Source organism: Dyadobacter sp. BHUBP1 (genome assembly GCF_050587785.1).
In the GTDB taxonomy this organism is placed as follows: Bacteria; Bacteroidota; Bacteroidia; order Cytophagales; family Spirosomataceae; genus Dyadobacter.
The window spans coordinates 114760-162153 of record NZ_JBOBIH010000011.1 but is presented as its reverse complement, the minus strand read 5'-3'; the positions used below and the strand labels follow the sequence as shown (position 1 = coordinate 162153).

The window sequence follows — 47394 nt, the reverse complement described above, 5'->3', positions numbered from 1 at the left end:
CGTATAGTACCTCGATTAACAAAAACTCTCTTTTCGCGGCTAGCTATCTGGATGATGGCTGGAATCTGGTTGGTCAACCCCAATCGGTTGTAAAGATAAGTGCCTGTGATATATCCAATCCTTTCTCCGGCACGAAACAAATATGGCTTCAAAACTTGCTCTTCGTCGGGCCACTTTTCGCCGAAAACCGTCTTTTTAGGCTTGTAGAAAATCCCCTTCGAAAGTTTTCTGATCACCCCCCTCTTTTGCAACCGTTCTAGGACTTTTGCTGCTGATCGAAATTGTTGCTCAGGTATAGTCAGTTGCCCATACCCGAAGCTGGTGTCCTCAGGTATGCCTTGTATTTGCCACTGTATGCTCTCAGATAGATTGCTCATGTCACTAATGTATCAATTGCTGCTAGGGATGTCAAGTTTTTTGATCAAAAAACTTGACATCCCTAGCGTTCGAGTTGTGCCGGGGTTCTACCATAGTAAGTTTCCCACGATGTCCAATTTCTTATGTAAAAAACTGGACATATAAAAAGTTCTTCCAAGATCATGAAGCGGCAGCTAGTAACTCTCCGAGAAATGAGGCCGTCGCTTAAAGCCGCTTGGCGCATAAGGGCTTGGGGAAGTTAAAAGCCATCCCTTGAAGCCTCATTCGAGCCCCTCGCTCAACGAGAACCAACAGAAAATTCATTCTAGTTGCTTTCCAAGTCATCATTTTAACGCATCAAACTCGCTCCAACGGCTTCAACTGCACCGTAGAATAACACATCTATTTACCGTGAAAACCACATACATGTTCTGGGATTTTACACCTTTTAGGCAATTAATTTCTGTAGGATTTTTGGGAACAAATTCTCCAAAGAAAAATCGAACGGTTATGAAAACTTGGTTAATCTTACTGCTCTTATTAGCACACCTTTCCAAGGCAATAGCTGGCAATGACCCCGCCAGATTATATGCAGATATTGCGAGGTCCATTTCTTCGGCAAGCGGTAACGTCGATCTGAACTTTTCCGAAGGAAGTTGGACGAAAACATTGGGTACTAAAAAAGTAATCGTCCAGTTTTCTCAAAATCAACGGGCAAGTATCAAGTTCCGTTACGCTGGCGGGCAACTTCAAGATGGCAGCCTCATCAAATTCTCTCCCGGGATTCACATTTGGACAAAATCGGCAACGGGAGGGCTTTCCCTGCGGATCGACGAAATAAAGTACGACGAGTACGGAAAATTTAAAGATTGGAAAGTCGAGTACGACAATCGCGCCTCCATTGATCCCAACCAGATCGCCAGTGTCCAGGACGCGCTAAGATTAAGGGACAAATCTGAGGATCTGTTTTCCATTACGCTTTTTAAAAATATGACGGACGCAAAACAAAGCGACTGGAATGGCAACGTGTTGCCCGTGGCGAATAGGAAGCCCATGCTAACCTCCATTATGATCAGGAAGCCGAACGACGCCGAACCCGGGCTTGCAGTTTCATTCATTCCCAACAGCGTCCTGCATTTTTCATCCAAAACGTCATCCGGCTCATACGATAACACGATTTCTCTGAATACAGGCAACTTCGAGATCCGCTACCTTGAATATGACGTGCAAAAGAAATCTGTCGACTGCGAAGTAAGTCAGTTCGATCTCAATCTCCGGAGCGGGTTTTTGCAAACCGCCGATATGCTTATCAATATTGGTGCAGGTTCTAAGCTTAATTTCTCACGATTAAAAATACGATCAGATGAAAACGGCAAGGAAGTAAATGGAGAAAGCGGCGCCATGCAAGTTCAAGTCGGCTCGGGAACCAAGATCGGCCTCGGGAACACCGGTAAGTATAAAAACGAGATTGTTCTTAACAACGGCCAGATGAACCTTTTCGACTTCGTCTATCTGTCTTCGAACGAGAGTAAAACCAGTTTCAAAATCGGCGGGGGGGCTTCTATTAAGGTTTCTACCCGATCCGGCAGTCTTTCCCTGTTTGAAGATAAGGGCTACCTGTCTCTCTCCAGCGGAATGCTGGAAGCCAATCTCTTTGGCACATGGGACTCTCAGAACAAAACGCCGGATGCCCATTTGAATATTTCCCTTTTCCAGGTTTCACTGGATGGCGGTCTCCTGCCAATATCAAAAAACAACGTCATGGGAATTTCCTCAGGCACTATTAAGTCCGAATCATTGCGATTCGATGCCCTGACATTTTCCGGACTTAACGGGGAGTTTAAGGATTTGAATATAGTACTCAACGATGAAACGCGGTTTACCATTCCGCAAGGAATGGAAATAGACATTAAAGAAGGAAGTGTAGTTGACGGAGCCGAGCCCAACAGTCCTCTGAAACTGGATGTAAAAAATAACTATGTATCAGGTCTCTTCCGTTTTAACCTCAACTTCTCTGCCATCCGTACCGCACCCAGCAAAGTACTCAGCCTGCACGAGGGAGCCGCCAAATTCAAGGCGAGAATGCTAAGCCTCGGTACAATCAAAGTGAGCGACATGTATTTGAGAGGTACAGGGGACATTATGGCAGAAGATGCAAAATTCAATTGGCTGGTTGAGTTCAACGAAGGCACGATCCTAAGCGTCAGAGGCCGTGAACCCGAACTTAAAGCTAAAATGAGGATGAATCTTACATAGCTAGTCCGGCTCGATGTTGTAACACCTTACTTCCGCATAGACGATAGTGCTATTGCATTCCCTCTAAAACTGCGCGTGAGTCTATTGGATGCCGCGAAAAGCAACGTGGTCCCTGTCTCCTTTAACGGTCAAGAGATAACCATGGACGAACTGATACTCGCGCCCAAATTTCAGTTGGTCGTCAAAGAAGGTCTGGGCGAACACGAGAACCCGGACGACCCCGAATCTGCAAACGGAAGTGAAGGCCCTGACGAATTTCACAATTGGCAGGAAGCGATATTTTACGATTGCCCAAATCCGATTGGCGTAATGCATTTCTATCTGGCTCCTCAAACCTATACCATTAACTCCACGATGAACCTAAGCATAAAGGGCAAAACCATCGATTTTAATTTTGGGAACCTGAACATGGATGGTCCGATTTACTGGAAAAAGGACGGCTGCGATCTGGCCGATTGGCTCGGCTTCATCGGATCTCTAGCGGGCGCTGTAACGGGAGGGTCCGGAGGTGCACTGGTTGGAGTAATCGTTGGAATAAATGTTGGCGATTCACTCGAAGGCAAGCTGAAATCCTTCGTAAACGCCGGAATAGCGCGAAAAATCACTCACTTCAATCTCAATAAACAATGGATTTTTCAGTAATCAGGTAGACAGTCCCACCCCTCAAACTCCCAAAAACAATGAAATTCATTCTACTTATTGGCATGCTGATAATAGTACCGTGCGCCTGCGCACAGGTTATTCAGCAAGCAAATACCTACAAACATGCTGGCGGTACGCCTGCCAACCTTCCTTTCACAGAACGCATTGAGTCAGTGGCCGATACCACTGCAATCCGGACAAATCAGGGTTTGTTGATCGCCACTGAAATTCCGGTGAGGAAACCGGTCGATACTTTACGACTTGGAAACAAAGTAGCCGCTGAAGGAAATTTTGGGAGCGTCAACAACGAAATCAAGGCGCTCAATGAAAAAATCGATCGTTTCAGAACCGACCTCGGCTCTATTAGAGCCGTGGATGCAGAAAATGGTGAGAAGATCAGTGAACTTAGGTTACTTAACCAATCGATCAACAAAGACAGAGAGAAATTAAGGTCCAGTTTGAGTGCCTTACAAAAAGTCAACAGTGAAAATATTGCAATACGAAACGAGATAGGCGAAAAACTCGCTAAGGTTGAACAGGACAACAATGCCATGACGAAAGAAATTCTTGAATTGAAATTCTCCAATCTGAAATTAATCAAAAGCGATTACAGCCGATTTTACGAAAACGCCAGGCTACGCATTGCGGAAAACCAGCAGCTAGTAAAAAATCTGTCCGATTCCGTTGCCATTCGCGAACAAAGTCTGTTCAAAATGGATAGTCTGTTTGGTACACTGACTCCAAATAAAGAGACTCGGGAGCTATACAAACTAATACACTGGTTTCAGGGCAGAGCTAGCACCCTAAAACAAAGAATCAAGTCGGCGGCGGCCAATACAAAAACCACAGAAAGTCTGAGCCAAGAAATCAAAGCCTCTGAGGCGCTTATCTTCAAGATGATGGATATGAGTAATTATGTCAAAATTTATGGAGAAACCATCCTTCCACGACAGGATTCGATAAGCAAAAGCATTGCTATGTCGGGCAAGGAGATTAACGAGCTTACAACGGAGATGAACAGGCTCAATGGAGAGGTCAATATGTGGCGTGATAAAATTAATGAGGTGGCTGATAAAAACAAGCCCACAGAAGCTAGTGGATCGGCCGAAAATTACACCGTTATCGGCGGGTTTAACAAGATGCTAAACGAAAGAGGCGCGCTGACACCCACGGTTACGGTACTGGGGAACCGGGCTTTTGGCAACCCTGATAAGGTTGGAAATGCATTCGGCCAAATCAAGTTATTTATGGGTGGAACCGCGGATAATCTCGCTACCAATACGTCCTACAACTTTTTCTCAGAATATGCCAGTTCTTATGGGCTTATGATCAACATAGGCTACGGAATTTCGTCCCAAAGCCAACAACAAAAAAAACTCAAAAATAAAAATTCCGACGCAAAATCAGGCGGATTTGCACTTTCGTTCTCGTATCTTTCCAAAAGACTGAAACCCAACGACTCCACCTCGATAGATCCTGGGGTACTGCATTGGAAAACAGGTGGGGAATTGATTATTTTCCCTAACAACATTCTTTCAATCCGTTCGAATATCAATGGTATGTTTGTCGGGTCCCAATTCGAAAAAATTAAGGAAAACTATAAGATGGCCAAAGACGTCCATTGGTTTATCGACGCGGGGCTTTCAACCTATTTATCCCTTGCAGAAAACCAAAAACTGTTCCTACGTCTGAATCTAGACTTTATTATTACGACCAAAGATATGAAGGACTTTATCAACACGAAAGACAAATTCATTCCCCAGTTCAAAGTTGATATCGTAAAAAATTTCTAATGCCAGCCTAAATATATACCTAACTGTTCTACAAACATTTTTAACTTTTACCAACATCTCTCATGACCTTCGTCGAAATCCTCTCCCTCATCCTGGCCATCCTGAGTTTTGCGCTGATTTTCTACATCGGTATTACAAAAGATGTCCTTAGATCCAATGGCCCGAGCACGCCGTTCAGTTTTCATAAAGTTCAGGCTTGGTTGTGGACGCTAGTGATCTGTCCATGCTTCGCACTCAATTGGGGCTTTCTGCACGAACACATCCCAACCATCAATAAAACGGCTATGATTCTGCTGGGAATATCATTCGGCACTGGGCTTACGGGTGAAATCATCAATGCAGTTCACATAGGCGCACCGGTACCTGCAACAGGCCTTAAAATGCTCTCTCAATCCAAGTCGTTCTGGATTGACATTCTTACCGGTGACGACGGACAAATATCGATCGGGAGATTACAGCAATTCATTTTCACTATTTTGTATGTAGTGATCTATCTCACAATCTTCTTTCCCTGCATGCGTTACCCCGATTTTGACGACAATGCCTTTATCCTAATGGGTATCAGCACAGGCACCTTCCTTGTAAGCAAAGGATTACATAAGTAACCCTCCTCTCTGATAGTAAAGCTGCATTTCTAAAAGGCCAATAATTAACCACTTAAACTCTATTCTATATGCCGTTCATTGTTAAAAAGAAAGATGCACCTCAGGAGTCCGGCACCTGGACTCACATTCCCATGGAAGAAGTGATCAAGCTCAGGCAAAATTTCATTGACCGTCACAAAAAACTTCATGAAGCGAATGGACCTAATTATTCTTACGACTTCGAACCCATCATCATCGACTCGAGCTTTTTCAACGAGTTAGTTCAGACGGCTTCGACTGGCCACTACCTTGTTGCACATTACATCGGAAACCCTGATCACAAGACATTAAGTCTCGCCCTTTGCATCAAAGTAAAAAGCGTCCAAACAAACCAAGATGACACGCGAATCGGACTATTTTCTGATGTGAACGGCGCTTACATTCGTGTTGATGATTTTAACAAGTACCATATCAACTATCTTGTTCGCCGAGGTATCTGCGCTCACTTCGTTCGCGAATTTGAGTATGACCGCGAAGGGCGGGCGCATGAAGTCACTCGGGAAATGAAAGAGGCCGTAGACAAAATGTGCCATAATTCCCCACAGATCTATGCCTATTTTATCTTGGATGACAAGATAGACGGTAAGTATACATTGAGTATTGTGTTTTCCGACACAAAAATACTTTCACAAACCGACGATGCAACACAAAAAATTGATTTTAGAATTTACGACGCCTATGACCACGGTGCTGCCTGTTGCCCAATTGGATAATCACACTTTATGACTCTTTATGTATATTTGGTTTTTTTGTTGAATTGTTTTGTGGTAGGGATCTTTTTAAAAAAGGCCCTACCACAAAAACTACAACTCCTTTTTTGGCTGGTACTCGTCACTTTGATCGTGGAAGGAATTGGCACATATTATCTCAACGTTCTTCGCAGGCCTGCTGGGCTCGCCTACCGCCTCTACCAACCTGTTGAATATCTGTTAATGGCAGCCTATTTCTTCCACATCATCAGCTTCGCCAAAGTAAGAACCGTCATATTGGCTTCGATCCCGATCATTGTTATTACTAATATCATCAACATTTTGGTAGAAAGCGACAACCGGCTTTTCGGGACGTATTCTTTTCTAACATCAGCTATCTTATTATCCGTGTGGAGTATCATCTATTTTTATCAGCTCATTCAGGAGGCAGAAATCAGAAATCCCGCGCGTAACCCGGATTTTTGGATCTGCACCGGGATACTGTTCTTTTACGCCGGTACGTTTTTTCTGATGGGTTGTATCAATTATATTTATAAAAATAATACCAAACTTGCACAGGAACTTTACGTTATTAATCATCTTCTTAACTGCATTCTATATGGGATGATCACTTACGGATTCATATGTCAGGCCAAGTATCAGAAGTCGTAATCATTGTTGCTGCGGGAACCGTTGTGATATTCCTTCTTCTCACCTTTCTGTTGACCATGTTTCTCATTTTACAGCGAAAGCAATTGGTTAGTCAGCAAGAAAAAGCTGCGCTCCACACGCAATACGCCAAAGAAATAATTCAGGCTCAGGTTGAAATACAAAATTCTACGCTTCAACAGATAGCCGAAGAGCTTCACGACAATATCGGCCAGCTACTTTTTGTGGCAAAAATCAATATCAATTTGCTGGAAGAAACAGAACAGAACGATGAAAACAATCAACGTATTATACAAATTAATGAAGCGATAGAACTCTCAATTAATGAAGTACGTGCTCTCACAAAGAGCTTCGACGGCGATTTTGTACGAGATTTTGGATTACAAAATAGCTTAGATAACGAATTGGCAAGAATTCAAAAAACTGGTACCTATCAGATTGCCGTAACCGTACGCGGTGAACGTTATTCGCTAGGTTTCGAAAAAGAAATTGTGCTTTTTCGAATTTGCCAAGAAATCCTCAACAACATCATGAAACACTCAAAAGCTAAAAATATTGCAGTCGTCCTCGAATATGAGGTCGAAACATGGCTACTGTGCATTTCGGACGACGGCCGGGGATTTGACCACCAGTTCATGACGCAAGGAGATTTGCAGCATTCAGGATCGGGGCTTCGAAATATGCGCAGAAGGACTGAAATGCTCGGAGGCAACTTTACACTTGAATCCGGTTTGGGGAACGGCACCAAGATTCAGATCGTCCTACCCCGACCAGCAATAACTAATGGCTCACTATCATGAAAACACAAATTGTCATCGTTGACGATCACGAACTGATGGCAAAGGCCCTGTCCAGTCTTGTTCAGAAATTTGACCAGTATGAGGTAATTTATGAAGTTGCGAGCGGACTGGAACTCATCAGACGATTCGATCTCGGCATGGTGCCACAAATTGTCCTATTGGATGTCCACATGCCGGAAATGGATGGTTACGAGGTAGCCAAGTGGCTAAGAGACAACTATCCGACTGTACGTGTGCTAGCATTGTCGATGAACGACAAGGAAGAGGCAATTGTAAAAATGCTAAGAAATGGTGCAAGTGGTTATCTTTTGAAGGGATGTAAACCTCGTGAATTCAAGGCGGCGTTGGATTCAATCACTTCAAAAGGATTCTATTATAGTGAATACATTACCAGCCATCTTATCAAAAATCTTAACCCAACAAAAGGAGCAGATCCTGTTAAGGGATTTGGACTTAATGAAAGGGAGTTAACTTTTATTCGAATGGCATGCAGCGACCTCACTTATAATGAGATTGCAGACAAAATGTGCGTCAGCCCACGTACAGTCGATGGTTACCGAGAGTCTGTGTTTCAAAAAATGGATGTTAAAAGTAGGGTTGGTATGGTAATAAAAGCTATGAAGAATAACTTGCTAAGTCCTGAGTGAAGTAATTCCCGTAGAGACTTTCCAAAAGAAGAGCCAACAAAGCAATTGACTGACTATGAATTATTTCATTTACACACCTACTGGAGACTAATTATTCAGTGCCATTTCAGTCGCCTAAGCATCTGATAAAACGTCAGAAAGATCAAAACTCCTAAATCAATCGCCCGAACACCTAACAATCCCTTGTTAAGTTTACTTCCGCCTTCGTCGAATTTGAAGATACACCTAATAAAATGCGAGAATACCGGCCGTTTTCATATTTAAATGTATATAATCCTGTAATTTTCATTTTAAATAAAAAAAAATGTATCACATTTGGTAAGCATGAATCTCATACTGACGTGCAATTGTAGGCTTTCACGGATCCGGGGAAGCCTACATTAGGTAACAGGTACGGCCTGAATAAATTACGCAAAGACCTGGACTATTTGTTTAAATCAGTACCCCAAATTAAGCGTCGATTTCACCATAAAAATTGTGTTCTAAAACTGGAATCGGGTCATGCCACACACTATACCGAGGTATTAGCATACTTTGAGGCCATGAAGAAATACGATTCCTGAATACACCTACCAATACGTCGGCAGATTTCTATAGAAAAACATCAAAAATCTCCTGTGCCGCTTGAATATTCGAAGGGAAGAATCTTGACCAACGTTCATCGCTATCTCAAATATAGTTGTAAGATAGATTTCAATTCACCATTGATAAAAAAACTGTCTCCATGAACGAAAAAAATATGGCACCCCTTGCATATCTTTCGTTCCATAAACTATTTTCTCATTGCTATCATAAAGTAGAACATGACCTTGCCCATTTAGTTGATTTTCCTGATACACAGCCCAAAAACCATTGTTGCTTTGTATAACAGTCTCTGTCCTCGACGCCATTGAATTAAACCAATTTTTCATATCTAGGGCACGAACTGGTCGAGCATCTCCACTCTTGGCTACGGAGTCCCAATCACACCACTCCGTGATATTTCGATTTCTTGCACTTTTTTTAAGTTCACTGTAACCCGCTTTAATAAACGCATCGGATAAAAAATGGGCACAATTATTTTCTTCCACATCAGTCAAAGTGCAGCAATTACTGAAATGCGTCGCTACAGACGCAAGAGAACCTGCAACAGGTAGCGAATCTAGAACTACTTTGATGTCTTCGTCCGTTGCCGACCGGAGAGAGTGCCCCAATTCGCTCCGATGAATTGGAGAAACATCTTCAATTCGCCGCGATTTTTCTCTATCTCTGTTTTCAACTAGAAACGGCTTAGTGATATACGCTGAGCTTCCACATTTAATTTCTAGCTCCGTTCTTCCACCAGAAAGTCTCAATTCTTCTCTTATATCATCTTCATTAAATGAGTAAAACACACCCTCATCCGATATCAAAATCACACGACCCGGCATGTTGTTATCGGCAATCTTATATCCAGAAAAAAACATACCTCTCTGCGTTATATTTACCTTATTAAGTGCTTCTGAAAAATTGATAAAACCAGATTCTTCACACTCAACCTCAGCGAGCTTTTTTGCCTCATTATCATTCCCAGCAGTTACTTTAATCTTTATGCTGCTCCCGTTATCTTTTGTACAAAGATAGACATAGTCAAAATTTCCAGGAGTACCAACTGCCGTTTTCGATTCTTTTTTACATGTGCACATAACCGATTCGTTTCGTATAAAATAATTGCACTCAATACCAACCTGATAATTCAAATAGTTACGGAAGCACCCTCAATTTCCAAAGCGGATGCATCAAACCAAAAGTCGTGACACAAAATATCATCGTTAACCTACTTTGCGTGCAGATCATTGGTTGCACCAAAACAGTTCGAGTTCGATTTCATCTGACCTGCCAGTCAAACGTCAGCTATTTAACGCATTCCTCATTGATAGCGCCCCTTGGAAGAAAAAGTCTATTACCGAGCAACAAACATAGTTAGTCGTGCCGCCCAAGGATTTTTAGAAGACTAACTCTCCTAAATTAATCATTTTCTATGTTTTTTTACGATACCTTTCTTTGAGGAAGGTCTTAGTAATGGCATTTCTATTTAACAACTGCTGCAGTCACATCTCATCTACGCTTATCAAGCTTCACGACCAGCTTTGAAGAGCAAATTCGCACGAGGGGCGAGCATGAACGGAAGACTTGAAGCGGTTAGCCACTGTATCAATAATTTCAGAAACACAGCTATCTAATTATCCGATACGTCACCCCACCAAACTTTGAGAGGTAGTATTCAGACTCATGTAGTGTTTTTAGGTTTAATGTTTTGCTGAGCATTAAGGGGATTTAGTGCATCGACTTTATTCACTCTGGCTTTTTTAATTTTCGGACTAGTTTTAAAAATTGTAGCTGCTGTAAACAAGGGAAGGTCATTCTCATTAGACTCGTCATTGTAAACTGTCAGAGCTAACGCAGGAAAGCCATTTTTGTAAATACCGTCAAAAAGTTTATCCACCGGTGAAATAGAAGGCTTAGCTCCCTTTGCCAACTCCATTTGACGTATTAATACGACTGGTATTCCGGCCTCGCGGTATTTATCCAAGTCTGTCGTATTAATCAGGAATTTCACAGTCGACTTGTATGGCAGGTTGAGTGTCTCAATGGTATCGAATACTGTTTGCAACTTAAGCCCGTCATCCATTCTAATGGGTGCATCGATTTGGATGTGTAGGCAGGCCCACATAGATGGCGTTACAGTGTCGGTTACATAAATAAACGCGTCATTTTCAGCACGTCTATTGCGAACTGCTTTGATTTCAGGTTTTACAGCAGTGATACGATTTGTAATCTGGAAAACATCGAAACCGTCCCCATCAAGAATAATGTTGATGCTCCCTGGCTCTTGAACCAACTTAATATTGAAAGGAATCACCGAAACGGGTTTTGCTATCCATCCACTGGATGACTTAAGAAGTCTAAAACGATATGCTTTTTCAGCAATGGTTTTGACTCGGGAGCTGGGTTTGGAGAGCTTCATCTGGTGCGCGAAGTCGTCTATAAAATCGGTATCAAGATAGCCTTCGGCATCGAAACGAGAAGACCAATAGGCGATAAACCCTTTGAAGTTCCGAATGTTTGCAACAGTCCTTAAAACGCCGTTATCCCTGATCCTAAGATTTAGGTCTAACTCATCATTAGCTTCGTACGGATCAGCCAGTTTCAGAAAATAGTGCCATTTTCCGAGATCCGGGGTCGACGTCCAGGTCAATTTACCGGATCTTGGCAATTGTGCAGTTTTATGTTCGATAATAATCGGCTTTGGAGGAAACACACGGCGAATGGTTGGCCACTGCTCATCTGGATTGGCATGCTTTGTGCTAATGATAGAATTCAGCTTGACTGGTACTACCAGCTGTATCCAAGTCGACTTCTCGATATCCTCGATCATCGGCTGTATATCCGTCTCGATATGGGTGATTTCAGGAGCGAATTCAATGTCGATATTTTCAGATGGTTCAACTTGGTCGAAAAGGATAGCCCAGTTCGGCTGTGGAAGATCGAAATCAAGCTTGGAGGACACTATATTGTATTTCTTGTCTTTCTGAACACCCACCGTAAAGCGGTAGCCACTTAGCTTAGATTTGATATCGTCTGGTACAAAAGCCTGTAGGCTAATGATACCGTCGTAAGCATAGAAATTCTCGAGTCGTTCCAACAAAAGAAATCTAAACTCATCACGGATCTTGCCTTGTTGTACGGATGAGACCTTTTTATCGATATTGTCAGTCCTCTCGTTCAGCTCTGATTCTACAAGAGCTTTTTTAGCAGTTACCAGCTTCTGAACGTATGCGGGCTCGGTTATGCTCTGAAGTCCAAGTGTGCCGATCCGGGTAGGAGAAAGCAAATTATCAATTTTGGTTAATACTTTGCTCAACGCAACATCGAGATCAATATCGACAAAGCTATATTCATGAGCCCCTTGCATAGTTGGTGTATATTTGCCCGCATAAAGTTGGTTACTGTACGGGGTAATACCAAAGTAGTTTTTTCGCGGCAACGGAGAAGATGGCATTCCGATTGCATTCAAATAATCCTTCCTGACTAGAAAAAGTACCTTGGCACCGCCCACATCGTTGCCAAGTCCGAGGCAATAAGGGCTCATTCCAGAACTGATTGCGTCGTTGAGGGGTCTAATTGTTTCTTTTTGTAAAACAGGTGTGCTCGTTTGATTTCGGTCAACGCCTTCTTTGGGATTTGTTGCCACCACATTATAAGTGGTGTTTCGCAGTAGTGCCTTATCCCAAACAGTCGCTGGAAGTTCTACGAATAGCTTATCGTCAGTGGGGCGAGAAATAGTTATTTCCGGGGCAAGGATTTTGGTAAAATCGTCATCTCCAGCAATGTTAAAATATATGCCGGTGCTTTCTTTCTCTTTTGGTGTGTCGATATTTGCAACTGCATATGTAAGGAAGCTTAACAACAAACTCTTAAGGTCTGTTTGAATAGCATAATTTAGCTTAACAGTTACCCTGCCATCTGTCAATTGTGCGATAATGGTGTGGAGCGTGTTAAGAATCTCGGACTTATCTTCGTCAGCTATTTCCTGTCCCTTAGGAAACGCCGTCAACTTTAGCTCGAATACCAGCTCATTGTTTTTGAATTCGTGGAACCAGTAACTGCAAGCGACGACAGGCCATGAGGTCATTGGGATCAATTTGTCAAAATAGACATGGTTGTAATCGAGCAGCTGCTTAAGGTCTACCGCTCGGAAGCCAAAAGTGTCGCGAACGCTAAACTTGAGTTTAAAATTCTTACCAACGTTCCTATAGCGATCGATGTTAGCTACGTCACTGACCTTATGTAGCGGTGAAACATGCGAGTAGGTTAGTTTTCCCGCGGTTTGTATGTCGTTTGCATCGCTGTTTTGCTCCAACGGCATCAGTGGCAAAATCTTGTCCTTATTTATATCTGTGTTATTCACGATCTCAAATTCCACCGGAAGATATTTATCATGTCCGGCAACAACATCCGGTGTGGACCTTTCTATACTAAAACCGAAGCAGTGTGCTGGTAATTTTGGATGGTATTCGCGGAGTGGCTCTAATGCTTTTGTTCCGCCATCTTCACTGAGCAACTGCATCACTTTTACAGACAAGCTACACGTATATTTGTCGAGATCCTTGAATAGATCAGCACTGTTAGCCACTTTGAGATAATTATGTATGCCGGAAAAAGGTTTGTCTGCTTCGGATTCAAATGAGAATATTAGTGTGTACTCCAGTACAGTCCTTCCTCCAACCGCTCCGGCCATTTGAGCAAAAAGGACTGAGTCTGGGCTTTCTACAAGGTGGTATCCAGAATTATTCGTTGTAAGAGCCTGCCAGAGTAATTTAATGAACGTCTTTTGCTCAGCAAGGCTAGCGACGTAGGACTCATCTTCAACCAACCGCGCTGTAATTGGACGATCAAGTATAACAGGTGGATGTGTTTTTGGCGACAGGTTTGCACGTATTAGGAGGGTTTTTCCCTCTTCACCGGCTTTGATAAGCGGTAGCAATTGAACTATGTTGTCCTTTTCGCTTTTTAAGTAAATTGTAACTCGTTCGAAACGTAGACCCGACTCCATCACTTTGTGCATCAAGATAAGGTCATCAGCATATACATTGATAAGTTCAGCCACTCTTGTTTCTCCATTTACAATGTGTGGTTTCACCTTCGCAGCAATCTGAATGCAAGGCGTAAATGAAAGTGGTGCGGACGAATTGTCACCATTGTTAATCACAGAAAGATCAAGAGCCACCCTATCTTTCTTAAAGTATTGAGCAATCTTGATCGGCACATCAAAGAATCTAGTCAGTACGCCGCCCTCATGGGTATTAGTGATACTATTGGCGACTCCCAATTCGACCTTAGGCAGTTCAAAAGGGGAGGTTTTCTGTACGGATGTAAACTCTTCTATTAATTTATCGAAGTCAGTAGATAGGCTCTTTCGTCCAGCATCAGCGAATTCGTCGAGGCCGGCTTGATCTGTGAATAGGTCATTCTTTAAGCTTACCGATATTGTGGTGCCAGCCTTTGTCAACTTTATATCGGCAGTTGCAATATCCGGTCGAGGCAGTATCTTATCAATTCTATTTGTAAGGTTAAGTGCTTCGTAATACGCCTTAGTTTGGTTGCCGGTTATCACATCGGGCAGACGGAGACCATTGTTATAAAAATAATTCAACTGCCCGATCAGAGATTCGAGATGATCGTTGAATATCCATTCCCCCGTATCAGAAAACAGTTCCGCCAGCTTAATTTCGGGGTCGAAATCGGGCCTGTTCCGGTTTTCCGGCTTTGCACATAGGAAACTGTAAAATGCTTCTATAGAAAGAAGCCCGATTAATTTAAAATACTCTGGTAGAATGAAGTCTTCTCGGATGTCTTTTAGACTAGTGGCTGCAATTTTTTTTGTTTTACTCCTGTCAATAAACTGGGTAACATATCCATCGAAGTGTTGGTTGATCTCCTCTATCTGCGCGTCAGTGTACATCTCCTCCCTACGAACATGAGTTGATACGTCAGTACTTCCAGCTGCGTCCACAAAAAGACCACTGAGTGAGATTGTGAAACCGGTCCTGTCGGTTGTAAAAATCGTACCACCTGTCCCTACCACTTTGAGACTTGACGTCATTGGCACTGGCACCATCCTAAAAGGGCACTCCTTTCCGCCAGCTTCACAGTTTGCGGTTGTATTCAACGCAATATAGCTATCAATCTCTGTTTCGCTAAATAGAAAATTATCACGCAGAAAAGCCCGGTCCCCTAGATCGTTATAGCCAGTAAAGATCACAGGGGTAAAAGAATTGACTATGAAGGGGGTATTGTTTCCATTGGCGCCTTCGAGAAAGACCTCGCGTAGCTCAGAATATGTCTTTAGGCCAGTGTTGAGTACGGCTGTTATGATAGGCCTGATGATTTGATCTTTGAGTACGTTAGTGCGCGAAAATTGCAACTTGCCTCCGTTGAATGCACATCCAAAAAAGTTGATAGCGAGCTGGTGAACTAACATGTTGCCTTTTTCGCCAGTCTGAACTATAGCCGGAATATACACGACAGGCACATTACCAAAGGACACGTTTATCGGCCCGTGTACAAGTTTCGCGACATTTGCTTTTGATGCCAACAGCCCTTGATTACCGCCGCCAAGAGTATACGGAAATCGCACAGTAGCTTGAAAGGAAAGGTGGATCACAATGCAAATCCGTTTGCGAAAAATTCGGAAACAACAAATCGTAACGCTTACATTTACCTTCACACTGCCTTCGATATAGATAGGCACAGGCTGTAATTTGCTATTGATCAATGCTAGGAGTAACCCAAATTCTACGCGCAAAATGACGTGAATGGCGGCTTTTATGATCTTGAAGTCAACATACCCTACTAATTCCGCAATGGCGCCGACTCGCCCTCGCAGTGCAAAGTGATCTGGAAAAAGCTTTTTGATGCTGCGCTGTCCCTTGTTGAAGGCGAACGCACCCTCCATTAGACCATAAACGCTGATAGAGGCACCTACGTAAAAAATACCCTTATCTATATACGCACCTATACCTATGCGAAACGCAAATCCTGCTTGAATAATGTTGCATCCTTCGCCGGGCTTACTACTAGGATTGTTCGGGTCCTTGGGTAATAGATGCAGGTATTGTGCAAAAAGGGAAAACGAAGCATTGCGCAAGCTGGTTATGTAAAACCCTGCCCAGCCAACAAATGGTCGTATTTGAATTAGGCAAGATCTAGCCCAATCGTCCGTCGACCGTGGATAGCCGATATCACCGCGCCAGTCACCGTTAGTATAGAGATCGACATCAAGCACTGGAAGAGTCACCGCAGCCCCGCCCATATCGATATTGCGTATCGCGGGGTCTGGGGCAAGTTCCTGAGACCATACCCCAAGATCGTCGGAGACCTTTTTATACATTATCTCCACGTCCAGCAATCCGACAATGCGGAGAAACACGCCATAGAGGACGGGATCATTAAACACAAATTTGAGATCAAGAACATCCTTCCAGGAATCAGAGACAATGTTTTCTGATCCTACAAGCCAGTTCCGTTCAGGTGAATAAACAGTCTCCGGAAATCTTTTTGTTTTACAGGCATCTTGCTTCGGATCGAAAACTCTCTTCATCGACGTTATAGCCTGATCCACACTGGTAATCCCGAAAAGGTCCGGGATTCCGACTCTTTGCCCAATGCCGAGCGTGAGCTTATTTCGGGTCACATCATCGTCTGACCCAGTTGTATAAGACAATAGCCAAGCGACCTTACTGCCTTTGCCAGCAAAGATTAAAGCGCTGAAGACGTTATATTTCGACGGCATCTCCATCCCTAGGACGCTTAGTCTTGCATTAACAAGCCTTAACATAAATTGCTTATTTATTTGGCAAAAATCGGCCTTTTCAATATCGAGCTTTAATGCCCCGAAAAGGTCGATATGAAAGCCGGACGTACTAGGCCCCGAAATTTTTAAACCCATAGCAAACCCCCCGCCGGTACTCCACCCAAAAAGCAGCTGGCCTTTTAGCGCCTTCAGAGCTGCCAGATTACCTAGTGTTCCAAGGTCAAAATCGAAGATGAACGAAAAAAATGAAGTAATCCCTGCTGGAATATTTGGTCTGCGAAATCCAGGAAGGGTAAAAAAATCATAATCAATACTAAATTTTCCTGCATTGTCATGTGTCAGTTTGAAGCCTTTGAAATGACTAAAACGTATAGGAAAGCTGCTAAGTAGACCTTCGCAATCAAAATCGATCTGCGGCAAAACAAAAAGCTTTGACAAGTCGAAGCTGACCACAGGTAGCTTAACATCGTCAACTTTAAACCTAAGTCCAATATTAGAGAAGTCAATGCTCTTAATCGAGATCAACTCGGGAGTCTTCCAATCACTCAACTTTGCACTTGCGTCTATATCAAACCGAAAATCTTGTGCACCAGCGTCATAAGAAAATCCTATTCGGTTAACAGTAATCGCTTTTAAAATTGCGTCAGCACCGAAATTAATGCTGCTACTTAGTTCCGCATTGAACAAAAACTGTCCCGTATTATCTCCGTTCTTTTGGTAACTACCTTCAAGGCGGATCAAGTTTGGCTTTTTGTCATTTCTCCCATCATCGCCGTGCGATAGAACAAATGGATCGAACTTAACAGAATCTTCAAATAGTTGGTGCACTTGAAGAAAAGAAAATGCTTCAAAAAAACTGATTTTCGAATTAAAGAATCGTACCTTAAGCTTCGACAAAACGAATTTCCAAGCAGTGTTATCCAAATACTTCGAGACTTTCTTATAGTCCGCATCATGCTCGAATGGGTTATAGTCGATCATCCCATAAAAGGATGTAGATGATATGGACACTTTAGAACTCGAAATTTTGGTTTTGTTTACTGGAAAGGCTACATATTTAAAGTTCATCTCCGTAGTGAGAGCGATTTTTTGATTATTATCGCTCTTATTAAGTCGCTGAGAACTCGATAGTCCTCCGAATATTCCTGGAAGGTTTTTGGTGCTTCCTATAGGAACATTCAATATTAATACTCCATTCCAATTAGGGTCTGAGAATATTCGATCATTGAAATATGGATCGTCGATGTCGAGCAAATTTCCATCACTGATTTGCCGCAACACCTCTTTCAAAGACTTTTGGTTGCCTAGTATATCGCCGTTATTGGACCATTTCGTAGTGTCTTTCAATAACTCCATAAGTGGCCTCTTATGAAATTTGAAGATAATAATGGAATTATTGTGTTCATTGGGGGTTGCCCTATTATAAAATGGTGTGATATCTACCTGAAACACTTCGTCCAGCTTCGAAGATGTGTTTACTGCGAAATGAGCCTTGAGCTCAGCACCATTATACTCTTTATAAAGCCCTGGAGTCATCACAAAGAATACTTCATCTTTGCGAATCGACGCATCCAGATCTTCTCTATTGTCAGAGATCGTGAATTGAAACGTTCCGAGACTCCTTGTGGTCTTATCAAATCTGTTTTTTGCCTCGTTCTTTATAAGGTCATAGCTGCTCCCTTGCCTAAGAAAACCTTGCGGCGTTATATACGATCCGGTTGGAGATAAAAGCTTTTTTCCTTTTGCATTAGCAATTACTTTTTTCAATCGCACCTTTCGGAATACTTCCTCAAGTTCCCCAAAATCCGTATCGTCACGAAAAGTGAAAGTCGGAATAATTGGTAAACTGATGGGCGCAATCAAATTCGCTCTATTGACAAATGTATAGGCTGTCTCAGGTGCATTGTTAAGGAAAATAGGCGCCCTTTCAGAATCTAAGCAGTACTCCCTCTTACCGACCTCCAGCAAAGATGTCTTAGAGTCGCCCCTTTCATCAAGGTCACCTTCGGCCTTGTTGATGCTGACCTTGTTCGTTTCCCGGAAGGTCAATCGTATGCCAGACATACCCCTTTCCTGGGCAAAAGCCTCGGTACCGCTAAATCCGGCCAACAGTTGTTGGGTGTCTCCGCTCTCCGAGTACAATGAAAGAGTCTCACCGTCTTCAGGAATTAGAAAAAAACGTTTTGAAGCGCTATCGTAGGCATTGTATTCTAGCGACGCTACTCTACAAAGGGTTTTGCCATTTCTTCTAATGCAAAATTGTCGACCGTTTTCATCTGAGAAGTTAGTTAGTGTATCGCCTCTGAACGCAACCTCCGCATAACTTGAAAACAAGTCTACAAAATTGGAGACGATCTTAAACGGTTTAAGGCTTACGAATACATCCGCATTTTGATTATAACTATCCTTATCAAAATAATGAACTTTTACTGACCTTGGAGAGGGAGTATTGTCCTGGTCGATAAAATAGGGTGAAACAGGCTGCAACATTTCCTCACCTTTTTTGCGCAATAGTTGGAAATTAACGGCTCCCACAGAGTGACGTGCGGCCATGACATACTTCCCAATTTTAATCGTGGCATTCGTCAGTGAAATAATTATCAACCCAACCCTACTTTCCACGCCATGAGCAATGAACTCAAAGTTCCTTCCGACGGGCGGCTCAATGGTCAGGCATGTTTGGCTAGCATCCAACCTAATTTCCCCGCGCACGCCCCGGTGTAAAAGTTGGATATTGGGATCATTTCCACCGATGCCGAGATTACTAAACCCCAAAACCTCGCTTTGCCTTAAGTAGATGTATGATGCAGCGCTAACAGTTTCACTGTCAAAATCATCGAGCCAATATATTCGGCTAGAACCACTCATCTTCTCCAGCAATATTTGCCTCGTAAGGTCTGAATAGTCGATCGTATTCTTGTAAAAGACAAGCAAGTAATTCTCTGAATATTGACCTGCGAGAGCATCAAGCAACGAAAAGTCACTTATACGTTTGTTCGTAAAAACAAACAGTTTACAATTTTTTGCAGCATCAATAGGCAAAAAGTAGTTTAAGTTGGAGGCGTGCTGGCGGAATATCATGGCTTGTAAATAAGATGATCATTAGGCAGAAAAATCATTTTAGTCTTTGTACCTTGTACCTTCCTATATCCAATCTTAAATCTCCTGAATAGGGTAAAATTTCGAGGAAGCTGTGTGAGGTCACCTGGGCGAGTCTGAACACCAACTAGCGTTTGTTCACCATTTATATAAATACGTATCATTGGAGTTATTGACCCTCGCTCATTGAAAAATGATCGGGTAAAATCGCTACCACCTCCAAATAAATCATTGAAATTCAACTCAGATAACTGATCGCTTCTAAAGTGCAATAGAATTGGATTTCCAACTGCAATTTTTTTATCATCTTTAACGCTATACATACCTAGTGATGAAGTACGTGAAATGTCGTTGTTTCGCTTCAGTGGCGGATGAATTAAGCCCACATAATAAATACCTTTTAGCTCATCTGATGATTGAATATCCGCAAAAGATGATATCTTGTAAGTGTGTGGCTCAAAAATGTTTGTCGGAAGCCCGTCGGCGACCTTCGCGAACATGTTCTGGGTGATTGCTCCGAATTCATCGCGTTGAAAATAGAATAAGTTAGTTCCATTCCAGTTATATTGGAATTTCCTATCCGATCCGACTGATATTTCTGACTTTTCCACATTGTCAATCAACAAAGGATAATCATCATCAAGCAACATAAATGTATATTTACCCTCAGCAATTGTAAACCCTGTACCTGCTTGTACAAGGTCAATTGGTAACGGCAAATACTCACGTAGTCGTTTCGCCAATTGCTGAGAAAAACCCACTGGGAATACAATATCCGGTATACAAGCGCATGCACCCACACCTTCAACGTCAGCCAATGATTTTATCAATTCAATAAATAATAAGTCAAAATTCGCCTTCACGCTTTTCCTGACTAGACTATTAAAATCAAATTGCAACAACAGTTTAGAATTTCCCTTTTTCCAAATGAATCGCCACTTAAAGTTTGTTCCGATAAATTCACTGCATCTACAACCATTCACCGGCTTTTTCTCTAATAGATCAGATTTCCAGAACCATCCAATTCCATCATCTAATCGAGATATATCACTTGAGTATTTCCCGGTCAAACCATTGAACTCCAAATAGAAATTCCCGAACCTCTCTTTCAATGCGCCATTTTTTTTATTGAAGCACAGTTTGCTATTAGGGGGAATGATATATTCGACACCACTATTTTCCATTATTCGAAATCTCCTTTGTGATATCGTATAGTGAGGTATTGATATAAATATCAATAGTAGTATAACAACGGATTTTATCATTTGGCATCGTGTTTTTTTAACATGTTACTCCACTACATGTTGACTATCTTGAAAACTGAAGTGCTAAACCAAAAATATCACATCTGACAAAAAGAAAAAAATACCCTTCCACTACTAACCAACAAATTTCGCCTCCAAGAACTACTTTCATCAGTTAATACCCTTACTTATCATTCGTGCTAATTCATCGACTTAGCATCATATACAAGCAAATATGAGCCGCTTTACAGATAAAACGATCAAATTACATACTCCCATGCGTGGTAAATCTACCACCATTGCAGCAGCTCTGCAATACTGATTTTTCAGTATTTAACAAAATGTATATGTAAGTAAACCAGTTAGGATCAGAGTTTCCCCTAGGGATAAAATGGCCATCAAAGACTCAATGGATGTAGCTATTCTATCAAATTATGCAGGCGTATCGAAAATCTGACGCTGGTGTCTGCATCATTATTTTACTAAATTCACTTCCTGAAATCTCTCAATCATCTCCCAATTTGTAATTTTACTGCGAAAGACGTTAAGACCTAGGGTAGGCGATCCAAATAATTGAACGGACATGAATCAACTCAGAACATACAGCGATGAGATCTACAGCCTATGAAAATTAGATAATGTGATGTCTGAGAGCATAACTTATGACCGCACCTATATTATTTACGTTAGTCTTTTCTATCATCTTTTGTCTATGGGTGTTTACGGTATGACAGCTGATATAAAGTTGTTCAGAAATATCTCTACTTGTCTTTCCCTGGCATATCAGCTTCAAAATCTCAGTTTCCCTTGCCGTAAATTTCACTTTTCCCTTCCCTTCTGGTTGCGAAGTTGTTTTTCGAGACTTATGTTGATGTACCAAGTCGACGAGTCTCGTATTCAAATCTCCAAAATTAGATTCGGATTCAAAAAACAAACAGCTTATCACTTCTCTGGGATAGCCATTAGCATCTTGTCGAAAGATCCAGCTGTGCTCACGAACATGCACACATCCACCAGAATAACTAATAACTCGGTAATCGGATATTCGGAAACAACTCATCGATCGCCCTTCTAAAATTTTATCAATCTCGCTGTAGAAATGTTGAACACCGTCAGAAACACGATTGATGTCCTCTGCATGAATAGTTGCCTCATGCATAGAAAGACCATTATGCAAATAATCTTGCCAACAATAGCCAGAGTATGTGCTGATATTTTTGGTTAAAAAACTAAAGCGTTTACAATCTCTGTCGACAATCCAAGTTACACATGGAAGAAATTCAAAAACAGCAAGCAAATCGGACCATAAGGACGCGTCCTCATTCTGGAAAGCGTCGGCAAAAACAGGCAATGTTAGGACTTTTTCCATTTTGTCGTTCACAGGGTTTGTCTAATCATCAAGCTAGTTCACTAACCGACATTTAACAAAACTGCTCCTTTAAATTTATTATACGGTATTGCCGGAAGCTCGAATCGCAATGGTCACATGTAGCAACTTTAGGCTTTAACGGTTCGTACCCCTGAAAGGCCAACTTACCGATTTTCAAGTACCCTAGGGTACTTGAGCCTCCGATGCTACGGACATACGAATCTATCTAATAAATCCAAAGGGGGCAAAGGCTCTGCTGACCGACAAGTGAACTAGTATCATAGTGGTAAAAGTACCTGAGTAGGGTGTGATCTTTACGGAGATCGGATGTCGGATTAAAGGCAAATCTGCTAACAGACAGAGTAGAATTTTCTAGGTCCTATCAAAAAACCATGACCGCAAGATCTTCCATTTTAAGGAGTCATCCAAATTAGTGTGAACTTCCAGTCGGCAAGCTAGCGACTTTAAGTGACATCCAAATACAAACACACTTGGCTGATACGACGACTTGTGAAAGTATTTCCTTTATTGTTAGTCTGGTTAGAAAAGACTGCTCCTGTCATATGCTCCCCTATATCGTGAAGGGAAACTCAAATTAAAAACGCCTCCTGAATACAGGCGACCTTCACTAGCCGCCAATCTCTGTTATCTTTGGCATTAGATAATATCTTCACTCACACGTTTCGTACCCTAGGACGGTTTTGCGCAAAAATTCACATTTAGAATGTGAGCGATGATACACTTGCCGATTTCTAGTACTATTCATGCTAATCACTGACCCTTAAATTACTCGTTTATGGCTCGGAATTGCGGACGATTTTGATCTCTTTGTTGAAAATTTCCATGAATCACGCAAGGCCTTTTGAAGTCAAAAATCAAGGTATTAACTTTACAAAAACACAGAATTACTACTCATTGATAATCAACCAGTTAAAAGAATAGCATTTATCGGGTTTTTTGACGCCTCGCGCATCGTGGAAGGGAATTTTAAGAAATCTGCATTAAACTGATTTTCAGAACGTTAACAAAACCGTTCGAATCTCTCTCTCTGCGAAAAAAGCTTCAAAAACCCTCAATGCATACAGTATTGAGGGTTTTTCTTTGTGAAATGTATTCGAATTCGTAACATTTTGGCTCTCTCATCGTAGCACTAAACGTGCTTGGCATGGCTCCCTTCGACTGGTTCACTAAACTATGGCATTGGCTTAAAACCCTTGATCCAGGAATTGGAGTTCTTGTGTGCGTTGCCGGGGCCGCCGTCTTCTCCCTTTTGGGTGGAGTATATGCATACCGTGGAGGTTTAGAGCAAGGGCGAAAGGACGATATTTTGTCAGGGAAGGTCGATCGAGGCAATGCAATTGGAAAAAGAGCAACTCCATTTTAGAAGACCTTCGCAAAAGGGATAAGGAACTCGAATCCGAAGTCAAGCTACTGCGAGAGGACAATCAAACTTTGAGAAAAGCGAGCATTGTTATCAATGACAACATAACCGGCGGAAGCAGCACTTGCTATTGGGAGTTCGTCCCTAACGAGTCTGATGCGCATGCTTCCTGAGGTGGCTCCGAAAAGCGGGACACATTTTTGCTGAACATGATGCAAAATGAAAGACCCAATGTTCGTAAAAACTCGTCGGAGTTACGATCCTGAATTCAAACAAGAAGTGATCAGAATGCTCGTTTCGGGCCGAAGCGCCAGGGAAACTTCGGAGGCTTTTGGAATTGCCGAGAATGTTCTCTATCGTTGGAGAAGAATGGCAACGAAAAAGACAAAATCGAACAGCGGCGAAAGTGGCAACGATAAAGCAGCGAAGCTAGCTGCGGAAGTTGCTAAGCTCCGTGCGGAAAATGAGCGCCTGAAAACTGACCGCGAGATCTTAAAAAAGGCATTAGGTCTCTTGAGCCAGTCCAACTCAGGGACGTCTATGAGCTGATATACTCGCTTTCTCGGACGCACAAGATCAATTATTTGTGCTCGCTTTTTGAGGTGAGCAGGACAGCATACTATCGCTATCGTCAAGGGAAGAGCCACAACGCTGATAAAAAATATAACCGGCCAAAGCATGAAATTCGGAAGGAATTTATTCAAAACTTCAAGCGATACGGTAGTAGGCGTATTAGAGAATCCTCGAAGCAAAAGGGAATAAAAATCGGGCGTAGGAAGATTGCTGAAATCATGCGTAGAGAAGGATTGAGAGCTATTCAGCCTCCGAAATTTATTCCAAGGACGACAGATAGCAGTCATGGGAAGCGGGTGTCTTCGAATCTTTTACTGAATCAGCCCAAGCCAAAGGCCCCAAATTGTGTGTGGGTTTCCGACATCACGTATTTGCCTCTTAAAGGGGGCAAATGGGCGTATTTATGCGTATGGATGGAGTTGTTCTCTCGTCAGGTAGTTGGCTGGCAATTGGCTGATAATATGCAGGAAAGCCTCGTCCGGGACCCATTGGAAGGGGGCTCTTTTGAGGCGCAGGGTAAAGCCCGGGATGATCATACATCGCCGGGCGACCCCGTCTGATCGTGGCGGGCAATATCTGTCGCACAGAATGAAGAAATTAATAAAGACTTTTAAGCTGAAACAGAGTATGTCCCGCGCCGATGATCCGTACGATAACGCCTCGGCCGAATCGTTCTGGAGCAGATTGAAAGCAGAGTTGAATATGCCGAAAGGTGGTTATGAGAGCCTCGAACAGTTAAAAACAGTCCTATTTGAATACATTGACGGATATTACAATACAAGAAGATTACATTCCGCTTTAAACTATCTGAATCCGGTAGCTTTCGAAGCCCAATACTATAGACAAACGGGATAAGATTTGTCGTTTTAAATATTTACTAACCCGCAAAAGTGTAAACCGAAACGGAACCACGTCATACGTTTTTCTGAAACAGAAGGAGAATTCCCACTTAGGGAAGTAGAAATACATATCGTCAACAATATTATTATGGTCAATCCCGAATTTTATGTGGAGTTCCTCTTTCAGATCAAAATGTCGTGCGATGGCTTGGGACTATCGCATTAACTGTGTAAACTTTCAATCGGGGCTGGGCAGAGCTTAAAGCCTGACCCTGTCTTCAAAAATAGTTAAAACCTGATCGCCGAAGCGACTGATTCAGGATCATGCCCCAATTCCGAATGGGCATGGTCCATTTTTTAGAAGCCTCTCTGAGCGCCAGATAGACGGACTTCAATACTGCTTCGTCATTGGGAAATGACAGCTTGTTCTTAGTGTACTTCCTAATCTTGCCATTCAGGTTTTCGATCAAATTGGTGGTGTAAATAATCTGCCGGATTTCCAATGGAAAATCAAAAAATACGGTCAGTTCATCCCAATTCTGCCGCCAACTTTTAATGGCGTAAGAGTATTTGCTATTCCATTTCGATTCCAGACTTTCCAAGGCAACCAGAGCTGCTTGCCTGGTGGGAGCGGCATAGATATCCTTCATGTCGCGGCTGAATTCTTTTTTGTCTTTCCAGACCACGTAGCGACAGCTGTTGCGAATCTGATGGACGACGCAGATTTGGGTAGCAGATTCTGGAAACACAGACCGGATCGTTTGGGTAAAGCCGTTTAGATTGTCGGTGGCCGTGATCAGAATATCCTGCAATCCGCGGGCCTTCATATCGGTTAATACGCTCATCCAGTAGGCCGCAGACTCGCTTTTACCCAGCCACATGCCCAAAATCTCCTTGTAGCCATCCCGTTTAAGACCGACGGCGATGTAGATTGTCTTGTTGATGACCTTGCTGTTTTCGCGCACTTTGAAGACAATCCCATCCAGCGGTCCGCCGCCGCGGCCAAACAATGAGGTAGACTGGCTCCAAAGGTCGGTTTTGCCAGCTGACAATATCCTCAGCTATCCGGGAGGTAATGCGGCTAATTGTAGAAGCCGAAACATCAAAATTGTAAACATCCTTGATCTGCTCTTCAATGTCAGAGATGCTCATTCCCCTAGCGTACAGCGAGACGATTACCTCTTCGATGCCATCAACCATACTTTCCCGCTTGGGGACGATCATGGGATTGAAGCTGGCGTCCCGATCTCGCGGCACACTGATCTCGGCTTCGCCATAGCTGGTCCTAATCTTCTTTTTGTCGTAGCCATTACGTGAATTACTGTTGGCCGATTGTTCGTGCTTGTCGTAGCCTAAATGCCCGTCCAGCTCACCTTCGAGCATCTTCTCGATGCCACGCTTCTGCAAATGGCCCAGGAAGTCATTGAGCGCGTCGCGGCTCTTGAACTGCTTTAAAAAATCATCCGTTAAAAGATCCTCTGGTCTCATAAGCTGTGTTTTGTTAAAAATAAAAAATCGGGATCAGTAACCCCGATTTTTCACTTACACAGTTTTTGAGATAGTGTCGATGGCTTTGTTTATGTCGGCTAGTTGACATTTCAAATTAGCAACAGCATTTCTATTGAGTGTAAGTTCCGAGCGAACCTCATTAAGCCGTTGAGTTAACCAAGCCTTTCTTCCCAAACATTCCTGAATTTGTCGTAAGCTATTGCCATAACCCACCGCCCATTCCCTATATGCATGCGTGTTCAATAACTTTTGAAAAAGGAAAAACGGAGGCTTTTGTTCCTTAACCTGAGCCAACACGCTTTCCAGGAGCCGAATTAAATTATCCGTTTCCCTCATTTGCTCTTTCAAATCACTTTCCTCACCGGACAGCGCGCGAATAGCATCTTCTGTTTTATTCAGTTCAGTTTCTAGTCGGCATTTTTTTGCTTTATTATCTTGGTATGCCGGATATTCATTATGGAAAATGCCGGCTTTTCGTTTAAATAGTTCGAACCCGTCAATTAGTATTTTCAGTTCATCTTTTGTATCGTCGAATTTTTTGTTTGTATATAAATGTCTGATCGCTATCCGGGGCCCTATAAATACTCCAAAGCATATCCTGAAAGCCGGGAATAGATTTCTCGGTGTCACCCAACCAAAACTTCCATTTGAAATCAGCCTTGTTTTGCGCGTTGCCAAGTGCTGCACTTAGTACGCCCCAGCTCTCTCCTTCAATGAGGCGCCCGGAGTATCGGGCAAAATGATCAGCGTCGCTAAATTCCACCCGATCTATCTTCTCGATCGACGGCAGCGCCTTGGTGATGTTCTCAACGGCTGTATTGTTATTGCTAGCCTCCACAATACCACTGTCACATAGCGAATCGGTCGTTACCCTAAAATATCCGCTAAAACCTTCCTCCCTTTCAATCCGTGTAAATTGTGCAAAAAGGTCATCCGGACCTGTCGTCATCAGCATTATGGCTCTTTTTACAACAATTTCGGCGGCTCCGTCTTGTAGTTCGCCGATGGCTACGTTTACGGCTCCCGCCTGGGCAGTATATAGACCATAGGCCGTTTTCGCCGGCCAACGTCCCATCGGTATAAAATCAGGCGAAATGGTTTTGCATAGAAGAGGCCTATTTACAACCAGGTCATCCCGGCCTTTCTCGTCCACTGTAACACTGAGGTATTGTTTAAATGCCTCCCCGTAGGCAGACTCGCCTTGTTCAATAAGCTTGTTCAGATCGTTGAGATAAAAACTGTTCAGAAAGCTAGTATCAGGCTCTGCATCCTTAGGCACTTCTTTAGCAATAGCAAAAACTTGTATCGGGATGTTATTCCAACCCTTTGTAATATCTTTCAAAAATCTTATTTCCTGTTCCAGTTGTCGCCAGGTTACAGATTCCCCTTTCCTTTCCGATGTTTCGTCAACAAATGGTGGAATATTATAGCGTACTTCAAAATCCGACTGAGCATCAGCTATTTTCTCTGGAACAGCTGCTAAACCTGCGTGATCTTCAAGACAATTTATCCCAAACATAAACGCCGCAGGGATGTAACTTTTGGGATCGGGGCGTCCATCCTCATCCAGCAACAACGCTGAAAAACAGGTATCTCCGACAATCGGCTCGTCCCAATCCGTCGGCATTTCTGCTACCTTCAGCAATGCTTCGATATTACCTGCAACTTCCTTTTTGGGTATTTTACCGAAAAGCAAAGTATAGCGCCATACATTTGTTTTTGGGTTGCGCAGCGGTTTCCTGCTTTGCCATGGAAAAGCAGAATTGGGTGTTAGGGCAAAAAAATCCTTATTGAAATCCGGCAGATTGAATACCTCAACATTGCGCCAGAAATTCAAAATATCCTGCTGTTTCAAGTCTGCTTCTATTAGTCCTTTATTTGTTTGTATAGAGAATTTGTATCCGAACCGCAACGCCATGGAGTCTACCTTAGCAGTCCAATGCAACCATAATGTGAGCCCTGACTTCGCTAATTTATAATTAATTCTCTACCATTATGACAATCGTCATTTTTCCTCACAAACTTCCTCACGTTCTTGCACATGATAGAACTAACCGAGTAATATTAGGATAGAAATTCGTGGAAAAATGGCAGGGTTTATGATCCGGCCATTTTTATTTTCTGTTACTTGAAGGAAATCACAAGGATATTGCTTGTGGCAGCCGTGGTTTTAAACCGCTCGTCGGCACGGATTCCCACCACCCAGACAATTTCGCCACTACCATTAAGCAGCACGGCGATCTTTTCCTTTTCGAAAAGGTTAACTTTGTTGTCGATCAGTAAATCGCTTACCTTTTTCCGTTTACCGCCCATTCCGAAGGGGTGGAAGATGTCCCCTTGCTGCCATCTCCTGACTGTCAGGGGGAATGAGAGCAAATCCGAATCGACCGCGATCGTTCTACTGTCGAAGTGGACTGAACTTCCGGCCGGTAATACTTGCAAACTGAACTTCGCTCCATGCCAGTCCAATGTTGCTCCCGGTTCCTCGATGGTCAGCGTCTCAGGATCGGAAGTTTGAAAAGATGCCTTTAATATCAGGTAGTCTCTGTCGACAAGCAATATGTGCGTTGGAGAGAAAAAGCGCTTCCCCGGGATTCCTTCCAGCGACGCAATGATGTTACGCAGCTGGCCGTATTGAAAGCCAAAATCTTGCAAAATGAACCACAGGCGGTAAGCGGGCTCCGCTTCGCCCAATATATCGGCGATCGGTATACGAAGGATACCAGCCTCCTCCCCAACAACTTGCGTTTTCCATCGCTCTAAATGTGCTTCAAGCAATACATTGGCCGCCCGGAGCCGCTCTGACGAAACATTAAATGTACTTTCCAGGGAGGGATTCAACTCGGCCAGGACCGGGATCACGTGATGGCGGATCTTATTCCGGGAGTAATCGTCTGTTTCGTTACTCCTGTCTTCCCGCCATTCAACGGCGTTTTCAGCAGCATATCGGTTGACTTCCGCGCGGTTTGAGAGCAACAGCGGACGGATCAGATGACCGTTGACAGGCCCAATACCCGTCAGTCCCGCTAGGCCGGTTCCCCGTGCGAGGTTGAGGAGCAAAGTTTCCAGCGAATCGTTCGCGTGATGTGCGGTGGCAATCCACTTGTAACCGGACTCACTCCTGATCTTCTCGAACCACTCGTAACGCAGTGCTCGGGCTGCCATTTGAGTTGAAATGGAAACACTTTTTGCGTAGTTTTTAACGTCTGGCCTTGTCACAAAAAACGGAAATTTGTAACGCATAGCCAGTTCACGCACAAATGCCTCATCACCATCCGACTCCTCACCTCTCAAACCAAAATTACAATGTACAATGCCCGCCGGAAGTCCCAGAGTATGAAACAGATGGGCCATTACCACAGAATCCACCCCACCGCTGACGGCGAGCAAAGTCGGCTGTCGTTTCAGATCCGGCGTGTGTTGGTTAATAAAAGTTAAAAACGAATCCAACATGAACCTGCGAATCGGATTTGGTGTACTTTTGAATAAATGAGAATGGATTTATCTCTTCGTCCGGATGGCAACGGGACAGGATCCAGCCAAAGGTAAGAGAAAGAAAAGCAACATGAACAAAAAAAATAGTGCGGGAACCTGCAACCCTTTTAAACTTTTCGGCGTCATCAATATCAAAAGAAATATATTTCAACTGACGTTCTTTGCCTTACTGATTTTTTCGCCTTATCTGTTCGCACAGAAAGCATTACCTCAGGCGCAGCCTATTCCCAGTGATAACCTGGTGGAGATCCTAAAGTCTGACGAGCTGGAAATTATCAACGAGCCCGGCGACGATTCGCGGCGGGTCACAAACGGCGTTTTCAGGCACAAGGGAGCACTTTTATACAGCAACCTTGCTATCCAGCACATCAACTCCAATATGATCGAGGCATTTGGCAATGTCAAGATCGTACAGGGAGACACGATTACAGTAACGGGGGATACGCTCTATTATTACGGAAACACCCGGCTCGCAATCGTAAGTGGAAGGAAAACAGTCTTGAAAGACACCAAAAAAACGTTGACAACCCGGAAAATCGAGTACGATATGGCCAATGGAATGGCCTATTACAAGTTGCCAGGCCGGACCGTCGACGAGGAGAATGTGCTCACCAGCAAGGAAGGAGTTTACAACACCAGCACCAAAGAATTTACGTATTACAAAAACGTAAAGCTGGTGAACAAAAAATACACGCTCACGACCGATACACTGCTCTACAACTCGATCACCAAATGGTCTTATTTCAATGGCAAGACCAAGATCGTGAACAAGGACGGCACGGTCGTAGGGACCCGGGGGCAGTACAACACGGAATCGACGCAATCAGCATTTCACACGCGCACGACGGTCGATAACGAAACGTACACGCTCACGGCCGATTCCCTGGTAGTCGATGGGAAATCGAATGACGGCAAGGGAAAAGGAAATGTGGTGATCGTTGCTAAAAAAGACAAAACCGTATTGAATGGCGACGAGGGATACTATTGGAAGACAAAAGGTTATTCCAAAATTTTTGGCCATGCCTATGTCAGAAATGTGGTATCCGAAGACACGCTCTACATTCGGGCCGACACGCTTTACTCTTTCGAGAACTCGCGTGACAGCACCCGGAAGCTGATCGGAGATCGCAATGTGTTTATTTACAAATCCGATTTCCAGGGAAAATGTGACTCGATCACCTACGACACGGCCGATTCAATCATCCGTTTCTTCCGCAAACCGATCCTTTGGAGCGATCAGCATTACCAAATGGAAGCCGATTCAATCACGGCATTCCTGGTCAGCAATGAGATCAACAGAATGCTCCTCAAAGGAAAATCTTTCGTGATAACGGAAGACACGCTTGTGAAGCAATTCAACCAGGTGAAGGGAAGGACAATCAACGCCTACTTCCAGACAGGAAACAAATTGAAGCAGGTTTTGGTAGACGGCAACGGGGAAAGTGCCTACTATGCAATAGATGATAAGCAGAAAAATATCGGTCTGAACAGGGTCGAATGCGGGAGAATGAACCTGCTTTTCGAAGACAATCGCATCCGGCGGATCGCATTCATCGGGAAACCAGACGGGAAGTTAATCCCCCCTTCGAAAATAAAACCCGCTGAGAGGCAACTGGAAGGTTTTAACTGGCGTATAGCCGAGAAACCGACGAAAGCCAAGACGACCTGGCAGGAAAAATAGATTTTATCAGAAATTACGGCGGTGTTGGCTATCGGCATGATTTTTTACCATACAAAAATAAAGTTACCCGGTCGCACAATATATTTTGAATATACAATTATTTCTCTATATTTTTGTAGCGTACTTTTCAGCTAAAAAAACACATAACGCATTAGTAAAAAGTATCCGATTGCAGCTATGAAAAGAACTATACGTTTTATATATATGATTTTAGCCTTGGCCCTGAGTATTCAAGGGTTACAGGCCCAAAGTGTGTCGGGGGGAAGCCGCCTGAACATGGTAGGCAAAAAGAAGGCCCCCGCAACTCAGAATATCAAATTCTCAAACTTTTCAAGTGGTGTAAGCTACAAGCCACTGACTTTGCAAAATCCAAAAGCGCTGAATAGATTCTACACTTCGTTTCTTTTTGCATCCGCCAATCCGGCAGAGAACAGCACACTGGCTGTCGAAGTCGCCGAAAAAGGCAGTGAAAAGAAATCCCCTGCAATGGAGGCTCAGTTAAAAGCAGAGGAGCTTTTGTTCGTCAATGACAAGATTTCGGTCTCCAACGTTTATCCAAACCCTGCGAGTGAATATGCCGAAATCGATTTCACGATCAATCCGGGCCTGCGCGACGCGAAACTGACTTTTTACAATGTGCTCGGTTCGCAAATGCAGGAGTTTACACTCAATAAAAATGATCGTAAACTGCGGATAAACACAAGGGACATGGCTACTGGCCTGTACTTCTACCAGTTGTCCGTTGACGGCAAAAAAGTGGCCACCAAGAAAATGCTCGTTCGCCATCAGCAATAGGCTAACGTTTAACACTATATCAGCTACGCATTCGTTATGAATCGTGTAGCTTTTTTTATTACCTTTGCAGTTAATATGCGAAAAAACAGTCCGGCAAGCTATTTCTTGCTATTCATTGCAATCCTTGTTGTTACTTCCTGCAGTAAGTTCTCCAAGTTACAGAAGACAGGTACGGATCAGCAGAAATACGATGCTGCCATGGCCTATTACAAAAAGGCGGACTATTACCGCGCAGGACTGCTGTTTGAAGAGCTGATTCCGCTATTGAAAGGAAGTACCGAATCCGAGCTTGCGCAGTTCTATTACGCTTACTCACAATACCATCAGGGCCAATACAATACGAGCCAGTTTCTCTTCAAGAAATTTTACGATACCTACGCACGTAGTGATTACGCGCAGGAAGCATTATACATGCACGCATTTTCGCTGTATAAAGACTCCTCGCCCTACAACCTGGATCAGACGAGCACTTTCACGGCAATCTCGGCCATGCAGGATTTTATCAACACGTATCCCGATAGCCCTTTCCGCGAAGAATGTACCCGTTACATCCTTGAATTAAGATCTAAACTCGAAAGGAAGGCCTACGAGCGCGCAAAGTTGTATCATAAGATCAGCGACTTTAACCCGATGTCGCTTAAATCGGCGGTTATTTCGATTGAAAATTTCCGCAAAGACTTCCCCGACTCGCAATACAATGAGGAGCTTGCGTTCCTGAAAGTAGAATCCCAGTATAATCTGGCTTCTAACAGTTTCAGTGATAAGCAGAAAGAAAGATATCAGGATGTTGTCAAGTTCTACCAGGAGCTTGTTGATAAATATCCGACCGGCAGATATAACCGCGACGCCGAAAAAATGTACGACGACAGCCAGAAGCAGATCGAAACAATCGCCAAGGTGGAGGCCGAACGTCAGAAACTGAAAGAAGCTCAACCGGACCCGGCTACCAAACCGGCTAAGGTTACCACGCCGGCTGTCAATACACCGAACGGTCAATAGCAGGCACCATTTATTTTGTTTTAAGAATTTAAACTATATCAGACCATTATGGCAACGAATCCATCGATCATTACCCGTGATACAGACAAGATAGCGGCGGTAACAGGTAACCTGTATGAATCCGTATCGGTCATTTCCAAAAGGGCTCGCCAGATTTCCAGCAAAATGAAAGAAGAGCTGAACAATAAACTGGCTGAATTTGCCTCCGGTGTGGATAACCTCGAAGAAGTGTTTGAAAACAGAGAGCAAATCGAAATTTCGAAATTTTACGAGCGTATGCCTAAGGCAGGGAGCATTGCAATCGATGAGTTCATCGAAGGCAAAACTTACCACAGCTACCGCGACGCCAGCGAAGAATAATACAATCGCATTTCCCAAAGCCCGCCATGAATCTGATTGATGGCGGGCTTTTTTCTTTTTAACTTTACAATCAAAACCTTGTAAAATTGAATCTGAAAGGTAAAAAGATACTGCTGGGTATTTCGGGTAGTATTGCCGCTTATAAATCTGCGTTGCTGGTACGGCTGCTTGTAAAGGCAGAAGCAGAGGTTCGCGTGGTAATGACCCAGTCCGCGACGGAGTTTATCACGCCGCTGACGTTGTCAACCCTTTCCAAAAATCCTGTTCTTACCTCATTTACCAAAAATGAAACGGGCGAATGGAACAACCACGTCGAACTCGGACTTTGGGCTGACCTGGTCATTATTGCTCCCGCCACAGCAAAAACGCTCTCTAAATGTGCCAGCGGCCATTGTGACGACTTGCTTACAGCCATCTACCTTTCGGCCCGATGCCCCGTATTTTTCGCTCCTGCGATGGATGTGGATATGTTCAAGCATCCCTCCACTCAGCATAATATCGAGAAACTTGTTAGCTACGGAAATAGCTTCATTTCGCCGGAGCACGGAGAACTGGCTAGCGGACTGATCGGCGACGGAAGGTTGGCTGAGCCGGAAAATATCATCAAAGTACTCGAAGCACATTTCTCCCAAAGGCCCGCTGCCCGCTCGAAACGCGTGCTGATTACCGCTGGCCCGACGGTCGAGCCGCTCGATCCGGTACGATTTATCAGCAACCGCTCTTCGGGCAAAATGGGGTATGCCATGGCAGAGGCCTTCGCGGGCGCGGGCGCGTATGTAACGCTGGTGAGCGGCCCCACGCATCTAAAAGCGTCCAACCCTAATATCCGGCTAATCGCTGTCGAAACGGCCAACCAGATGTTTAATGCAGCTAAGGAGAACTTCGAAGCCAATGACCTGATCATTTTCGCAGCAGCAGTAGCCGATTACACACCCCGACATGTAGCGGAACAAAAAATCAAGAAGCAGGGCGAAAGTATGTCGCTGGACCTCGCCAAAACAACCGATATTGCAGGAACCCTGGGTGCCATGAAACGACCTGGGCAAACGATCATCGGTTTTGCACTCGAAACGGAGAACGAACTGTACCACGCCGAGGATAAGCTGATCCGGAAAAATTTCGATTACATTGTTTTAAATTCGCTCAACGATCCTGGGGCAGGTTTTGCACACGATACCAACAAAATAACCGTTATTGACAAGGACAAAAATGTGCAGCGTTTCGACCTTAAATCCAAGGAAGAGGTCGCGCAGGACATTCTTAATATCGTACTAGCCAAATGGAGCGAAGCATAAAACTACTGATCCTGACTGTTCCGCTGTTATTAGCGGTGTTCATGCAACGTGCATTCGCGCAGGAATTCCAGTTTACAGTCAATCTCAACTATGAGCAGTTGGTAGCGCAACAAAAGACCGACCCGCAGTCGATGAGCCAGTTGCAGACCTATATGAATGATTTTCTGAACAATACGCGCTGGACTAATGACCAGTTTGCCAAGGAAGAGAAAATCAAATGCAAGCTCAATGTGAACCTAACCCGCTCGTTGGCACAGGGAAATTATGAAGGCAATGCGCAGCTGGTCGTCTCCCGCCCGGTTTACGGTTCCACTTACGAGACTGTGCTTTTTACGTATGTCGACAAGAATTTCACATTTACCTATCTACCCAGCACACAGCTCTATTTTAATGAAAACAGCTATACAGAGGAGCTTCCCTACATCCTGGCATTCTACGCCAACATCGCGCTGATTTTCGATTATGACTCATTCAGCAAAATGGGTGGATCACCGTATGTGCAAAAAGCATTCAACCTGGTGAACCTTGCGAGAAATTCCTCTCCCAACAAGCGCGGCTGGGACTCTAATGGCGACTCCAAAAACCGCTACTGGCTAATCGAAAACCTTCAAAGCCAGCAGTTCACCCCATTCCGCGAAGGGATGTATAAATACTACCGCCAGGGACTGGATGTAGCAACGCAAAACCCCGCTGAAACCCGTGCAAAAGTGCTTGAGTTCCTGAATACCATTAAAGAAGTTAATCAGCTCCGTCCGGCAAGCGTAGTGATCAACTCTTTTTTTGATGCCAAATCAGATGAATTGTATAAAATAATGATTGAGGGGCTGCCGGAACAACGCACGCAAGCCTACACGCTGTTGGTTAATCTTGACCCTTCAAAAACCCAGCTCTACCAGCGGCTATCCATGTAGTACATTATTCATGAGTAAAAGACTGATACGGGTTACGCCCGATGAAATAAAAAGCAAACAGGGGATTTTACAAAAACAGCCTCTTAACGTTATCCTATCCAACGGAAACACGTTTTTTGGCAGATTGATATCCGTCGACGCCGCGCAGCTTGTGTTGAAAGATACCCGCAACCACCAGCACCAGATCGCACTTTCCGACTTGTACGAAGTGGTCTACGACGACGACAGAGGCACCGTACCGCCCAGCAGGCATGCTAGCCTATAAAATCAGGTCAACTTCCTGTTATATTTCCTAATTGGGAAGATCATGCCTATATTCGTATCGGAGACAACGTTGATCCCCTTCATCATAGCCAGGTTGCACCATCTCCGGCAATCTGCTTCCTAAATTAGACATGCTTTCTAATTTACTGATCAAAAACTATGCGCTGATAAAGCACCTAGAAATGTCCCCCGATCCCGGCCTGAACATTATCACAGGCGAAACGGGTGCCGGTAAATCCATTATGCTTGGTGCGATAGGCCTGCTGCTCGGAAACAGAGCGGACGCAAAATCCCTGTACGACAGCAGTGAGAAATGCATAATTGAAGGCACCTTCAACCTTACAGGCTACGATCTGGCACCCAACTTCGAGGACGAAAACCTTGACTTTTCGGAGGAATGTATCGTGCGGCGGGAAATCTCGGCAGCCGGCAAGTCGAGAGCGTTCATCAACGACACGCCTGTAAATCTGGAAACCCTGCGAAAGATCGGCATGCAACTGCTCGATGTCCATTCGCAACACGATTCGATATTGCTTGGTAATAACGAGTTTCAGCTGCGCGTTGTCGATTCTTATGCCGAAAACGCCGATCTGCTCAAAACATACCAGGCCGACTTTAATGCATATCGGGAAGCCGTAAAGGCATTCGATGAGCTAAAACGGCAGGCTCATCAGCTTCGCAAAGAGTTCGATTACGACCAATTCCTCTTTCAGGAATTGAATAATGCGGGTTTAAAATCCGACGAACAGGAGAAACTGGAACAGGAGCTGACAATCCTGGAAAATGCGGTGGAGATTAAAGAAAAACTCCAACTGGCCCATGCTTACCTGGATAATCCGGAAAATTCGGCCCTTGATTTACTAAAAAATGCGGTAGGCTCACTCACCCAGGCGTCGCGGCTTGTGAACGAATATGATATTCTGCGCCAACGCGCTCAAAGCGCGCTCATTGAGCTTCGCGACCTGGCCGAGGAGATCGACCAGGTGAATGGCAATGTGGAACTGGATTCAGCGCGGACCGAAGTCGTTCAGGAACGGCTGGACCTGATTTATTCATTACTCAAAAAACACCAGGTATCCGCTGTCGCGGAACTGCTGGATATCGAGGCCAACTTGCAGGACAAGCTGAGCGTCGTCATGAACCTGGATGAAGACTTGGCCGCGGCCGAAAAGAAAGTTACACTGACTCATGACAAGATGTTTGCCGGGGCAAAAGTACTTTCCGAAAGGCGCAGAAAAGTAACCGTAGCGATTGAAAAGCTCATTCTGGACAGACTATACGAGCTTGGAATTCCCAATGCATCGCTTAGTATCCAGATCAACGAAACCGCGCCGACACCGAGCGGAATCGACTCAGCAACGTTCCTTTTCAGCGGTAATAAGGGTATTGTCCCACAAGAATTGAAATTAGTTGCCTCCGGCGGGGAATTTTCCCGGCTGATGATGGTTATTAAGTATATACTTGCCGACAAGCGAAAGTTGCCGACCATCATTTTCGACGAAATCGACACCGGGGTTTCCGGCGAGATTGCTAAAAAAATGGGAAAAATGATGCAAAATATGGCCGTAAACCACCAGATTATCGCCATTACCCATTTGCACCAGATTGCCAGCAGCGGCGATGCACACTATTTTGTATATAAAGATCACTCCTCGGACAGAACTGTCAGCAGGATTAAAAAACTCACCAACGATGAACGTGTACAGGAGATCGCCCAGATGATCGGCGGGCATAATCCGTCGGAAGCCGTGCTGCACAATGCACGCGAAATGATCCTGAGAGATTGACATACACCAATTCGACTAAACCCATTTGATATGAAAAACCTTATCCCTCTATCCTTCCTCCTTATGCTCTGCTTCGCGTGCGGAAAAGACAAAGACCAGGAAAAACTCGCAGGCCTTGAAACCGAAGTACTGGCGATCCACGACGAAGTAATGCCTCAGCAGGAAGATATTATGAGCCTGAAGTCGCAGCTTTCCAAGAAAATCCAGGGGATCGACAGCCTCCAAAATGTGGGGGTAAGCAGCAACACCATGGCCGAACAGCGCATTAAGGCAGTAGATTTGAACCAGAAATTGGCCGATGCCGATAAGCTTATGATGGACTGGATGCATGCATACCGCGGCGATTCGGCCAAAAAGCTGGAACCCAAAGAAGCGCTCCTTTATTTTGAAAAAGAGAAAGAAAGGATATTGCTCGTCAAACAAGCCACACTGAAATCGATCCAGGAGGCAAAAACATTCTTAGAATAACCCGTTTATGAATTCGAAAGTAAAATCAATCCTTTTCCATTCCCTGTTCATCTCCGGTTCGCTTGCGGCCATTACCGGTTGTGGCGATTCGGATAATAAACTGCCAATCCTCGGAGAGCGTGACGTGGTAAAGAAGACTGTGGACGGAAAGGAAGTCGTTGACACCATTTACAACAAGATCCCGAAATTCGCTTTTGTTAACCAGTACGGCGATACTATTACCGAGAAAATTGTCGAAAACAAGATTTACGTGACGGACTTTTTCTTCACCACCTGCCCTACCATTTGCCCGGTTATGAAAAAACAAATGGTGAAAGTCTATGAGGCATACAAAGGTAATCCGGATGTGATGATCCTTTCCCATTCCATTGATCCGGAACACGACACACCGGCGGTATTGAATCAGTTTGCGAAGGATTTGGGGGTGGAAGGCCAGCAATGGCAGTTCCTGACGGGTGATAAGGCCAGGATTTATGAAATTGGCCAAAAGAATTACATGTCCACAGCCAAAGAAGACACTACCGTGCAAGGCGGATATATCCACAGCGGGGCATTCATCCTCGTAGACAAGGAGAAGCATGTGCGTGGCATGTACGATGGTACCACCGAAGAAGGGACCAAGAAGCTGCTCAACGACATGGAACGGCTACTGGCTGAATACAAAAAATGAAATCACTGCAATTGAATCGTATCGCAACGGCCCGCATACTCGCGGCGCTGGTGCTGGGCCTGACATCATGCCGCAGTTCGGAAGAATTAAAAAGTGAGCAGTATTTTGTGACCGGACAGCAATTGTACACGACGCATTGCGCTAACTGTCATCAAATGGAAGGCAAAGGGATGTCTAATCTCTATCCACCCATTGCCGGATCGCCAATCCTGTCAGATAAAGCACGCGTGGCCTGCATTATCCAGTATGGCATGAGCGATACGATCGTTGTGAACGGCAAGAAATTCAGCAGGCCGATGCCGCCCAACCCCAAGCTAACTGAAATAGAAATTGCGGAAATCGTGAGCTTTGTCTCAATGAAATGGGGAAAGGACAGCGTGTACACGCCAATCGAAGTTGTACATAAGGCGTTGGCGGAATGTAAGGCTGATTAAAAGCCCTCTGAAACGACAGTACCTGTCATCTTTCGCAGTTTAATCCGCGAAAAATCCTGCTCAGCATCCATTCCGGTTGCATACGTCACCTCGGGCGTCTGAGTATTTCTGATTGTTAATTTCTTGTCTGTAAAAACTTTCCGCGTGCCGGGGCTCCAGTTGAGCTCGGTGGTGGTCAGAATTTGATGGTCTTGCAATTTCACAACACGCACGTGCCCCTTCACAATATACACGTCTGCATTGCGGTCGTACCTGCCCGAATCTGAGCGCAGCGTAGTTACCACCGTTCCCAGGGAATCGAAGAAACTGATATTTACAGAATCCGGGAAAACACGAGTTTCATTCTGGTAGGTAAATGACTTCGGCGTTTTGACATAGACTTTCATCTTGCCCTGCTCGCTGTATTTTACCACCAGGTCGTTGACAATTTCTATCGGTCCATTGTATACCGCCCCAATCTTTTCCGTTTTCGGCTCACAAGCCACGAAAAGCAACACGCAAAGCGCCAGAATACAAAAAGGAGATAAGTGATTATCTCCTTTTGAAAAAACCTTTTGAATGCCTTTCCTAAGCATAAGACTGCCTGTTTAATCAATCCTTCTCTTCTCAAACCATCTTTCCAGGAGCGTCACACCCAGAACCACGCGCCCGTAACGCTCGCGGATGGCGCCGCCAGAGTTGGTACCGCGCTGCCCTCCTACAAATGCTATCGAAAGGAAGTTGGCAAAACCACGGCCCATCGGGAAAGTAAAACCGAGGCTGACATTTGTATCATTGATTTTCGTATTGCCCACCACGTACGGCGTATTGCCGGTGCTGAAACCAATACGGTAGCGAACGTTGTCAAAATAACTAAGTGAACCGAACTTCGGGATATATTCCGCACCGACGTGCAGACGATTCACGTCTCTCAGCTCCTCATTCACATTCCCGAAGCCTCTGTACTGCGACCATGACTGATGGCTATAATCTACTGACACAGATAATTTGTATGGCCATTCGAGGGTTGCGCCCACCTGATATTGCTCAGGCACTTTCATGGAACCTCCCAGGTTGTTTTCCAGTGTATCTGGTATCGCCACAGGGAACGAGCCTTGTGTTAGTTCAAAAGAGGTAGTTTTGGTGGAGTTCAGCGAAGTACTGAAGCTGTAAGCACCTCCCAGGTTCAAGTTGAGTTTGTTCTCTTTTTTGATAGGGATACGAACCGTACCGCCCGCGCGGAAAGCAATGTCTGAATAGGTATTGCGTTCGTTGAGGCTCACGATATAATCGGACGCCGTATTGTTGACAAACAACATTACATCGGACGACCTTCGCACATTGCCAAAAAAGTAGCTACTTTCCAGACCCAGGCTTACATAACGGCCGATCTGAAACGAGTTTACCAACGATGCCTTGTTGACGCCGCCTTTCCCTGAAACGGTATATTCAGCAATACCGGAAGAACCGGGAACTGAGCGGGTAAATGAGTTTTCGAAATCAATGAAACTATAAGGCTTCAGATTGGCGCCAATCACCCATCGCGGCGTAATTGGAAAAGACAATGACAGATAGGCAAGGTTCCCACCCGCATTTTTCTGATTAAGGTTACCGGAAGCAATGTCTTTATATTGTCCAACCAACCCCACATCCAGGGTTGTAAACCTGTTACGCACCCAGAGCGCCGGGTTTAGATTGTTGACCTGGAAGCCGCCGCCTGCGGCGACGCCTGCTCCTCCCATACCAGTATTATCGGAATATGCATCCCCGTAAAACTCCCCCATACCGAGGGATGAATACGGAGAATTGCCCAATCCTTGTGCTTTTGCAAGATTTGTACAACCCCAACCGAGTGTAATGGCAAGCGTGACTATTCCTATTCTACTGTGAAGAGACATTATATGTTAAAATTCTGTTCAATCCTATTAAAACCAGTTCCGGCACCGCAAAGATGGGTGGTTTCAAGCTACTTTCAAAAAAAGCGGCATCCCCACCGCATAATACTACGCGCAAAGTCGGGTAATTGTGTCGGTATCGTTCAATAATTCCTTCGATTTCAGCGAGGGTGCCGTTCATTACACCGCTCTGCATGGCCTGACGGGTGCTTTTTCCGATCAAATCAGGCGCTTTTTCAGGCTCGAAAAGTGGAAGTCTTTTAGTAAACGTATGCATTGCATTGAATCGCATCCGTACACCGGGAGAAATTAACCCACCCTGAAATGCCGCATGACGGTCGATGAGATCGTAAGTAATGCAGGTCCCCATATCGATCACCACGAGATCCTCATTAGGAAAGAGATAATTCGCGCCCGCAGCAGCGGCAATCCGGTCGGCGCCAAGTGTTTGTGGGGTATCATAATGCTTTGTAATCGGTAAAGGGGTATCTGGCGTTAGGCCCATAACCCGTACCGGCTCTCCGAGCGCTTCCTGGAATTCCTCCTGCGTCCTGCCGACCGACGAAAAAAACAGGTGCTCCGGCAGTTCTGCCCTGATATTCCGGATTAATTCCGGGAATTCCAGGTGCGTCGTATATCGTATAAGTTTTTCCCCTTCGAACCATCCGATCTTCGAAAAGGTATTCCCGGAATCCACAACAATGTTCATAATCCGCAAAATTCCGATTTTCCCGCCATAAAAACTAAGGCCCGAAAGAAGTTACCGACCGTTAAATCACTGACTTCTGCAGATTATCGAAGATTTTTTGTCATATAAAAACAATAACAACCCGCTTGGCATGGTTTTTAGGCTAAATATTTGGAAATTAAACCATATATGTATACCTTCGTCCATCCAAGTCAGTATCGACTCGTAAATCCAAATTCCATCTCGCAGTAACTTCGCACCTCAGCGTTATCGAGATTCAAAATCTTGCCGATTTATTGTCAATACTTCCTGTTTGTACCTGTTACAATTATCAGATTTGATCCATCAAAGTTTTGCAGAGTAAAGCCTTTCGCGCGGGCTTTCGCAATAAATGCTTATTATAACCTATCAATGACCATCACGTGACTTCAGGGCGCGCAGTCCTGTTTACATCCAATTATATTCACAACCTTATTGTCCAATTGGTAAAGTGACCCTTTACTTTCCATTTTCTGTATGCCTACAATTGATGATTTAAACATTAAGCTTTTATCAGAGCTACGAGAAATAGCGGGTGCCCTGGGAATACCCGATCATGCCAAACTTCCTAAAAAAGAACTGATTAACCGGATAATGTCGCAGCAGGAAGCACCTGCGCCTGTTGCCGCCCCCGTAGCTGTGGAAGCTCCCGTGCTCGAAGCAGTTTCAGCGGATTCCGGTGAACCTAAGAAAAAACGCGCAAGGAGGCCGATCGAGCCTACCCCTGTGCCTGTGCCCGTGAAAGGCGGTAACAACCGTCCGGTACGGAATAAAAAAGAGAACAATCAATCGGGCCTCTCTTCTGCTCCGTTGTTCGATGCACCTGCCCGCCAGGAGTTCCCGAAACGTCAGGAAGAACGTCCGAAAAACATAGATACGTCGCTCGAAATCGATGAGGATAATGATACCCTCAACGACCTGGGCAGAGAAATCCCCGCCGAACCGGAGGTAACAACCGAACCGGAAGTAGCCGTTGCCGAAATTCAGGCTGACATTCAGGAGGAAAAACCTGTGGTAGTTGCGCAGGAACCAGTTGCTCAGCCGCGTGAAGAGCGCCAGCAACGTCCTCCTCACGAAGGCCAGGAAAGACATCAACAGCCACAAGTCCAACGCGAAGATCCTTCTTCGAAAATCAAACGCAATTACAATAACTATGTAAGAGAGTTTGATGGCCTGATCGTCAACGAAGGGGTGCTGGAAATTATGCAGGATGGCGGCTACGGCTTCCTTCGTTCTGCGGATTACAATTACCTGGCGAGTCCCGATGATATTTACGTTTCGCCTTCGCAAATCAAACTGTTCGGCCTGAAAACCGGTGATACCGTAAAAGGTCAGATCCGCCCGCCGAAAGAAGGGGAAAAATACTTCGCGCTCCTGCGCGTAGAAACGGTTAACGGTAAAACTACCGAGGAAATCCGCGACCGTATCCCATTTGAATACCTTACCCCTTTGTTCCCGGATGAATGCCTGCGTTTGAGTTCGCGCCCGGAACAATATTCCACCCGTATTCTCGACCTTTTTGCACCGATTGGAAAAGGCCAGCGCGGTATGATCGTAGCTCAGCCTAAGACCGGTAAAACCGTGCTTTTGAAAGAAATCGCGAACGCTATTACCCGTAATCACCCCGAAGTGTTCCTGCTGATCCTATTGATCGACGAACGTCCGGAAGAGGTTACCGACATGCAGCGCAGCGTACGTGCGGAGGTAATCGCGTCAACATTCGACGAGCAGGCCGACCGCCACGTGAAAGTAGCGAGCATTGTTTTGGAAAAAGCCAAAAGAATGGTGGAATGCGGTCACGACGTAGTAATCCTGCTCGACTCCATCACACGTCTGGCACGTGCGTACAACACGGTGGTTCCTTCATCCGGTAAAATCCTTTCCGGTGGTGTGGATGCCAACGCATTGCATAAGCCCAAACGCTTCTTCGGAGCGGCACGTAATGTGGAAAACGGTGGTTCTCTGACCATCATTGCTACCGCCTTGATCGACACCGGTTCCAAAATGGACGAAGTGATCTTCGAAGAATTCAAAGGTACCGGTAACATGGAATTGCAACTCGATCGCAAGCTATCCAACAAGCGTGTGTTCCCGGCTATCGACGTAATGGCCTCCGGTACACGCCGCGAGGATTTGCTGCTCGACAAGGAAACACTCAAGAAAGTATGGATCCTGCGCAAGCACATGGCCGATATGAACGCGATGGAATCCATGGACTTCCTCCTGGAACATATGAAAGGGACCCGGAACAACGAAGAGTTCCTGATCTCCATGAACCGATAACTCATAAAGCCCGGGCTGACGTCCGGGCTTTTTTGCGTTATTAGCCCTCCTGTTGGATATTATTTGACGAAGCCCTATTTTTAGGTAAAAGCATAATCCGTCAAACTCTGTTCCTTATGTTCAATAGCAAGGCACTCTGGTGGACGCTCCTGGGATTCTGGATAGCAGGTTCTATTTACTGGCATGTTTGCAGGATCAGGCAATTTTGCGACATGCTGTTCGACTCTCAGTCGCTCCTGCCGGAAATGTCGGCGCAGCGAGGCCAGCTTTATTTCTCCCTCCGCTCTTTCGGGTTTCCCAGTTATCACATTGAGCTCAGCCATTTCTGGCAACATACTATTATGATCGGTGTCACGCTGATTATCGGTTTTATATTGGGCAGAACTTATGAGGTCAAGAAAACAAGGGACTTACGGTATAAGCTAAACCGCATCCATCGCGAACTGGCCTATTATCAAACGAAACCATGAACCTCACGGCTATCACTATTGACCTCGACAGTCTTCCCGTAGCGGTTGCAGAAATTACGGTGCTGCTGACTGCCGCCACCGCGGCCGGTTGGTTTCTTGCAAAAGTGATTATCAAAAAGAGAATTGATAACTTGCAACAATTAATAGAGGAAAAGAAATACGAACTGACTCAATACCGGACTTTAACAAACACCACAGTGGATTACCCGATTGCTACGAACGCTCACAAAACCGTTTATCCCCCCATCAGTCCCGATCACGCCCCCGACGACCTCAAAGTCATTGAAGGAATAGGACCCAAAATCGAAGAAATTTTAAACAAAGAAGGCATTCACACCTACGAACAACTGATGGAAACACCTTTGCTTCGCATTGCAAGTTTCCTGAAAAAAGCCGGCCCACGTTACCAACTCCACGATCCCACGACCTGGCCGCAGCAGGCCGGTCTCGCTAAGCAGCAGAAATGGGAGGAACTGGAAAGACTGAAACTCAAACTGATTTCGGGAAGGTCCTGACTCGTTCAGAAAGAACATAAAAAAGCCGCTCGTTGAAGCGGCTTTCTTCCTATCAATACACAGACTTTATGACAGCGTCCTTACGGTTCTCTGAATAAACTGGGTCAGGTCATTACCGGAAAGCATTCCTTGTGACAGCAAAGCCAGGTCATAAACCTGCTTAGCCAACGACTTTTGCTCGTCTTCATTCTCCGAACCTGCAATTTTACCGATCAGCGGGTGATTGGAGTTAAGTGAAACCGTGTACATTAAAGGCATATCTCCAAACATCGAACGCTGGCCTGAGGACGCCTGCATGTCAGTCATACGACGCATGAATTCGGGGAATGTGATCACCACCGGCAATTCGTCAACCGGCATTGCTTCCACGGTAATATGCGCCGTTTTGTTTTCGGCAACGCCTTCAAATACCTTCTTCACTTTTTCCTGATCGTCAGAAGAAAGGATGCTTTCCAGCTTCACTTCTTTCTCTACCAATTTATCTAACGTATCGGCATCAACACGTTTGATGCTGATCTTTTCCAGTTTCTGCTCCAACGCATTGATAAAGTGTGAATCGATCATGCTGTTCAGTACAAGCACGTCATAGCTACGCTTTTTGGCAGATTGGATGAATGCATCCTGCTTTTTCTCATCAGTGGTGTACAACCAAACCAGTGATTCGTTCTTATCGGTCTGGTTTTCTTTGATATGCTCCCGGTACTCCTCGAAAGTGAAGTATTTACCATCGGTGTTTTTCAACAGACAGAAATCCTTCGCCTTTTCATAGAATTTATCATCGCTGATAATACCATATTTCACAAACAGGCCGATGTCATCGAATTTTTTCTCAAAGCCTTCGCGGTCGTTTTTGAAGATTTCGAGCAGTTTATCAGCTACCTTACGGGTAATATAACCGTTAATTTTCTTCACATTACCATCCGCTTGCAGGTAGCTGCGGGATACGTTCAAAGGAATATCCGGAGAGTCGATCACGCCGTGCAGCAGTTGCAGGAAGTCAGGAACTATATCCTTCACTTCATCGGTAATAAATACCTGACGGCTGTAAAGCTGAATTTTCTCGCGCTGACCAGCGAAATCGTTACGCAATTTCGGGAAGTATAGCACACCGGTCAGGTTGAATGGGTAGTCCACATTCAAATGGATCCAGAAAAGCGGGTCTTCGCCGAATGGGTAAAGTTCTTTATAAAATGCAAGGTAATCTTCGTCATTCAGGTCAGAAGGGCTTTTAGTCCAGATCGGGCTTGGATTATTAATAACCTTGTCTTCAAACTCGATTTCGATCGGCAGGAACTTGCCGTATTTTTCCAGAATGCCACGTAGGCGGTGCGCATTCAGGAATTCTTCGGAATCTTCGGCAACGTGCAGGATAATGTCAGTTCCGCGCTCTTCCTTTTCTGCGGAAGAAATTTCAAACTCTGTCGAACCGTCGCATTCCCAGCGAACCGGCTCCGCGCCTTCTTTGTAAGATTTGGTAATGATCTCCACATTCTGGGCCACCATGTAAGCAGAGTAGAAAC

General features: G+C 44.5%; 36 protein-coding genes and 1 pseudogene (1 of these 37 only partly in view). 25 read left to right on the top strand and 12 right to left on the bottom strand.

The window, feature by feature from the left end; genetic code table 11:
- Positions 1-377, bottom strand: a 377-nt coding sequence (locus ACQ4MZ_RS28830; protein WP_430851143.1) for a DUF6088 family protein, incomplete at its 3' end; no start/stop codon positions are given.
- Positions 378-867: 490 nt separating this feature from the next.
- Here ACQ4MZ_RS28830 and ACQ4MZ_RS28825 point away from each other — a divergent pair.
- The 8 genes from ACQ4MZ_RS28825 (at position 868) to ACQ4MZ_RS28790 (ending at position 8497) form a co-directional block, all read left to right on the top strand.
- Positions 868-2613 (top strand): hypothetical protein, encoded by a 1746-nt coding sequence (locus tag ACQ4MZ_RS28825; protein ID WP_430851141.1) that lies wholly within the window; start codon positions 868-870, stop codon positions 2611-2613.
- 141 nt (positions 2614-2754) lie between these two features.
- Positions 2755-3255 (top strand): hypothetical protein, encoded by a 501-nt coding sequence (locus tag ACQ4MZ_RS28820; protein WP_430851139.1) that lies wholly within the window; start codon positions 2755-2757, stop codon positions 3253-3255.
- A 38-nt stretch (positions 3256-3293) separates the two neighbouring features.
- The gene (locus ACQ4MZ_RS28815; RefSeq protein WP_430851137.1) at positions 3294-5048 is read left to right on the top strand and encodes a hypothetical protein; all 1755 of its coding nucleotides are present in this window, start codon (positions 3294-3296) and stop codon (positions 5046-5048) included.
- Between the two features lie 62 nt (positions 5049-5110).
- On the top strand, positions 5111-5653 hold the full coding sequence (locus tag ACQ4MZ_RS28810; RefSeq protein ID WP_430851135.1) for a hypothetical protein: 543 nt from the start codon (positions 5111-5113) through the stop codon (positions 5651-5653).
- Between the two features lie 68 nt (positions 5654-5721).
- Positions 5722-6405 (top strand): hypothetical protein, encoded by a 684-nt coding sequence (locus ACQ4MZ_RS28805; RefSeq protein WP_430851133.1) that lies wholly within the window; start codon positions 5722-5724, stop codon positions 6403-6405.
- Positions 6406-6441: 36 nt separating this feature from the next.
- Positions 6442-7053, top strand: a complete 612-nt coding sequence (locus ACQ4MZ_RS28800) for a hypothetical protein (RefSeq protein WP_430851131.1) — start codon at positions 6442-6444, stop codon at positions 7051-7053.
- Positions 7026-7850 carry a sensor histidine kinase gene (locus ACQ4MZ_RS28795; RefSeq protein ID WP_430851129.1) on the top strand — a complete coding sequence of 275 codons (825 nt, stop codon included), beginning with the start codon at positions 7026-7028 and terminating at the stop codon, positions 7848-7850. Before ACQ4MZ_RS28800 ends, ACQ4MZ_RS28795 begins: the two co-directional genes overlap by 28 nt.
- Positions 7847-8497, top strand: coding sequence for a response regulator transcription factor (locus ACQ4MZ_RS28790; protein ID WP_430851127.1), 651 nt, complete (start codon positions 7847-7849; stop codon positions 8495-8497). The genes ACQ4MZ_RS28795 and ACQ4MZ_RS28790 overlap by 4 nt, the downstream gene beginning before the upstream one ends.
- A gap of 698 nt (positions 8498-9195) precedes the next feature.
- Here ACQ4MZ_RS28790 and ACQ4MZ_RS28785 read toward each other — a convergent pair.
- From ACQ4MZ_RS28785 to ACQ4MZ_RS28770, 4 genes are all read right to left on the bottom strand, one after another.
- Positions 9196-10161 (bottom strand): hypothetical protein, encoded by a 966-nt coding sequence (locus tag ACQ4MZ_RS28785; protein WP_430851125.1) that lies wholly within the window; start codon positions 10159-10161, stop codon positions 9196-9198.
- A 584-nt stretch (positions 10162-10745) separates the two neighbouring features.
- Positions 10746-19913 carry a hypothetical protein gene (locus ACQ4MZ_RS28780; protein ID WP_430851123.1) on the bottom strand — a complete coding sequence of 3056 codons (9168 nt, stop codon included), beginning with the start codon at positions 19911-19913 and terminating at the stop codon, positions 10746-10748.
- A complete protein-coding gene (locus tag ACQ4MZ_RS28775; protein WP_430851121.1) occupies positions 19910-21115 on the bottom strand; it encodes a hypothetical protein in 1206 nt (401 codons plus the stop codon). The genes ACQ4MZ_RS28780 and ACQ4MZ_RS28775 overlap by 4 nt, the downstream gene beginning before the upstream one ends.
- Positions 21116-21806: 691 nt before the next feature.
- Complete coding sequence (locus ACQ4MZ_RS28770; RefSeq protein WP_430851119.1) at positions 21807-22544, bottom strand: helix-turn-helix transcriptional regulator; 738 nt, start codon at positions 22542-22544, stop codon at positions 21807-21809.
- A 1612-nt stretch (positions 22545-24156) separates the two neighbouring features.
- Here ACQ4MZ_RS28770 and ACQ4MZ_RS28765 point away from each other — a divergent pair.
- From ACQ4MZ_RS28765 to ACQ4MZ_RS28755, 3 genes are read left to right on the top strand one after another with little or no spacing between them, the layout of a single operon-like run.
- A complete protein-coding gene (locus ACQ4MZ_RS28765) occupies positions 24157-24474 on the top strand; it encodes a transposase (RefSeq protein WP_430851117.1) in 318 nt (105 codons plus the stop codon).
- 53 nt (positions 24475-24527) lie between these two features.
- Positions 24528-25058, top strand: coding sequence for a DDE-type integrase/transposase/recombinase (locus ACQ4MZ_RS28760; protein WP_430851149.1), 531 nt, complete (start codon positions 24528-24530; stop codon positions 25056-25058).
- Entirely contained in the window at positions 25027-25353 is a 327-nt protein-coding gene (locus tag ACQ4MZ_RS28755) for a transposase (RefSeq protein ID WP_430851115.1), read from the top strand. The genes ACQ4MZ_RS28760 and ACQ4MZ_RS28755 overlap by 32 nt, the downstream gene beginning before the upstream one ends.
- 243 nt (positions 25354-25596) lie before the next feature.
- Here the strand turns inward: ACQ4MZ_RS28755 and ACQ4MZ_RS28750 are convergent.
- The 3 genes and pseudogenes from ACQ4MZ_RS28750 to tilS form a co-directional block, all read right to left on the bottom strand.
- Positions 25597-26825 (bottom strand): annotated as a pseudogene (locus ACQ4MZ_RS28750) (IS256 family transposase).
- Between the two features lie 535 nt (positions 26826-27360).
- Positions 27361-28701: a hypothetical protein gene (locus ACQ4MZ_RS28745; protein ID WP_430851113.1), complete on the bottom strand. Its 1341-nt coding sequence runs from the start codon at positions 28699-28701 to the stop codon at positions 27361-27363.
- A 269-nt stretch (positions 28702-28970) separates the two neighbouring features.
- Positions 28971-30299, bottom strand: a complete 1329-nt coding sequence (tilS, locus tag ACQ4MZ_RS28740) for a tRNA lysidine(34) synthetase TilS (RefSeq protein WP_430851111.1) — start codon at positions 30297-30299, stop codon at positions 28971-28973.
- A gap of 112 nt (positions 30300-30411) precedes the next feature.
- Between tilS and ACQ4MZ_RS28735 the strand changes: the two genes are divergently transcribed.
- The 11 genes from ACQ4MZ_RS28735 to ACQ4MZ_RS28685 all read left to right on the top strand — a co-directional run bounded on the left by ACQ4MZ_RS28735 (position 30412) and on the right by ACQ4MZ_RS28685 (position 40005).
- Entirely contained in the window at positions 30412-32022 is a 1611-nt protein-coding gene (locus tag ACQ4MZ_RS28735) for an OstA-like protein (protein ID WP_430851109.1), read from the top strand.
- Positions 32023-32226: 204 nt separating this feature from the next.
- Positions 32227-32817 (top strand): T9SS type A sorting domain-containing protein, encoded by a 591-nt coding sequence (locus ACQ4MZ_RS28730; RefSeq protein ID WP_430851107.1) that lies wholly within the window; start codon positions 32227-32229, stop codon positions 32815-32817.
- Between the two features lie 75 nt (positions 32818-32892).
- Positions 32893-33816, top strand: coding sequence for an outer membrane protein assembly factor BamD (locus tag ACQ4MZ_RS28725; RefSeq protein WP_430851105.1), 924 nt, complete (start codon positions 32893-32895; stop codon positions 33814-33816).
- 48 nt (positions 33817-33864) lie between these two features.
- Positions 33865-34176 (top strand): DNA-directed RNA polymerase subunit omega, encoded by a 312-nt coding sequence (locus tag ACQ4MZ_RS28720; protein WP_015814652.1) that lies wholly within the window; start codon positions 33865-33867, stop codon positions 34174-34176.
- 86 nt (positions 34177-34262) lie between these two features.
- A complete protein-coding gene (coaBC, locus tag ACQ4MZ_RS28715) occupies positions 34263-35471 on the top strand; it encodes a bifunctional phosphopantothenoylcysteine decarboxylase/phosphopantothenate--cysteine ligase CoaBC (RefSeq protein ID WP_430851102.1) in 1209 nt (402 codons plus the stop codon).
- Positions 35456-36382 (top strand): DUF4835 family protein, encoded by a 927-nt coding sequence (locus tag ACQ4MZ_RS28710; protein WP_430851100.1) that lies wholly within the window; start codon positions 35456-35458, stop codon positions 36380-36382. Before coaBC ends, ACQ4MZ_RS28710 begins: the two co-directional genes overlap by 16 nt.
- A 10-nt stretch (positions 36383-36392) precedes the next feature.
- On the top strand, positions 36393-36647 hold the full coding sequence (locus ACQ4MZ_RS28705; protein ID WP_430851098.1) for a hypothetical protein: 255 nt from the start codon (positions 36393-36395) through the stop codon (positions 36645-36647).
- 130 nt (positions 36648-36777) lie between these two features.
- Positions 36778-38433, top strand: coding sequence for a DNA repair protein RecN (gene recN / locus ACQ4MZ_RS28700; RefSeq protein ID WP_430851096.1), 1656 nt, complete (start codon positions 36778-36780; stop codon positions 38431-38433).
- A 30-nt stretch (positions 38434-38463) separates the two neighbouring features.
- A complete protein-coding gene (locus tag ACQ4MZ_RS28695; RefSeq protein WP_430851094.1) occupies positions 38464-38901 on the top strand; it encodes a viral A-type inclusion protein in 438 nt (145 codons plus the stop codon).
- Positions 38902-38908: 7 nt separating this feature from the next.
- On the top strand, positions 38909-39571 hold the full coding sequence (locus ACQ4MZ_RS28690; RefSeq protein WP_430851092.1) for an SCO family protein: 663 nt from the start codon (positions 38909-38911) through the stop codon (positions 39569-39571).
- A complete protein-coding gene (locus tag ACQ4MZ_RS28685; RefSeq protein WP_430851090.1) occupies positions 39568-40005 on the top strand; it encodes a c-type cytochrome in 438 nt (145 codons plus the stop codon). Before ACQ4MZ_RS28690 ends, ACQ4MZ_RS28685 begins: the two co-directional genes overlap by 4 nt.
- Here ACQ4MZ_RS28685 and lptC read toward each other — a convergent pair.
- The 3 genes from lptC to ACQ4MZ_RS28670 all read right to left on the bottom strand — a co-directional run bounded on the left by lptC (position 40002) and on the right by ACQ4MZ_RS28670 (position 42588).
- Positions 40002-40580 (bottom strand): LPS export ABC transporter periplasmic protein LptC, encoded by a 579-nt coding sequence (lptC, locus tag ACQ4MZ_RS28680; protein ID WP_430851088.1) that lies wholly within the window; start codon positions 40578-40580, stop codon positions 40002-40004. The genes ACQ4MZ_RS28685 and lptC overlap by 4 nt on opposite strands.
- 12 nt (positions 40581-40592) lie before the next feature.
- Complete coding sequence (locus ACQ4MZ_RS28675) at positions 40593-41768, bottom strand: hypothetical protein (protein ID WP_430851086.1); 1176 nt, start codon at positions 41766-41768, stop codon at positions 40593-40595.
- A 97-nt stretch (positions 41769-41865) separates the two neighbouring features.
- Positions 41866-42588, bottom strand: a complete 723-nt coding sequence (locus ACQ4MZ_RS28670) for a type III pantothenate kinase (RefSeq protein ID WP_430851084.1) — start codon at positions 42586-42588, stop codon at positions 41866-41868.
- A 495-nt stretch (positions 42589-43083) separates the two neighbouring features.
- Between ACQ4MZ_RS28670 and rho the strand changes: the two genes are divergently transcribed.
- The 3 genes from rho to ACQ4MZ_RS28655 all read left to right on the top strand — a co-directional run bounded on the left by rho (position 43084) and on the right by ACQ4MZ_RS28655 (position 45874).
- Positions 43084-44889 (top strand): transcription termination factor Rho, encoded by a 1806-nt coding sequence (gene rho / locus ACQ4MZ_RS28665; RefSeq protein ID WP_430851082.1) that lies wholly within the window; start codon positions 43084-43086, stop codon positions 44887-44889.
- Positions 44890-45005: 116 nt separating this feature from the next.
- On the top strand, positions 45006-45359 hold the full coding sequence (locus ACQ4MZ_RS28660; RefSeq protein WP_430851080.1) for a hypothetical protein: 354 nt from the start codon (positions 45006-45008) through the stop codon (positions 45357-45359).
- Positions 45356-45874 (top strand): hypothetical protein, encoded by a 519-nt coding sequence (locus ACQ4MZ_RS28655; RefSeq protein ID WP_430851078.1) that lies wholly within the window; start codon positions 45356-45358, stop codon positions 45872-45874. The genes ACQ4MZ_RS28660 and ACQ4MZ_RS28655 overlap by 4 nt, the downstream gene beginning before the upstream one ends.
- 66 nt (positions 45875-45940) lie before the next feature.
- Here ACQ4MZ_RS28655 and htpG read toward each other — a convergent pair whose 3' ends face one another.
- Positions 45941-47394, bottom strand: partial view of a molecular chaperone HtpG gene (htpG, locus tag ACQ4MZ_RS28650; RefSeq protein ID WP_430851076.1) — the 3' portion only. It continues 379 nt past the right edge of the window; only the last 1454 of its 1833 coding nucleotides appear in the window; its start codon lies beyond the right edge, outside the window; its stop codon occupies positions 45941-45943.

Excerpts from the sequence above, each read along its gene's own strand:
- ACQ4MZ_RS28825 (WP_430851141.1), top strand. The coding sequence starts at position 868 with ATGAAAACTTGGTTAATCTTACTGCTCTTATTAGCACACCTTTCCAAG.
- ACQ4MZ_RS28820 (WP_430851139.1), top strand. The coding sequence starts at position 2,755 with ATGGACGAACTGATACTCGCGCCCAAATTTCAGTTGGTCGTCAAAGAA.
- ACQ4MZ_RS28815 (WP_430851137.1), top strand. The coding sequence starts at position 3,294 with ATGAAATTCATTCTACTTATTGGCATGCTGATAATAGTACCGTGCGCC.
- ACQ4MZ_RS28810 (WP_430851135.1), top strand. The coding sequence starts at position 5,111 with ATGACCTTCGTCGAAATCCTCTCCCTCATCCTGGCCATCCTGAGTTTT.
- ACQ4MZ_RS28805 (WP_430851133.1), top strand. The coding sequence starts at position 5,722 with ATGCCGTTCATTGTTAAAAAGAAAGATGCACCTCAGGAGTCCGGCACC.
- ACQ4MZ_RS28795 (WP_430851129.1), top strand. The coding sequence starts at position 7,026 with ATGTCAGGCCAAGTATCAGAAGTCGTAATCATTGTTGCTGCGGGAACC.
- ACQ4MZ_RS28790 (WP_430851127.1), top strand. The coding sequence starts at position 7,847 with ATGAAAACACAAATTGTCATCGTTGACGATCACGAACTGATGGCAAAG.
- ACQ4MZ_RS28785 (WP_430851125.1), bottom strand. The coding sequence starts at position 10,161 with ATGTGCACATGTAAAAAAGAATCGAAAACGGCAGTTGGTACTCCTGGA.
- ACQ4MZ_RS28780 (WP_430851123.1), bottom strand. The coding sequence starts at position 19,913 with ATGATATTCCGCCAGCACGCCTCCAACTTAAACTACTTTTTGCCTATT.
- ACQ4MZ_RS28775 (WP_430851121.1), bottom strand. The coding sequence starts at position 21,115 with ATGGAAAATAGTGGTGTCGAATATATCATTCCCCCTAATAGCAAACTG.
- ACQ4MZ_RS28770 (WP_430851119.1), bottom strand. The coding sequence starts at position 22,544 with ATGGAAAAAGTCCTAACATTGCCTGTTTTTGCCGACGCTTTCCAGAAT.
- ACQ4MZ_RS28765 (WP_430851117.1), top strand. The coding sequence starts at position 24,157 with ATGTTCGTAAAAACTCGTCGGAGTTACGATCCTGAATTCAAACAAGAA.
- ACQ4MZ_RS28755 (WP_430851115.1), top strand. The coding sequence starts at position 25,027 with ATGATCATACATCGCCGGGCGACCCCGTCTGATCGTGGCGGGCAATAT.
- tilS (WP_430851111.1), bottom strand. The coding sequence starts at position 30,299 with ATGTTGGATTCGTTTTTAACTTTTATTAACCAACACACGCCGGATCTG.
- ACQ4MZ_RS28735 (WP_430851109.1), top strand. The coding sequence starts at position 30,412 with ATGAACAAAAAAAATAGTGCGGGAACCTGCAACCCTTTTAAACTTTTC.
- ACQ4MZ_RS28730 (WP_430851107.1), top strand. The coding sequence starts at position 32,227 with ATGATTTTAGCCTTGGCCCTGAGTATTCAAGGGTTACAGGCCCAAAGT.
- ACQ4MZ_RS28725 (WP_430851105.1), top strand. The coding sequence starts at position 32,893 with ATGCGAAAAAACAGTCCGGCAAGCTATTTCTTGCTATTCATTGCAATC.
- ACQ4MZ_RS28720 (WP_015814652.1), top strand. The coding sequence starts at position 33,865 with ATGGCAACGAATCCATCGATCATTACCCGTGATACAGACAAGATAGCG.
- ACQ4MZ_RS28710 (WP_430851100.1), top strand. The coding sequence starts at position 35,456 with ATGGAGCGAAGCATAAAACTACTGATCCTGACTGTTCCGCTGTTATTA.
- ACQ4MZ_RS28705 (WP_430851098.1), top strand. The coding sequence starts at position 36,393 with ATGAGTAAAAGACTGATACGGGTTACGCCCGATGAAATAAAAAGCAAA.
- recN (WP_430851096.1), top strand. The coding sequence starts at position 36,778 with ATGCTTTCTAATTTACTGATCAAAAACTATGCGCTGATAAAGCACCTA.
- ACQ4MZ_RS28695 (WP_430851094.1), top strand. The coding sequence starts at position 38,464 with ATGAAAAACCTTATCCCTCTATCCTTCCTCCTTATGCTCTGCTTCGCG.
- ACQ4MZ_RS28690 (WP_430851092.1), top strand. The coding sequence starts at position 38,909 with ATGAATTCGAAAGTAAAATCAATCCTTTTCCATTCCCTGTTCATCTCC.
- ACQ4MZ_RS28685 (WP_430851090.1), top strand. The coding sequence starts at position 39,568 with ATGAAATCACTGCAATTGAATCGTATCGCAACGGCCCGCATACTCGCG.
- lptC (WP_430851088.1), bottom strand. The coding sequence starts at position 40,580 with ATGCTTAGGAAAGGCATTCAAAAGGTTTTTTCAAAAGGAGATAATCAC.
- ACQ4MZ_RS28675 (WP_430851086.1), bottom strand. The coding sequence starts at position 41,768 with ATGGGGGAGTTTTACGGGGATGCATATTCCGATAATACTGGTATGGGA.
- ACQ4MZ_RS28670 (WP_430851084.1), bottom strand. The coding sequence starts at position 42,588 with ATGAACATTGTTGTGGATTCCGGGAATACCTTTTCGAAGATCGGATGG.
- rho (WP_430851082.1), top strand. The coding sequence starts at position 43,084 with ATGCCTACAATTGATGATTTAAACATTAAGCTTTTATCAGAGCTACGA.
- ACQ4MZ_RS28660 (WP_430851080.1), top strand. The coding sequence starts at position 45,006 with ATGTTCAATAGCAAGGCACTCTGGTGGACGCTCCTGGGATTCTGGATA.
- ACQ4MZ_RS28655 (WP_430851078.1), top strand. The coding sequence starts at position 45,356 with ATGAACCTCACGGCTATCACTATTGACCTCGACAGTCTTCCCGTAGCG.